At 52.6% G+C, this 57,671-nt stretch carries 57 protein-coding genes, 5 pseudogenes, 1 CRISPR repeat array and 1 riboswitch (1 of these 64 running past the window's edge); of the genes and pseudogenes, 12 read left to right on the top strand and 50 right to left on the bottom strand.

Going from position 1 to position 57,671, the window contains the following annotated elements; all coding sequences use genetic code 11:
* Positions 1-165, top strand: the end of a protein-coding gene (locus AP057_RS12920; RefSeq protein ID WP_055358905.1) for a biotin transporter BioY. 444 nt of this gene lie to the left of the window's left edge; only the last 165 of its 609 coding nucleotides appear in the window; the start codon falls outside the window, past its left edge; the stop codon is at positions 163-165.
* Between the two features lie 59 nt (positions 166-224).
* On the opposite strand, the gene AP057_RS12915 is transcribed toward AP057_RS12920, so the two are convergent.
* From AP057_RS12915 to AP057_RS12880, 8 genes and pseudogenes are all read right to left on the bottom strand, one after another.
* Complete coding sequence (locus tag AP057_RS12915) at positions 225-1,223, bottom strand: inorganic phosphate transporter (protein WP_020756737.1); 999 nt, start codon at positions 1,221-1,223, stop codon at positions 225-227.
* A 17-nt stretch (positions 1,224-1,240) separates the two neighbouring features.
* Positions 1,241-1,861, bottom strand: coding sequence for a DUF47 domain-containing protein (locus tag AP057_RS12910; RefSeq protein ID WP_033016305.1), 621 nt, complete (start codon positions 1,859-1,861; stop codon positions 1,241-1,243).
* 270 nt (positions 1,862-2,131) lie between these two features.
* Positions 2,132-3,625, bottom strand: coding sequence for a leucyl aminopeptidase (locus tag AP057_RS12905; protein ID WP_033016307.1), 1,494 nt, complete (start codon positions 3,623-3,625; stop codon positions 2,132-2,134).
* Between the two features lie 187 nt (positions 3,626-3,812).
* Positions 3,813-4,451 carry a 3D domain-containing protein gene (locus AP057_RS12900; RefSeq protein WP_033016309.1) on the bottom strand — a complete coding sequence of 213 codons (639 nt, stop codon included), beginning with the start codon at positions 4,449-4,451 and terminating at the stop codon, positions 3,813-3,815.
* Between the two features lie 275 nt (positions 4,452-4,726).
* Positions 4,727-5,050 carry a YuiB family protein gene (locus AP057_RS12890; protein WP_033016313.1) on the bottom strand — a complete coding sequence of 108 codons (324 nt, stop codon included), beginning with the start codon at positions 5,048-5,050 and terminating at the stop codon, positions 4,727-4,729.
* 55 nt (positions 5,051-5,105) lie between these two features.
* Positions 5,106-5,243, bottom strand: coding sequence for a YuiA family protein (locus tag AP057_RS17310; protein ID WP_160315650.1), 138 nt, complete (start codon positions 5,241-5,243; stop codon positions 5,106-5,108).
* Positions 5,244-5,369: 126 nt separating this feature from the next.
* A pseudogene (locus tag AP057_RS12885) lies at positions 5,370-5,868 on the bottom strand (NUDIX domain-containing protein).
* 155 nt (positions 5,869-6,023) lie between these two features.
* Complete coding sequence (locus tag AP057_RS12880) at positions 6,024-7,247, bottom strand: NAD(P)/FAD-dependent oxidoreductase (RefSeq protein WP_055358904.1); 1,224 nt, start codon at positions 7,245-7,247, stop codon at positions 6,024-6,026.
* A 277-nt stretch (positions 7,248-7,524) separates the two neighbouring features.
* On the opposite strand from AP057_RS12880, the gene AP057_RS12875 reads away from it, so the two are divergent.
* Positions 7,525-8,523: an NAD(P)/FAD-dependent oxidoreductase gene (locus AP057_RS12875; protein ID WP_183084032.1), complete on the top strand. Its 999-nt coding sequence runs from the start codon at positions 7,525-7,527 to the stop codon at positions 8,521-8,523.
* A gap of 175 nt (positions 8,524-8,698) precedes the next feature.
* Here AP057_RS12875 and AP057_RS12870 read toward each other — a convergent pair whose 3' ends face one another.
* The 4 genes from AP057_RS12870 to AP057_RS12855 all read right to left on the bottom strand — a co-directional run bounded on the left by AP057_RS12870 (position 8,699) and on the right by AP057_RS12855 (position 10,835).
* Entirely contained in the window at positions 8,699-8,995 is a 297-nt protein-coding gene (locus AP057_RS12870) for a lipopolysaccharide assembly LapA domain-containing protein (RefSeq protein ID WP_033010407.1), read from the bottom strand.
* Between the two features lie 133 nt (positions 8,996-9,128).
* Positions 9,129-9,494 (bottom strand): iron-sulfur cluster assembly accessory protein, encoded by a 366-nt coding sequence (locus tag AP057_RS12865; RefSeq protein WP_033010406.1) that lies wholly within the window; start codon positions 9,492-9,494, stop codon positions 9,129-9,131.
* A 97-nt stretch (positions 9,495-9,591) separates the two neighbouring features.
* Positions 9,592-10,464, bottom strand: coding sequence for a diaminopimelate epimerase (dapF, locus tag AP057_RS12860; RefSeq protein WP_033016358.1), 873 nt, complete (start codon positions 10,462-10,464; stop codon positions 9,592-9,594).
* Between the two features lie 131 nt (positions 10,465-10,595).
* A complete protein-coding gene (locus AP057_RS12855) occupies positions 10,596-10,835 on the bottom strand; it encodes a YuzB family protein (protein WP_033016359.1) in 240 nt (79 codons plus the stop codon).
* Positions 10,836-11,195: 360 nt separating this feature from the next.
* Here AP057_RS12855 and AP057_RS12850 point away from each other — a divergent pair.
* Positions 11,196-11,447: pseudogene (locus AP057_RS12850) on the top strand (NAD(P)/FAD-dependent oxidoreductase); the annotation flags it as partial.
* 98 nt (positions 11,448-11,545) lie between these two features.
* On the opposite strand, the gene AP057_RS12845 reads toward AP057_RS12850, so the two are convergent.
* Positions 11,546-11,875, bottom strand: coding sequence for a DUF1462 family protein (locus AP057_RS12845; protein WP_033010402.1), 330 nt, complete (start codon positions 11,873-11,875; stop codon positions 11,546-11,548).
* Positions 11,876-11,959: 84 nt separating this feature from the next.
* Here AP057_RS12845 and AP057_RS12840 point away from each other — a divergent pair, with 84 nt between their 5' ends.
* Complete coding sequence (locus AP057_RS12840) at positions 11,960-12,202, top strand: NifU family protein (protein ID WP_225995604.1); 243 nt, start codon at positions 11,960-11,962, stop codon at positions 12,200-12,202.
* Positions 12,203-12,303: 101 nt separating this feature from the next.
* Here AP057_RS12840 and thrB read toward each other — a convergent pair whose 3' ends face one another.
* From thrB to yutH, 5 genes are all read right to left on the bottom strand, one after another.
* A complete protein-coding gene (gene thrB / locus AP057_RS12835; RefSeq protein ID WP_055358902.1) occupies positions 12,304-13,218 on the bottom strand; it encodes a homoserine kinase in 915 nt (304 codons plus the stop codon).
* A complete protein-coding gene (gene thrC, locus AP057_RS12830) occupies positions 13,215-14,276 on the bottom strand; it encodes a threonine synthase (protein WP_033010398.1) in 1,062 nt (353 codons plus the stop codon). Before thrC ends, thrB begins: the two co-directional genes overlap by 4 nt.
* Positions 14,276-15,574, bottom strand: coding sequence for a homoserine dehydrogenase (locus AP057_RS12825; RefSeq protein ID WP_055358901.1), 1,299 nt, complete (start codon positions 15,572-15,574; stop codon positions 14,276-14,278). The genes thrC and AP057_RS12825 overlap by 1 nt, the downstream gene beginning before the upstream one ends.
* Before the next feature lie 92 nt (positions 15,575-15,666).
* On the bottom strand, positions 15,667-16,641 hold the full coding sequence (locus tag AP057_RS12820; RefSeq protein ID WP_055358900.1) for a D-glycerate dehydrogenase: 975 nt from the start codon (positions 16,639-16,641) through the stop codon (positions 15,667-15,669).
* A gap of 144 nt (positions 16,642-16,785) precedes the next feature.
* Positions 16,786-17,787, bottom strand: a complete 1,002-nt coding sequence (yutH, locus tag AP057_RS12815) for a spore coat putative kinase YutH (protein WP_055358899.1) — start codon at positions 17,785-17,787, stop codon at positions 16,786-16,788.
* 289 nt (positions 17,788-18,076) lie between these two features.
* Here yutH and AP057_RS12810 point away from each other — a divergent pair, with 289 nt between their 5' ends.
* Positions 18,077-18,574 (top strand): phosphatidylglycerophosphatase A, encoded by a 498-nt coding sequence (locus AP057_RS12810; RefSeq protein ID WP_055358898.1) that lies wholly within the window; start codon positions 18,077-18,079, stop codon positions 18,572-18,574.
* A 145-nt stretch (positions 18,575-18,719) separates the two neighbouring features.
* Here the strand turns inward: AP057_RS12810 and AP057_RS12805 are convergent, their stop codons facing one another.
* Positions 18,720-19,490: a TIGR01457 family HAD-type hydrolase gene (locus AP057_RS12805; RefSeq protein ID WP_033016323.1), complete on the bottom strand. Its 771-nt coding sequence runs from the start codon at positions 19,488-19,490 to the stop codon at positions 18,720-18,722.
* Positions 19,487-19,957 carry a DUF86 domain-containing protein gene (locus AP057_RS12800; protein WP_055358897.1) on the bottom strand — a complete coding sequence of 157 codons (471 nt, stop codon included), beginning with the start codon at positions 19,955-19,957 and terminating at the stop codon, positions 19,487-19,489. The genes AP057_RS12805 and AP057_RS12800 overlap by 4 nt, the downstream gene beginning before the upstream one ends.
* A gap of 94 nt (positions 19,958-20,051) precedes the next feature.
* Between AP057_RS12800 and AP057_RS12795 the strand changes: the two genes are divergently transcribed.
* Both AP057_RS12795 and AP057_RS12790 read left to right on the top strand, forming a co-directional pair.
* Complete coding sequence (locus AP057_RS12795) at positions 20,052-20,321, top strand: DUF3055 domain-containing protein (protein WP_049624155.1); 270 nt, start codon at positions 20,052-20,054, stop codon at positions 20,319-20,321.
* 57 nt (positions 20,322-20,378) lie between these two features.
* Positions 20,379-20,663: a hypothetical protein gene (locus AP057_RS12790; protein WP_033010390.1), complete on the top strand. Its 285-nt coding sequence runs from the start codon at positions 20,379-20,381 to the stop codon at positions 20,661-20,663.
* A gap of 34 nt (positions 20,664-20,697) precedes the next feature.
* Here the strand turns inward: AP057_RS12790 and AP057_RS12785 are convergent, their stop codons facing one another.
* On the bottom strand, positions 20,698-20,973 hold the full coding sequence (locus AP057_RS12785; RefSeq protein WP_055358896.1) for a YutD-like domain-containing protein: 276 nt from the start codon (positions 20,971-20,973) through the stop codon (positions 20,698-20,700).
* 112 nt (positions 20,974-21,085) lie between these two features.
* On the opposite strand from AP057_RS12785, the gene AP057_RS12780 reads away from it, so the two are divergent.
* Positions 21,086-21,772 carry a YhcN/YlaJ family sporulation lipoprotein gene (locus AP057_RS12780; RefSeq protein ID WP_055358895.1) on the top strand — a complete coding sequence of 229 codons (687 nt, stop codon included), beginning with the start codon at positions 21,086-21,088 and terminating at the stop codon, positions 21,770-21,772.
* A gap of 186 nt (positions 21,773-21,958) precedes the next feature.
* Here AP057_RS12780 and lipA read toward each other — a convergent pair whose 3' ends face one another.
* Positions 21,959-22,855, bottom strand: a complete 897-nt coding sequence (gene lipA, locus AP057_RS12775; RefSeq protein WP_033010386.1) for a lipoyl synthase — start codon at positions 22,853-22,855, stop codon at positions 21,959-21,961.
* A 196-nt stretch (positions 22,856-23,051) separates the two neighbouring features.
* Here lipA and AP057_RS12770 point away from each other — a divergent pair, with 196 nt between their 5' ends.
* Positions 23,052-24,008: a M23 family metallopeptidase gene (locus AP057_RS12770; RefSeq protein ID WP_235468564.1), complete on the top strand. Its 957-nt coding sequence runs from the start codon at positions 23,052-23,054 to the stop codon at positions 24,006-24,008.
* Between the two features lie 59 nt (positions 24,009-24,067).
* Here AP057_RS12770 and AP057_RS12765 read toward each other — a convergent pair whose 3' ends face one another.
* The 17 genes and pseudogenes from AP057_RS12765 to AP057_RS12685 all read right to left on the bottom strand — a co-directional run bounded on the left by AP057_RS12765 (position 24,068) and on the right by AP057_RS12685 (position 40,332).
* Complete coding sequence (locus AP057_RS12765; RefSeq protein ID WP_033016329.1) at positions 24,068-24,775, bottom strand: ABC transporter ATP-binding protein; 708 nt, start codon at positions 24,773-24,775, stop codon at positions 24,068-24,070.
* Position 24,776: 1 nt separating this feature from the next.
* Complete coding sequence (locus AP057_RS12760) at positions 24,777-25,556, bottom strand: ABC transporter ATP-binding protein (protein ID WP_033016330.1); 780 nt, start codon at positions 25,554-25,556, stop codon at positions 24,777-24,779.
* Positions 25,531-26,505: a branched-chain amino acid ABC transporter permease gene (locus AP057_RS12755; RefSeq protein WP_033016332.1), complete on the bottom strand. Its 975-nt coding sequence runs from the start codon at positions 26,503-26,505 to the stop codon at positions 25,531-25,533. Before AP057_RS12755 ends, AP057_RS12760 begins: the two co-directional genes overlap by 26 nt.
* Positions 26,506-26,521: 16 nt before the next feature.
* On the bottom strand, positions 26,522-27,400 hold the full coding sequence (locus AP057_RS12750) for a branched-chain amino acid ABC transporter permease (RefSeq protein WP_033010381.1): 879 nt from the start codon (positions 27,398-27,400) through the stop codon (positions 26,522-26,524).
* Positions 27,401-27,505: 105 nt separating this feature from the next.
* Positions 27,506-28,702, bottom strand: a complete 1,197-nt coding sequence (locus tag AP057_RS12745) for an ABC transporter substrate-binding protein (protein ID WP_055358909.1) — start codon at positions 28,700-28,702, stop codon at positions 27,506-27,508.
* A 633-nt stretch (positions 28,703-29,335) separates the two neighbouring features.
* A complete protein-coding gene (yunB, locus tag AP057_RS12740; RefSeq protein ID WP_033016333.1) occupies positions 29,336-30,082 on the bottom strand; it encodes a sporulation protein YunB in 747 nt (248 codons plus the stop codon).
* Between the two features lie 52 nt (positions 30,083-30,134).
* A complete protein-coding gene (locus AP057_RS12735; protein WP_033010377.1) occupies positions 30,135-30,437 on the bottom strand; it encodes a YunC family protein in 303 nt (100 codons plus the stop codon).
* 61 nt (positions 30,438-30,498) lie between these two features.
* Positions 30,499-31,881, bottom strand: coding sequence for a bifunctional UDP-sugar hydrolase/5'-nucleotidase (locus AP057_RS12730; RefSeq protein ID WP_055358908.1), 1,383 nt, complete (start codon positions 31,879-31,881; stop codon positions 30,499-30,501).
* 20 nt (positions 31,882-31,901) lie between these two features.
* On the bottom strand, positions 31,902-32,789 hold the full coding sequence (locus AP057_RS12725; RefSeq protein WP_055358894.1) for a sulfite exporter TauE/SafE family protein: 888 nt from the start codon (positions 32,787-32,789) through the stop codon (positions 31,902-31,904).
* A 23-nt stretch (positions 32,790-32,812) separates the two neighbouring features.
* On the bottom strand, positions 32,813-33,661 hold the full coding sequence (locus tag AP057_RS12720; protein WP_055358907.1) for a DUF72 domain-containing protein: 849 nt from the start codon (positions 33,659-33,661) through the stop codon (positions 32,813-32,815).
* A gap of 125 nt (positions 33,662-33,786) precedes the next feature.
* Positions 33,787-34,227, bottom strand: a complete 441-nt coding sequence (locus AP057_RS12715) for a hypothetical protein (protein ID WP_235468562.1) — start codon at positions 34,225-34,227, stop codon at positions 33,787-33,789.
* A 308-nt stretch (positions 34,228-34,535) separates the two neighbouring features.
* Positions 34,536-35,933, bottom strand: a complete 1,398-nt coding sequence (sufB, locus tag AP057_RS12710) for a Fe-S cluster assembly protein SufB (RefSeq protein ID WP_015375743.1) — start codon at positions 35,931-35,933, stop codon at positions 34,536-34,538.
* 22 nt (positions 35,934-35,955) lie between these two features.
* Positions 35,956-36,390: a Fe-S cluster assembly sulfur transfer protein SufU gene (sufU, locus tag AP057_RS12705; RefSeq protein WP_015375744.1), complete on the bottom strand. Its 435-nt coding sequence runs from the start codon at positions 36,388-36,390 to the stop codon at positions 35,956-35,958.
* Positions 36,380-37,600, bottom strand: coding sequence for a cysteine desulfurase (locus tag AP057_RS12700; RefSeq protein ID WP_033016337.1), 1,221 nt, complete (start codon positions 37,598-37,600; stop codon positions 36,380-36,382). The genes sufU and AP057_RS12700 overlap by 11 nt, the downstream gene beginning before the upstream one ends.
* Positions 37,597-38,907, bottom strand: coding sequence for a Fe-S cluster assembly protein SufD (sufD, locus tag AP057_RS12695; RefSeq protein WP_033016338.1), 1,311 nt, complete (start codon positions 38,905-38,907; stop codon positions 37,597-37,599). The genes AP057_RS12700 and sufD overlap by 4 nt, the downstream gene beginning before the upstream one ends.
* A gap of 17 nt (positions 38,908-38,924) precedes the next feature.
* A complete protein-coding gene (gene sufC / locus AP057_RS12690; RefSeq protein ID WP_011232465.1) occupies positions 38,925-39,704 on the bottom strand; it encodes a Fe-S cluster assembly ATPase SufC in 780 nt (259 codons plus the stop codon).
* Positions 39,705-39,935: 231 nt separating this feature from the next.
* Positions 39,936-40,332, bottom strand: a pseudogene (locus AP057_RS12685) (carboxymuconolactone decarboxylase family protein).
* Between the two features lie 71 nt (positions 40,333-40,403).
* On the opposite strand from AP057_RS12685, the gene AP057_RS12680 reads away from it, so the two are divergent.
* On the top strand, positions 40,404-40,589 hold the full coding sequence (locus AP057_RS12680) for a hypothetical protein (RefSeq protein WP_227412626.1): 186 nt from the start codon (positions 40,404-40,406) through the stop codon (positions 40,587-40,589).
* Between the two features lie 104 nt (positions 40,590-40,693).
* On the opposite strand, the gene AP057_RS12675 is transcribed toward AP057_RS12680, so the two are convergent.
* From AP057_RS12675 to cas9, 7 genes are all read right to left on the bottom strand, one after another.
* Positions 40,694-41,545 carry a MetQ/NlpA family ABC transporter substrate-binding protein gene (locus tag AP057_RS12675; protein ID WP_055358893.1) on the bottom strand — a complete coding sequence of 284 codons (852 nt, stop codon included), beginning with the start codon at positions 41,543-41,545 and terminating at the stop codon, positions 40,694-40,696.
* A gap of 15 nt (positions 41,546-41,560) precedes the next feature.
* A complete protein-coding gene (locus AP057_RS12670) occupies positions 41,561-42,229 on the bottom strand; it encodes a methionine ABC transporter permease (RefSeq protein WP_011232468.1) in 669 nt (222 codons plus the stop codon).
* On the bottom strand, positions 42,219-43,247 hold the full coding sequence (locus AP057_RS12665) for a methionine ABC transporter ATP-binding protein (RefSeq protein WP_055358892.1): 1,029 nt from the start codon (positions 43,245-43,247) through the stop codon (positions 42,219-42,221). Before AP057_RS12665 ends, AP057_RS12670 begins: the two co-directional genes overlap by 11 nt.
* 88 nt (positions 43,248-43,335) lie before the next feature.
* Positions 43,336-43,445: riboswitch (SAM riboswitch) on the bottom strand.
* Positions 43,446-43,677: 232 nt separating this feature from the next.
* Positions 43,678-45,045, bottom strand: a complete 1,368-nt coding sequence (locus tag AP057_RS12660; protein ID WP_012748996.1) for an ISLre2-like element ISGsp3 family transposase — start codon at positions 45,043-45,045, stop codon at positions 43,678-43,680.
* A gap of 200 nt (positions 45,046-45,245) precedes the next feature.
* Positions 45,246-47,059: direct repeats of the CRISPR family, unit length 36 nt; unit sequence GTCATAGTTCCCCTGAGATTATCGCTGTGGTATAAT.
* A gap of 101 nt (positions 47,060-47,160) precedes the next feature.
* The gene (gene cas2, locus AP057_RS12655) at positions 47,161-47,469 is read right to left on the bottom strand and encodes a CRISPR-associated endonuclease Cas2 (RefSeq protein WP_033016933.1); all 309 of its coding nucleotides are present in this window, start codon (positions 47,467-47,469) and stop codon (positions 47,161-47,163) included.
* A gap of 4 nt (positions 47,470-47,473) precedes the next feature.
* Complete coding sequence (gene cas1 / locus AP057_RS12650) at positions 47,474-48,373, bottom strand: type II CRISPR-associated endonuclease Cas1 (protein ID WP_053532222.1); 900 nt, start codon at positions 48,371-48,373, stop codon at positions 47,474-47,476.
* Positions 48,303-51,566, bottom strand: coding sequence for a type II CRISPR RNA-guided endonuclease Cas9 (gene cas9 / locus AP057_RS12645; RefSeq protein ID WP_055358891.1), 3,264 nt, complete (start codon positions 51,564-51,566; stop codon positions 48,303-48,305). Before cas9 ends, cas1 begins: the two co-directional genes overlap by 71 nt.
* A 310-nt stretch (positions 51,567-51,876) precedes the next feature.
* On the opposite strand from cas9, the pseudogene AP057_RS12640 reads away from it, so the two are divergent.
* Positions 51,877-52,327, top strand: a pseudogene (locus AP057_RS12640) (DUF4351 domain-containing protein); the annotation flags it as partial.
* 831 nt (positions 52,328-53,158) lie between these two features.
* Here AP057_RS12640 and AP057_RS17115 read toward each other — a convergent pair.
* Positions 53,159-53,431 carry a hypothetical protein gene (locus AP057_RS17115; protein WP_152968891.1) on the bottom strand — a complete coding sequence of 91 codons (273 nt, stop codon included), beginning with the start codon at positions 53,429-53,431 and terminating at the stop codon, positions 53,159-53,161.
* Positions 53,432-53,703: 272 nt separating this feature from the next.
* Here AP057_RS17115 and AP057_RS12635 point away from each other — a divergent pair.
* Positions 53,704-54,830, top strand: a pseudogene (locus AP057_RS12635) (transposase).
* 112 nt (positions 54,831-54,942) lie between these two features.
* Here AP057_RS12635 and AP057_RS12630 read toward each other — a convergent pair.
* The 3 genes from AP057_RS12630 to AP057_RS12620 all read right to left on the bottom strand — a co-directional run.
* Positions 54,943-55,296, bottom strand: coding sequence for a hypothetical protein (locus tag AP057_RS12630; protein ID WP_003353791.1), 354 nt, complete (start codon positions 55,294-55,296; stop codon positions 54,943-54,945).
* A 281-nt stretch (positions 55,297-55,577) separates the two neighbouring features.
* Positions 55,578-56,768: an ISL3 family transposase gene (locus tag AP057_RS12625; protein ID WP_049624990.1), complete on the bottom strand. Its 1,191-nt coding sequence runs from the start codon at positions 56,766-56,768 to the stop codon at positions 55,578-55,580.
* A gap of 393 nt (positions 56,769-57,161) precedes the next feature.
* On the bottom strand, positions 57,162-57,671 hold a 510-nt coding region (locus tag AP057_RS12620), incomplete at its 5' end, for an ExeA family protein (RefSeq protein ID WP_152968890.1).

The raw sequence follows: 57,671 nt of genomic DNA, 5'->3' as shown, positions 1-57,671 counted from the left end.
TTATGGGCCGAAGCGCCAAAAGGATTGTCGTACCAAATGGTATGGGGCTGGATGCTGGTTCCGCTGCCAAAAGACATTTTGCTATCGATCGCAGCCGGCTTGATCGCCCCGGGGATTTGCCGGGCGATCGGACGCTCGTCGGCCGCGGACCGTTCGGCGGCATAAACGAAGCGCGCCTGTTTGACAACAGGCGCGCTTTTTGTTTGGAAACCCTCGATCATGGATTAGAAGAATAAACGAAGGATCTGGTACACAAACCCCGCAATCAACGCTGACACCGGCAAGGTGATGATCCATGTCAGCACAATGCGGCGGGCGACGCCCCATTTGACGCCTTTCACCCGTTGGGCGGCGCCGACCCCCATGATGGCCGAGGAAATGACGTGCGTCGTACTGACTGGCAAATGCAACAACGTGGCGGAAAAAATGACGAGCGCCGAGGATAAGTCCGCTGCCGCCCCATTGACAGGGCGGATTTTCATAATTTTTCCACCGACCGTTTTGATGATCTTCCATCCGCCGACAGCCGTCCCCAATCCCATGGCTAAGGCGGCAGAAATGCGCACCCATTCCGGCACGACATCTGAGTGGTGCATTTCGGCAGCGATCAGCGCCATCGTAATGATGCCCATCGTTTTTTGGGCGTCATTCGTTCCATGCGTATACGCCTGCAATGCAGCCGTTACAACTTGAAATAGACGAAACCCTTTGGTTGTTCTTGTTAAATTGGCGTCTTTAAATAAGAAACGAAACAAACTCATAATGACAAACCCAACACCCATCGCCAAAAATGGAGAAATAATCAATGATTCCAAAATTTTAAGAAAACCTTGGTAGTGGATTACATCCCAGCCAGCGGCGGAAATGGCTGCCCCAGCGACCGAACCGATGAGTGCATGCGACGAGCTGCTCGGAATGCCATAATACCACGTAATTAAGTTCCAGGCAATGGCAGCAACCAGCGCTGCCAAAATGACGAGAGAACCGTTCTCAAGGGTGAATGGATCGACAATGTCTTTCGTAATCGTTTTCGCGACACCGGTGAAGGTGAGCGCGCCGATAAAGTTCATCGTTGCAGCCAAAATAATGGCTTGGCGCGGCGTGAGCGCTCTCGTCGACACCGACGTCGCAATGGCGTTCGCGGTATCGTGGAACCCGTTAATAAAGTCAAACGCCAACGCGAAAACCACAATGAATATCGTCAAGACTAAAATCATATCCATAAAAACAACGTCCCCTTTTACGCGTTGCGCATAATGATCGTCTCGAGCGTATTCGCGACATCTTCACAGCTGTCAGCAATCTCTTCCAACATTTCGTAAAGCTCTTTGTATTGGATGAGCTTAATCGGGTCTTTTTGCGTCACAAACAAGTTTTTGATCGAAGCGCGCAAAATTTCGTCGCATTTCGTTTCGTAATCCTTGATTTTAATGGCGTGCTGGCGCATGTCAAGCAACTTTTTGTGCGACAGCAGTTCGAGCGCATGAACGATTTCGATCGTGCTTTGGTAAATATAGTCGAAGAACTTCACCATATGTTCGTCAATGTCCGTGAATGAGAACATTTCAAACCGGGCGGAGCATTGTTCAAGCCCGTCAAGCACATCATCCATTTTCATCGCCAGCTGATGGATGTCCTCCCGTTCAATCGGCGTAATGAACGTTTTGTTCAATTGGACGACAAGCTCATGGATGAACGAATCGCCTTTCCGTTCATACTCTTTCATGACGCGGGCGAATTCTTTCAAGTCGCTCACGCCTCGGATTTTATACTCAACAAAGTATTGGGCTGCTTCCTTGACATTTTCCGAAATCTTAAACAACATGTCGAAGAAAACGTCCTTTTTTGGGGAAAAGATCATTGAGACCACCCTCCATCTCAGAATTCGAAAATCACCGCTACTTATTGTAGTAATTTACACAGCATTTACAATAAGACAATCAAAAATTTTACACAAAATTTACATTACCTTTACATTTTGTTCGCTTTTCCTGCCCATATATTATGTAGCGTGCCAAACAAAAGCCGAAGCTATGCACATTTGCTTCGGCTTTCCCATTCGACATCGCGCGGCCGCCGGCTCAGCCCGTCCTGCTTGAATTAGGCGATCGCAGCGCCGCTTGCGTCTTGCTTATTCAAACCGTTCAACAAACGCGGTGAGCGTCCGCACCATGACACCCGTCGCCCCAGCCGGGCCGAGGTCGCCATCTTTCTTTGCAGTCGCCGTGCCGGCAATGTCCAAATGCACCCACGGGGTGTCTTCGGCAAACTCGCCAATAAACGCCCCGCCCATAATGGCGTGCCCTTCGCGCCCCGGAGAGTTGTTCAAATCGGCGATTTTGCTGCTTCGCACCCGCTCGCGGTCGTGTTCGGTGATCGGCAGCCGCCAAATGAACTCCCCGGTTTCCATCGATGCTTCCAGCAGCTGCTCAAACAGCGCCTCGTTGTTCGTCATCGCTCCTGTTTTGTCCGTGCCAAGGGCGACGATCACTCCGCCTGTCAGCGTGGCGACATCGATGATATAGCTGGCGCCGTGCTGTTTCGCATAAGTCACCGCATCGGCCAAAATGAGCCGTCCTTCAGCGTCCGTGTTGCGGACTTCGATCGTTTTTCCGGACAGCGATGTGATGACATCATCCGGTTTGAACGCCTCGCCGCTGATCATATTGTCAGTCGCCGGGATGACGGCGAGCACGTTTTGTTCCGGCCGCAGTTCGCCGATCGCTTCCATCGCCCCGAGCACCGCCGCCGCGCCGGCCATATCCGTTTTCATATCAACCATGCTGTCGCGCGGCTTCAGGCAGTAGCCGCCTGTGTCGAACGTCACCCCTTTGCCGACGAGGGCGATCACGTCTTCCCATTTTTCTTTCCCTTGATATTTCAACATGATCAATTTCGGCGGCTGCTTCGACCCTTGGTTGACCGCGAGCAGCGCTCCCATGCCGAGCCGCTCCATGTCTTCTTTCTCCAAAATTTCATAGTCAAAATCGTATCGGTCAGCGAGCTTTACGGCATAATCCGCCAAATCGGACGCCGTCAGCAAATTCCCCGGCGTGTTGACGAGCGTGCGCGCCGAGTTCGTCGCCTTCCCGTATACCGAACCGACGAACAAGCTCGCCTCGATGTCCGCTGCGTCCGCCCCCGTATAAACGGTGAGCGATTTCATCTCATAGTCCCGCTCTCGCCTGTTTTGCTTGTATCCCGGGAACTCATACGTCGCCAAATAATACGCTTCAGCAAGCGCATGCGCGGCTTCGTTTTCGTCGACGTCCCCGGCCGTAAACGTGTCAAGCGCGACCGCCGCTTTCGTCCGCTTCGCCTGCTTCAACGCGCGAAACAGCTTGCCGAACACCTCGCGCAGCCGCGCAAACGTCAGCTCCTCTTTTTTGCCGAGCCCGACAAAATAGAGTCGTTTCGCCCCGGCCGGCAAAAGCGGGTGAATCACGGCGATGCTCCCCCGTTTCGCGGAAATGTCGCCTTCCTTCCACAGTCCGGACAGCTGTCCGCCAAGGCGGGCGTCATACTCGCCGGCAAGGCCGGCAAACGGCTGCCCCCCTTCAAACAAGCCGATGACCAACGCTTCCTCGTTCGTTTCGACAGACGGCAATGGCTTTACCGTAAACATCGTCTCATCCTTTCTATGATTATGCCTTCCCGTCTTCATTATAGCGAAACAAGCCCATTATTTCGATCATCTAATGGATGAATTCGCCATATTTAAAAAAATTGGCGCCGCTTTTGCATCCGGCGCTGTTTCCTCCCGCTGACGACAGCGATCCGCTCCTTGGCGGCTGACAGGCGGGAGCCCTCCTTTAACTTTTCGATTCCAAATATTGCTGCCGGAACACTTGCATCGTTTCATCCTCGTTCAACCGCGTCAATTCTTCCTCCGACAGCTTGCCGTCCCCTTTTTGGATAATGTAAACTTGCACTTTCCTTTTTCCCCAATATTTATAGACATCTTCGACCGTTTCATAATATAAATCAAGATGATGGCCTTTGATCGCCCCGCCTTTGTCGGCGACGACGCCGAACCCGTATCCGGGGATGAACAAAATCGTGCCGATCGGAAAGATCGATAAATCGGCAGCAATCGTCGAATAAAGGTCGCGCTTCACGCGGACGCCGGAGTACGTGATGCCATACTCAGGGTGATCAGGCGTTTTCCCGGTCGATTCAATGCCGGCTGTATAGCCGGTGGCGACCACTTCAACGGAAGGATATTTTGACCAGTCAAAATGATCCTCAAGCCGCGGGGCGGAGCGACTGCCGCTTTTCGGGCGGCCGTTTGTCCCGCCACTCGGCTCATGCTCGACCAATAATGCGCTCGACAAGGAGCGGAGAACCGTTTCCGCCTCGACTCCGGAAACAGACTGGAACGTCGCGGTGAGCGCTAGGAAAAACAACACCGTCATCGCGGTCCGGCGTGCAAACTGCCTGAACCTATCCAATGATCTCAACTCCTCTCACACCTCTATTTATCTCCAACCAAAATCGAAATATTCATTGCAACGGCGGGCCAATCGAAAAAACGCATGACACCGGACTCCAAGCGCCTGTTCCGCGGCGCCCTCCGGCATCGCCGCAACATGAAAAAACGCCGCCGCAGACACGGTGGCGCGCAAAAATAAAAAACGCCCCCGCTTGCGCGGAGACGCCTGAACACCTTTGATACCCTTTTGCGAAAAATACAACCGATCGGGCAGCATGATCGATCCGAAATGTCTTAGAACATTTGATAGCCTTTCGCCCGCAGCGTGCGGATCGCCCATCCGGCGCAAAGGGCGCCGGCAAAGCCGCTCGCCAAAATCAACAAATCAGCCGTTTCCAGCGAGGCGATTTTCCGGCCGAGCGCCGAAAACGAGGCGGCCGGATCGGTCCAATACTGCTTCCATGGCACATCGTCAATAATGAACACCGCAATGACCGGAAAGCAAACAGCCATGATCCATGTCATGCGCAACAACATATTTAACAAAAATCCGATGCCGAAAAATAAGACGAAAAATAAAAGCATCGAAATGAGTACAACCGGCAAACTCATTTGCATCCGCCCTTCCCTACCTTACACCCTTTTTCAGTGTACTGGATGGGCGGATGACAAGTCAATGCTCATCGTCGTCTTCCGTCTCGCTTCCCGTCCCTTGGCAGCCGCAGCACGTTTCCGATCCGCCGAGCAAAAGCTGGACGTATCCGTGGCCACCGCAGTACACGCAATCGGTCGTCGTCGCCGTTTGTGCCATTCTTCTTCCCCTCCACTTCTTTTTTGTTAATATATCAAAATTTTCTGTAAAAAACGGCGATTCTTCTCTGTTTTCGTTCATGTAATCGAATACATCGGCGCCTCGCTTTCATTTTCTCCATTATTCTTATGATTTTGACGATTTTAAGTAAAGGCGGTACTTCGTGTACCCAAACCGGATCACCCGGGTTCAGCCCGTTATGCGGGGGAAGGGAGACGAGCGGCTCAAGCGCCAATAAATAGCGAAGCAGCCCGGACGTGTTCGGGTCGTCGCGGAACGCCGCCTTGCTTAAAAAAGCAGCGGCCGACAATTCGCCCGCCTGCACGGTAATGGCGGCCGACAATGGGCGGAGAAGAAACATCGCCAAATTGTCGCTGATCTCTCCGTCGATGACCCCGGTGCGCAAACCGAGAAACACGACCGGCTCGGCGTCGATTCCCGTCTCCTCTTTCACTTCGCGGACGGCCGCCTCGTCAAGCATCTCCCCCGGCTTGACGAATCCAGCCGGCAGCGACCATTTGCCTTTCAGCCCGCTGTAGGCTTTCTTGACGACAAGCCATTCGCCCGCTTCGTTGATCACAAGCCCGGCCGAGGCAATCCATACGTTTCCGCGTTTGTGGTCCATCATCCTCATCCTTTTCCCATCGTTGTTCCTGTTTGTATTTCGACAAGAAAGCAGCCGTTCCCTGTCAGCCGCCATATAAAAAAGAGCCGGCCCGAACGGAAACATCCATGAGAAAAGGCGCCCCTGGCGATGGGAGCGCCCTCTTTTGGCCTTCATCAGAAAAACTTGAATTTCCCTTTTTTCATGACGAGCGATGCACCGCCGATCAAATACAAAGCGCGGTTGTCGACGACTTTTTTCATGAAGCTCGCTTTCGTTCCCCACAACTTTTTGCCGAACACAACGCCGATCGCATCGTCATGGCCGAGCGAGCAAACCGTCCCTTTAATATCCGGCTTAAACGGCTCCAGCTCCCCTTGTCCACGGATGAGCACCGCCAAGTTTTTCGCGCACAGCTGGCCTTCTTGCATGGCGATTTGCGCCGTCGGCGGATACGGGCGGTTCGTTTCTTCATCAATGACGAGCGAACAGTCGCCGACGACGAAAATGTCTTCATGCCCCGGGACACGCAAGTACGGGTCCACTTTAATGCGCGCCCGCGCCGCTTCAAACCCAGATTCCTCGATGACGCGGCTGCCGCGCACGCCGGCCGCCCAAATGACCGTGCCGGCTTTAATTTCCTCGACATCATCACCTTTCGCGACAATGATGCCATCCGGCGTGCACTCTTTAATGGCGGTGCCGATTTTAAACTCCACTCCTTTGCGCTCGAGCTGGCTCACCGCGTATTCGACAAGCTCCGGATCGAAGCCCGGCAGCGCGGTCGGCGCCGCTTCGACGCAAATGATGCGCACTTTGTGCGGATCGACGTCATATTCGCGGCACAGCTCCGGAATGCGGTTGACGAGCTCGCCCAAAAACTCGATGCCGGTGAACCCGGCCCCGCCGACCACGATCGTCAGCCGCTCGTCTTTCTTTTCCTCTTCCGCGTTGTACGTCGCAAACTGGTACTCGATATGCTCGCGGATTTGCCGCGCCGCGTTGATGTTGGCGATCGAGAACGCGTACTCTTTCAGCCCTTTGATGCCGAACGTCTCCGATTCGAATCCGAGGGCGATGACGAGATAATCGTACGTCAGCTCGCCATTTTCAAGCAGCACTTTCTTTTCGCCCGGCACGATTTTCGTCACCGTATCTTGGACGAATTTCACCTTGCTGCGATCAATGACGTCGCGGATCGGATAGCGGACGCGGTCATGGTGCAACGTGCCGGCCGACGCTTCATGGAGCCATGTCGTTTCATAATGGTAGTCATGTTTGTTGACAAGCGTAATGTTCGCCTCGTTCACCCCGACAAGTTTTTGCAGGCAGACGGTCGTCATGAGCCCGCCATAGCCAGCCCCTAAAATGACAACGTTTGGTTTTCTCACTTGAATCACTTCCACCCTTTTTAATTTTTTTCCACACGTTTCTGATAGCTTTTGCTTCGGCCCCCATTTTTATTGAGCGAAGTTTGTGAAAGTATTCACGTTAACCTTCAAAAAAATGTCGACAGATTGTCACAAAAAATTAACAATCTATCCACAACCATATTAGTTCTTTTTTTGCCTCTTTTCAAGCCCTTTTTTCCGCCGGCCCGGCAAAAATTCGCCGTTATAACGGCGCGCATTTATGGTAAGATAAACTTGTAAGGCCATTATTTATATGCGGGGAGGAATGTCGGTGAAAGAGGATCGGAATCTTTATGACGTCACGATCATCGGCGGCGGGCCGACCGGGATGTTTGCCGCGTTTTACGGCGGCTTGCGGCAAATGAAAGTGAAAATTATCGAAAGCCTTCCGCAGCTTGGAGGGCAGCTGGCTGCGTTGTATCCGGAAAAATACATATACGATGTCGCCGGGTTTCCGAAAGTGCGCGCCCAAGAGCTTGTCAACCAGCTGAAAGAGCAGATGGACCTATTTTCGCCGACCGTCTGCCTGAACGAGTCGGTCGACACGCTCGAAAAGCAGGGGGACGGAACGTTTAAACTCGTCACCAATCAACAAATCCATTATTCGAAAACGATCATCATCACCGCCGGAAACGGCGCCTTTCAGCCGCGTCGGCTCGAAATCGAAAGCGCTCCCCGCTATGAAGGAAAAAACTTACATTACTTCATCAACGACTTAGGGCAGTTTTCCGGAAAGCGCGTGCTCGTCTGCGGCGGCGGCGATTCGGCCGTCGACTGGTCGCTCATGCTCGAACCGATCGCCGAAAGCGTCATGATTGTGCATCGCCGTGACAAATTCCGCGCCCATGAACATAGCGTCGAACAGTTGATGAAGTCAAGCGTGCACGTGAAAACGCCGTTTGTGCCGGTCGAGCTCATCGGCGATGACCAAGGCATCCGCCAGGTCGTCCTCGAGCATGTGAAAGAAGGCGCGAAAGAAACGATCGATGTCGACGCCGTCGTGGTCAACTACGGCTTTATTTCGTCGCTCGGCCCGATCAAAAACTGGGGGCTTGACATCGAAAAAAATGCGATCAAAGTCAACTCGCGCATGGAAACGAACATCCCTGGCGTGTATGCGGCCGGCGACATTTGCACATACGACGGCAAAATCAAGCTGATCGCCTGCGGCTTCGGTGAAGCGCCGATCGCCATCAGCAGCGCGAAAACGTACATCGACCCGACGGCGCGGATGCAGCCGGCGCACTCCACGTCGCTCTTTTAAGCGGCAAAAAAGCGGCGACCGCCGAAACGGATTCGCCTATAACACGAACGAAAAACAGTACTTGCCAAAACAACAGCCCGACGGAACCAGAATGTTTGACGCAAAAAAAAAACGCGCCCTGCCAAATCGGGCGGAAACCGCCGCCCGGTCGCAGCAGGGCTCGTTTTTCATTGCGCTATTCTTTCGCGGCCGCCGTATCCAGCCGCTCTGTTTGCTCCAAAAGCGCTGCCAGTTCCTCATTTTTCTTTTCCGCCGCCTTCAACCGCCGCTGCAAGCTGAACAAGCGCACCCAACCAAGCATGCCGACAACGAGACCGCCAACAATCGCCGATCCGAAAATGACGACAATGAGCGGCAGGCGGGTTTCACCGGCCAAATAATGGATCGTCACTTGCTCGACATTGGCCACTGCCATAAGAGCGATGACAAGCGCCAACACGAGCGCCAGCAACAAATTCAACTGCCCTTTCATCGGCGCTCCCCCTTCCTTTGACGGCCGTCTGGAAACGGCCTCCGGCGACGGGCGGCTTCAGCCGTTCACTCGGCATTGCCCCGGTGCGCCGGGGACGATTGATACGTTGAACAGCGCATTTCATGCCATTCGGCTAACATTGCTCCGGCGTGCCGGCGTTCGTTGCGGTGCGGAACGACGAGCCGCAGCCGCATGTTGCGATGGCGTTCGGGTTGTTGATCGTAAACCCGCCACCAAGCAAAGACTGCTTGTAGTCGATGACCGTGCCGCGCAAAATCGGGGCACTGTCGCGGTCGACCAAAATTTTAATCCCGTGCTGTTCGAATTCAATATCATCATCGCGCCGCTCGTGCTCAAAGCCCATGCCGTACGACAGCCCGCTGCAGCCGCCGCCATGGACGCCGACGCGCAGGTAGGCGTGCTCTTCTTCCTGCTCCTTCATCATGTCCTTAATTTGAAACGCCGCCGCTTCGGTCAGCGTCACGATCGCTTCCGCCATTGGACTCTCTCCTTTCCATGTTCTCGTCTTTCCAACCGGTCTCGTTTTGCCTCTTTTTTCTCTTTGCTTATAGTATACCGCTTTCCCATCCGGGTGCTCAACCGTTCTGCCCGCTTTCGTAAAAATACACGCCAGTGCACACCGTCTCCGCCGGCCCGGTCATGCGTACACGCCCGTCATGCCCCCAGACGATGCGCAAATCGCCGCCGGCCAAATGGACGACCGTTTCCACTCCGCGCGCCGTTTTGCCGTTCAACACCGAAGCGACGACGGCCGCGCACGCTCCGGTTCCACACGCCTGCGTCACGCCGGAGCCGCGCTCCCAGACGCGGAAATGAAGCTCGCGTTCATTGACGACTTCGACAAACTCGACGTTCACCCCTTCCGGAAAGCGCGGATCTTTCTCGACAAGCGGGCCGAGCGTCGTCACCGGCGCTTCGTCAATGTCCTCGACATAAAAAATGACGTGCGGGTTTCCCATCGAAACGGCGGTAATCGTATATTCGCGCCCGTTTACCACAAACGGCTCGGCGACCACCTGCGCCGCTTCCGGCCCGGCCATCGGAATAGCGCTCCGCGCGAGGCGCGGTTCGCCCATATCGACGGTCACGCTCGCTACCTTGCCGTTTTGGACAGCGACTTCCGCCTCGACAAGCCCGGAGAGCGTTTCAATCAAAAACGAGCGGCCGCGGACGAGGCCGTGCTCATACGCATATTTTGCCACGCAGCGCAAGCCGTTCCCGCAGTTTTTCCCTTCCGAGCCGTCGCTGTTAAAGATGCGCATTTTCACCGGCGCCTCATCGGACGGGCAAATGAGGATCAAGCCATCCGAACCGATGCCAGTGTTGACATCCGACACGCGGCGGGCGATCGCCGGCAACTCGTCTTCCGGCAACGTTTCCCGAAACAAATCGACGTAAATATAACTATTTCCTAACCCATGCATTTTCGCAAACGAAAACGATCGCACGATATGCCCTCCCAAAAAATTTTTCACCTTTTGCGTATATTGAATCCTTTGTGTGGACAAAATGGGAATATCCCCCGTTTTTTCATATACATTGAAGAGGATGCCGCTTGTAGGCATCCTCCTTTTTTCAGTCAAAACATCGGATTTTCTTCCAAATGTTTATAAATATTTTCCACCAGCTGCTCCGGCGTCTCACCGCTGACAAATTCGCCGTTGACGAGCGCAAACAACGTTTCCGCACAACGCGTGCAATAGCTTAAGCAGCTGTATTCGATGATGTCCAAATTCGGGTCTTTTTCAAGCATTTCCATTGCTTTGTACGACCCGCTCGCCAAGTTGCTGATGCAAAATTCTATGACCGGCAAAATCATCGCCTGTTCACCTTCCTGCTTCCCATCGTAGCCGTTTTGCGGCGCGGCGTCAACGGACATGCTCACGAGAAGGGCGCGGAAAAAGAGCGTCCCTCCAGTTTGAGAAAATCAAAAGCGCTGGCGCAAGGTTTCTCAAGTTGAGAAAAGGCGCAAGCGACGGCATGACGCTGAACGCACGACGCCGACCGCCGACAGGGAAGCCGCCATGCCGCTTCGGTTGAGCGCTCTCAGCGCCAAACGATGCGGTTTGTCAGCTTATGCGCCTCCAAGGCGGCCGTCCAGAAAAATTGTTGTTCTTTTGTCACAATTTCGCTATACTTTTTTATGTTTTGGCATTGGCGGCTTACGAAACTGGACACAAGCCTGCCGCATTCGCCAAGCGCCCAGCTCGCCGAAGCGCAGGCGGAGCAAATCGTCCAAGTGCTGCAAAAGCGGTGGAACGGCGAAGAACCACCGAGCGAATTCCCGCCGATCAAGCTGAAAGGCATTCTCGGCTCACTCGGCAAAAAGCACGGCTTCGGCTTGCTCGCCGACCGCCCGCTCACCGGCCGGGTGCCGCGCCTGTTAAAGTCGGGCATTTTGTGGATGTACAAGTACCATCATGGGTATTAACCTGCTGAGCAGGCGGCCGCTTTGGCTTCCTGTTCATTCACGCCAACAAAAGCGGCGGGGACTCCCCTCCTCCTCTTTAGATGGCGTTCACCTGCCGCTTACGATGAGCGGTAGCCGTATTTCTCCATTTCCGCATAAATCGACTTCAGCCGCGGATTGCCTTCGGCCACGACTTCCCCTTCCACGACCACGACCGGGTACACCCAATCTTCCTCAACGATCGTCTGCGCCAGTTTCCGCTTTGCCTCATCGTCAGCGGGCGGCGCGAAAATGTCGACGTACGTCATCACAAACGGCTGGTCGGGATATTTGCGGCGCAGCGCGGCCTCGAGCCACTCATACGTTTCCTTCGACGACGGCAGCTGCACGCACGACGGACAAATGATGTCGGCCCCGTACACACAAATTTCAACCGGCTTGAATGTCATCGTTGTCATCCTTTGCGAAAACAAAATTTATCATTAGATTTTTTCCGCTACCATGATTATAATAAAAAATAGGGAAAGGAGTCGATGAAAATGACGGATCAAGAAATCAAAGAACAAGTGCAAGAAGTTTTAGATAAACTGCGTCCGTTCCTGCTTCGCGACGGCGGCGACTGCGAACTTGTCGATGTCGAAGACGGCGTTGTCAAACTCCGTCTCCTTGGCGCATGCGGCAGCTGCCCGAGCTCGACGATCACGCTGAAAGCGGGGATCGAACGCGCCTTGTTTGAAGAAGTGCCGGGCGTCGTTGAAGTGGAACAAGTGTTTTAATGAAAAATCCGAACAGCGACCGCTGTTCGGATTTTTTTGTCGCCGGCGGGCGGACACCGTCCGCTTCCGGACGACCCCGAAAACCGGACTGCCGCTGGCGGTCAAGCTTCAAGCGCCAGCTTGTAGACGCGGCTGCCGCGCGGCTCGACGGAAAGACGCGCGATGTCGCACGTCGGAAAATGCGGGCGCAGCTGGTGCGCCAGCCGCTCTCCTTGACCCGGTTCGGCAAAGACGAGCACTGTCGGCCCCGCCCCGCTCAGCGCCGCGCCGATCGCTCCGTATTCCTCGGCAAGCGTCTCGGCCCGCGCCAGCTCCGGAACGAGCGGTTTCCGGTACGGCTGGTGGAACAAATCGGCCGCCATCATCCGGCCGGCGAGCTTCCAGTTTTTCGTGAGCAAGGCGGCGACAAGGACGTTGCTGACGGCGCTTGCCTCGACGGCGCGCGCCCGCGGCCATTGGGTCGGCAGCTGCCCGCGCGCTTTTTTCGTTTCCAGTTCATAACCGGGGATAATGGCGACGATCTCCACATCAAATTCCGGCACACGGACGACATCCACCCCCGCTTCGCGGCAGCAACCGATGACCAGCCCCCCGTACAGCGAGGCGCCGACATTGTCGGGATGCCCTTCATAGCGGGCCGCCCATTCCATCTTTTGTTCGCGCGACAGGCCTAGCTCGAGCAGCGCATCGGCGAGCTCCACGCCGGCGACGACCGCCGCTGCGCTGCTGCCTAGCCCGCGCGTAAACGGAATGTCGCTGTACACATCGACCGCGCAGCTCGGCAGCCGCCGGCCGTGCGCGTCCGCCACCTTGTCCGCCACCTCGTACACCAAATTGTCCGTCCCGCGCGGAATGCCGCTGACTTCCGGTGTTTTGGGCGCAAACGACCACGCTTCCGCCAAGCGAACATCAAGCGTCAAGTAACGGTTGACGGCGAGCCCGATCGAGTCAAAGCCGGGCCCTAAGTTCGCCGTGCTGCCCGGCACGATGATTTTCAACATCTCGTCTTCTTTCATGTGCGGACAACCCCTTGCAAACGCTCCAAGACAGCTCGTTCATCATTCGGCAGCACGACCGGCTCAATCGCCGCCGTCTCCAAGGCGATGGCCGGGTCTTTCAAGCCGTTGCCGGTCAAAACCGCTACGACGAGGCTGCCGCGTTCGATTTCGTTCCGTTCGCGCTGTTTGATGACCCCGGCGATGGCCGCGCATGATGCCGGCTCGGCAAAAATGCCTTCCGTCCGGGCGAGCCGCTTGTAGGCGGCCAAAATTTCGGCATCGCTCACCTCATCGATTTTTCCGCGCGATTCGTTGGCGGCCTCGACCGCTTTTTCCCAGCTCGCCGGATTGCCGATGCGGATCGCCGTCGCCACCGTTTCCGGCTGTTCAATCACCCGGTTGCGGACGATCGCTGCCGCTCCTTCCGCTTCAAAGCCGCGCATTTGCGGCAACCCGGTCCCTTTGGCCGCATGGTACTCCTTAAACCCTTTCCAATAGGCAGTGATGTTGCCGGCGTTGCCGACCGGAATGGCGAGCACGTCCGGGGCGCGGCCAAGCTGGTCGCACACTTCGAACGCCGCCGTTTTCTGCCCTTCGATCCGGTGCGGATTGACCGAGTTGACAAGCGTAATCGGCGCCGTTTCGCTCAGGCGGCGCACCATTTTCAGCGCCTCGTCAAAGTTGCCGTCAATCGCGAAAATCTCCGCGCCGTACATCGCCGCTTGCGCCAGTTTGCCAAGCGCGATTTTCCCGTTCGGCACAACGACGAGGCAACGCATGCCGGCGCGCGCCGCATAGGCGGCCGCCGACGCCGACGTGTTGCCAGTTGACGCGCAAATGATCGTATGGCTTCCTTCCTCTTTCGCTTTCGCCACCGCCATCACCATGCCGCGGTCTTTAAACGAACCGGTCGGGTTCGCCCCTTCAACCTTGACATACAAGGTGATCCCAAGCTCTTCCGACAGACGCGGCAGCGGAATGAGCGGCGTGTTCCCTTCGCAAAGTGACAGCCTCGGCGTCGCCGCCGTAAGCGGCAAAAACTCGCCATAGGCGTCAAGCAGGCCGTTCCATGCCATTACCGTTTCTCCCCTTCCACCCGATACGAACTTTGGACGCGCTCGACGATTTCCAAATCGCCCAGCTGCTGCAAAATGTCTTCGTAGTCTTGCTGCGAGGCGTCATGCGTCACGATCACGATTTCTGCCAGACCGTTTTCTTTCAGCGGCAGCTGCAAAATTTTCTCAAAGCTCACCCCGCGCTGCGAAAACAGCGTCGTAATTTTCGCAAATGCACCGACTTGGTCTTTCACATGAATGCGCAAAAAGTATTTTGAGAAAATTTCCGCTGGCGCTTTCAATTGCTTTTCATATTGCGGGGCGACCGCGGAATGGCCGTTGACGCCAAGGCGCATGTTTTTCATCACCGCGATCAGATCGGAGACAACGGCTGTCGCCGTCGGCAGGCTGCCCGCCCCCGGCCCGTAAAACATCGTCTCCCCGACCGCTTCGCCATACACATAGACGGCGTTGTATTCGTTATGCACCGACGCAAGCGGGTGCGAATCCGGCAAAAACGTCGGCTGGACGCTCACTTCGACCTTCTGCCCGTCGCGCTGGGCGATGCCGATCAATTTCATCGTGTAGCCAAGCCGCTTCCCGTAGTTCAAGTCTTCCTCGGTCACTTCGGTGATTCCCTTCACTTGCACATCGTCCAAGTCGATGTCCATCGAAAAGCCGAGGCGGGCCAAAATCGCCATTTTTCGCGCCGCATCGAGCCCTTCCACGTCTGACGTCGGATCGGCCTCGGCGAACCCGAGCGCCTGCGCTTCCGCCAGCACGGCTTCATACGAAGCGCCGTTTTGCGACATTTTCGTCAAAATGTAGTTCGTCGTTCCGTTCACGATGCCCATGAGCTTGGTGATCCGGTCGGACGCCAAGCCGTCGACCAGGCTGCGCAAAATCGGAATGCCGCCGGCGACGCTCGCTTCATAAAACAAATCGCAACGGTGCTCCGCCGCCACCCGAAGCAGCTCTGAACCGTAGACAGCCATTAAATCTTTGTTCGCGGTCACCACGTGCTTCCCTTGGCGGAGCGCCCGCAACAGCCACTCTTTCGTCTCCTCGACGCCGCCCATCACCTCGATGATGACATTGATGTCCGGATCGTCGATCACGTCGGCGGCGCTTGTCGTCAACAATGCGGGGTCGACGGCGACATCGCGCGGCTTATGTACGTCCCGGACGAGGATTTTTTTCACCTTCACCGGACAGCCGACTTGGTGCATCAATTTTTCCTGGTGGTTTTCGATAATTTTCACCACGCCGCTCCCGACCGTTCCTAGTCCTAACAATCCGACCAAAATTGGTTTTTCCATGATTCCCGCTCCTTCTGTTTACGTACAGTAGACATTTGTATTTTTATAGTAGACATTATAAAAGACGATCAGCCATTTGGCAATGAAAAGTTTTACGACAGCTCGTTCACCGGGGTCAACGGCGACCGGCCTTCCAAGACAGCGATGATGTTGTCGCGCGCCAACGTCATCATCGCTCGCTGCGTTTCGTATGTGGCGCTGCCGATATGCGGCAACGCCACAACGTTCGGAAGCGACAGAAGCGGATGATCGGCGGCGACCGGCTCTTTCTCAAACACATCGAGCCCGGCAGCGGCGATCTCCCCTGCGACAAGCGCCTCATAAAGCGCCTGTTCATCAACGACCGCGCCGCGCGCCGCATTAATGAAAATCGCCGATGTTTTCATTTGCCGAAACGCCTCGCGGTTGAACAAATGGCGCGTCTCGCGGGTCAGCGGCGTCAAGCAGACGACAAAATCGCTCTCGGCAAGCAAATCGGCGAACGGGCGGTAGACGGCGCCCAGCTTCTCTTCCGCCTCCGGACGGCGCGAGCGGTTGTAATACAACACATCCATGTCAAACCCTTTCGCCCGCTTCGCCACCGCCTGCCCGATGTTGCCCATGCCGACGATGCCGATCGTTTTATGATGGACATCGGCGCCCGCCAGCAAAAACGGGCTCCAGCTTTTCCATTTTCCTTCTTTCAAAAATTCGGCTGCTTCGACAAGGCGGCGGGCAGTGGCGAGCAGCAAAGCAAACGTCAAATCGGCCGTCGTATCGGTCAGCACATCCGGCGTGTTGCACACAAGAACGCCGCGCTTCGTTGCCGCCGGCACGTCAATGTTGTCATAGCCGACGCCCATGTTGGCGACGACTTTAAGCCCTGAACCGGCCGCCAGCACGTCCTCGTCGATCGGGTCGGACACCATCGGCAAGATGGCCGTCGCCCGTTTCGCCTTTTCCACGAGCACATCGTGTGGCACGGCCATATCTTCATGGGGCCACATCTCTACTTCAGCGATGGCCAAAAGCGGCGCGACCACGTCCTCGGGCAATTTTCGCGTAATGAATACATACGGCTTCGTCATGGTGCAGCCTCCCGCATCGTTTTTTCTAAATCTTATCACAACTTTGGCCGAAAAAAAACGGGAAGTTGTCCTTAGGGTTTAACGGCAGGGAAGCGGTCGTTTTTTCGTTTGGGCCAAAAAAAGCGGGAAGCTGTCTTCCCTGCGTTACGCCGGCGGCAGCCACTCGACCGCCGGCAGGCGGATGCGGTTCGAGATGCCGGCGATCTTGGCAAACGCGGCCAAAAATCGTTCATATTCATGCGATCGATCGAGCAAGCGCCGCAACTCCCCCTCCCGCCTTGTCCGTTCGCTCTCATCCACAGCGATATAATATGCCTCGACACATTCAAAATAGGAAAGCGGAAACAACAACCTGGCGTAAACGAGTCTCCAAGCAAACGGCGACAGCGGCGCCGCATGTTCATACTCTTGAAAAAACTGCCGCACCGCCCGCTGACAGCCAAGTCCGCTCTTTTCGTACAAATGGCGCACCCATTCCGCCAAATCGCGGGCGCAATGGTCATACACCCAGTCGGTCGGCAGCTTCGCTTCGATCCCCCCAACCCACTTCGCCTCGGGGAGACGCTCATGGCAAAATGCCGCGTAATCGATGCGCCCTAGTTCTTCGTCAATCTCCGTGTCCGCCACGTATTGCACCGCGTTTTCCGCCAATCCTAAATAATACGGGAACGATTCGATAAACAGACGATCAAACAGCGACGACGGCCCGGAAGCGAGCTTGCTCGACCAAAACGCCTCCATTTGATCGATCCGCTTCGCCCACAGCTCCCGCCATTGGCCGATGCGCCGGCAGGCGACGATCGGCCATGGACATGTTCTCCCGCATTCATGCATCACCGCCAATTCCCTTCCGAGCGAACGAAAGCGAGCCGCCGGAAGCGGAGCGCGAACGAGCGCCAACGGCTGTCCATTATAGGAAGCGATATACGTTCCGGACGTCGTTTTGACCAGTTCTCCGACGCCGTCCACTCCTTTTGCCCGCAAATAGCGGCTCATTCGCTGGCGCTCTTCCATTTCCGCTTCGCTTTGCCCATCGGCGGGAACGAGTAAAAAACGCTCCTGCCGATGCCAAAAGGCCGCATGCCGTCCGCTTCGCTCCAACCTCTCGACGCGCATGCCATACTGTTCACGCACCCATTCTTCCATCGCCGCGCCTCCTTTTTGCCGAAACCAGTCAATTCCGCTCGTTCCACACCTTCATCTCATCGCCGCCCCATCAATGAGCCGATTCCGCCTCCGCTCCAGCATGAAACGGCCCCATTCACGCGCCTATGTTGATCAGCCAACGCATGGCCGCGGAAAAAGAGGGCTACTTTTTATATATGACAGCGGGCGCCAAAAAAGCCGATGAGCATTTTTCTTTATATGACGGACTTATTTATGACATGATACATATATATAGAAAACGACTTTCTAAAAGAAACAGGTGAAGTTCATGAGCGAATTCATTATGAACAATCTGGAACAAACCGCCCGCCGATGGCTCGAGGAGCGGGGGGTGACGGTGGAAAAAATTGCGGAGCTTGTTTATTATTTGCAATCGAAATACCATCCGGATTTAACGATGGACGAATGCATTGAAAACGTCAACCGCGTCATCTCGAAACGCGAAGTGCAAAACGCGATTTTGACCGGCATCCAGCTCGACAAGCTCGCCGAGGACGGTCGGCTTGACGAGCCGCTGCAATCCATCATCCGCCGCGATGAAGGGTTGTACGGGGTGGACGAAATTTTGGCCCTTTCGATCGTCAACGTGTACGGATCGATCGGGTTTACGAACTACGGTTATATCGACAAACAAAAACCGGGCATTTTGCAATATTTAAATGACAAATCAACCGGCAAATGCAACACGTTTTTGGACGACATCGTCGGCGCCATCGCCGCAGCGGCGTCAAGCCGCCTGGCGCATCGAGCCGCCAACGCCGAATGAGCGGCGGCGCGAAGCATCCATGCAAAAGACGAAATAGCAGCACCCCTCAAGCCAAACACGATTTGTTGGTTCGCATCGATGGCTTTGTTGCTGCACCCGGTCATGAGAAAGGGTGCCCCGAGCCTTTCGGGACACCCCTCTTGCTTTACAGGCGCTCCATCCATTCGCGGAGCGAATCAGCCGTATAGGTCGGCTGCCGTTCGTAGCGGGCGAGCATCTCTTTCGTCGTGACGCCCGTATGGACGAGCAGCGTATCGATGCCCGCGTTCATGCCGGCTAAAATATCCGTCTCGTAATAGTCGCCGATCATCAACACATCTTCCTTCGGAACTCCAAGCACCTTAAGCGCCTGCTCCATAATGATGTTTTCCGGCTTGCCGATAAACGTTGGCTTCACTTGCGTCGAAACGGCGACGACGGACGTGATGGCGCCGTTGCCCGGCAGCAGCCCGCGCTCGGTCGGCAAGGCGATGTCGCCGTTTGTCGAAATGAACATCGCCCCGTTGCGGACGGCAAGGCACGCGATGGCAAGCTTCTCGTACGTCAGCTGGCGGTCGATGCCGATGACCACCACGTCTGCGTCCTCCCCAGCGAAGCGGAACCCTTTTTCCGCCAACGCGGTGCGGATCCCTTCCTCGCCGATGACATAAACGGACGCGTCCGGCTTTCGCTCAAAAATGTAGTTCGCCGTCGCCTGGCTTGTTGTGAAGACATGCCTCTCTTCCGCCGGCACGCCGAATGAGCGCAATTTTTCCGCCACTTGCGCCGGCGTGCGCGACGAGTTGTTCGTGACAAACAAATACGGGAGGCTGCGGCGGTGCAGCTCGTTCACAAACTCGCGCGCCTCGGCGATGCATTCTGTGCCGCGGTACATTGTCCCGTCCAAGTCAAGCAAATAGCCTTTGTATCGTTTCAACGGTTGTCAGTCTCCTTTCCATCCATCGATTCGCTGCCAAACGCCGACACCGGGCCGAGCTCGCTTTCCAAGTAATGACGCACCGCCTTCGGGTACGCCTCAAGCGCCGGCAGCTGTTCGTTCAAATCCGCGAGCAGTTTCGCGTGATCGACGTTCGTATAGTTTTGGACGAGCGCTTTCCGGTGGGCGATGAACGCTTTCAGCCGCTCGCCGTCCTCAGCCGAAATCACCTGCTCGTCAGTCAAAATGTCAATAATGTCGTTATAGCTCCCCGGGTCGCGCATAATAAAGCCGTCAATCATCGCGTTGCCGACATCGAGCACCGCCTCGATGAGGACATGAGCGATCCGCTCGAGCGCCAGCCGCTCAAGCGCGCCGTCCCAGTGGCGCTGCGCTTTGTAGTGCGCCATCAGTTGCTCCATGCAGCGAAGCCGCTCTTCCAATTTGTTTTGGTCGACAAAATACATGGCTCGTCCTCCTTTTTTCTTCCCCGCCTTCCTCCCTTTTTCGCCGTTCGTCTGCTATGATGGACATAGGCGAAAAATAAAGGGAGGAATGGAGATGAGGGAACGGTTTTACTTATACGATGATACGGTCGAGGCAGCGGTCCGGTTCGTCAGCTTTGTCGGCGAGCGGCAGCGGTTCGATTTGGCGTTAATTGAAACTGACCGCTTTTATGGGAAATATTTGGTGCTGGATTTGCAAAGCAACCGGTTTGCCATTCTTGGCCGCGACGATTTGGAGGAGCCGGGCTATATCGAACGCGCCTATGCACTCAGCGAACAAGACGCCGATGAGCTGCGCGCCTTTTTGGACGAATGCCTTTCATAACCTTCCTCGGTTTTGGACATCTTATGAAACACCCCGACAGCAAGGAAGGTGAGACGAATGGCGGAACGAGAACAATATGCCGACTTTTCCGTCGTCGAAAAACAGCGCAACTTTTTAACCGCCGAAGAATTCCCGGAAGGTCCGTACGGCTCGCCGCGCCGCGATGACGCCCTGGTCGAGAACAAAAGCACGCCGTGGAAGGAAGGGCAGCGCCATTACAGCGCCTTCAACTATGAGTTCAAATCGTTTCACCAAAACATTCCAAGGCGCGATCCGGCCTCCCATCCGCCGCACGACGACCCGCGCCAAAGCGAGCAGTTTCCATACAACGAAGGCGAATGACGTGCGGCCGCCCGGCAGCGGGCGGCTGCCGCCTTTACCGCTTCACCTTGCGCAACACAAAATAGGCGCACCCAAAATTGCAATATTCATACAAATACTCGGACAGCGTGCTGATTTTCGTATCATACGTCGCCTTTTGGTTATGGTCATCGAAAAACCCGCGCAGGCGAAGCTGATTGTATCCCCAATCGCCGACAATGTAGTCGTACTTCCCTAAAATATCGGCGTATCGGGCGCGAAACGCCTCTTCGTTAAACGCGTTTTTGACGTTTTCAACCAGTTCATAACAATGGTTGTTAACGCAAATCACCGCTCTCACCTCGCCTTTCCACTTTCATCATAAACGATGAACCGCACCCAATCAATTACTGTTATCAAACAGCGAACCGCGTGCCACCCTAAAAGCGAGGGGGGGGCTGACGATGAACCGATGTTGGATCGCCGCCGCGTTCGGAACGGCGATCGCCCTAGCCGGCTGCGCGCAGACGGCGCAGGACGAAAACACCGACGTCTACAAACGGAGCGGCAATACGATCAATGTGACCGACCGCAATGAGCTGTACAACGAAAACGGGGTGCCAAACGGCGATGACACGCCGATGAACAACTTCGGCTACGTCCGCCATCAAAAAAGCCCGATCCTCGGCGATGCAAACGGCTATAACGACATGCCGTCGTTCAACCGCGAGCAAGCCGCCGATTTAATCAGCAAACTGTGCACGCAGCTGCCGGGCGTCAACGACGTCGCCACGCTCGTCACCGATGAAGAGGTGCTTGTCGTCTATGACGCCGACACAAAAAATCGGCAGCAAACCGCCGACCAAGTGAAAAAGACAGCGCTGTCCGTCGTTCCCCGCTACTACCATGTGTATATCGCCGACAATCCACAGCTGATGAAAGACATTGAGCGCTTCGGGCTCCTTGATTCGAACGCGCGCAATATCGACCAACTTCTCGATGCCACGATTCAGCGGATGTTGAAATATCCGCAAGGGAAAAAGCTGAGCGACGGGGAAAATGAAAACGGCGAAATGATCAACGAGACAAACGATCACCTCGACCGCGACTTCCGCGACGGCACGCCGCGGCCGACGTCGGCCGGACGGTAGCGAAAGAAAACGGTCTGCCTGCTTCTTAAAGAGGCACGACCGTTTCTTTTTTCCGGCAACAAAAGCCGCCAGTCAAAGTGTTTGCCGCCTAGGCGCGATGCCCGCATCTCCCCTCGCAGGCTGTTTGGCGGCAGCGAGGGGGGCGGACGCCGGCTTTGACTCCGCAAGCCCGGGCGCCTGCCATCTTCACGCCTTCAGCTGCCGCGCTTTCGCCGCTTCGTTCACCTGCTCGTCGGCATGGTACGACGAACGGACGAGCGGACCGGCCTCGCAATGGCTGAACCCTTTGCTCAGCGCGATTTCTTTCAGCTCTTGGAATTCGTCCGGATGGTAATATTTGACGACTTTCAAATGTTTTTTCGTCGGCTGCAAATATTGGCCGATCGTCAAAATGTCGACATGGTTGGCGCGCAAATCGTCCATCGCTTCGATAATTTCCTCTTTCGTTTCCCCAAGGCCGACCATGATGCTCGATTTCGTCGGAATGTCCGGCTGCAGTTCTTTCGCGCGCCGCAAAAACTCAAGCGAGCGTTCATACGTCGCCCGGGCGCGCACTCTCGGCGTCAGACGGCGCACCGTTTCGATGTTATGGTTTAAAATATCGGGACGGGCGTCCATCAGCGTTTTTAAGTTTTCATACACGCCGCCCATATCCGATGGCAGCACTTCAATCGTCGTAAACGGATTTTTCCGGCGGATGGCACGCACCGTTTCCGCAAACACCGCCGCCCCGCCGTCTTTGAGGTCATCGCGGGCGACGGCCGTAACGACGACGTGTTTTAAATTCATGATGCGCACCGACTCGGCGACGCGTTCCGGCTCTTGCCAGTCAAGCTCGGTCGGGAGCCCGGTTTTGACGGCGCAAAAGCGGCAGGCGCGCGTGCAGACGCTGCCCAAAATCATAAACGTCGCCGTCCGCCTTACCGCCCAGCACTCATGAATGTTCGGGCACTTCGCCTCTTCGCACACAGTATGTAAACGGTTTTCTCGCATCAGCTTCTTCAATCCGATATAATGTTCATTCGTGTTCAGTTTAATCTTCAGCCAGTCCGGCTTGCGGACATGTTCTTCGTTTGTTGCCATCGTTCTCACTCCACTTGTCGAGGATTGTTCCATTTTCATTATAAATGAAAAACGCGAAAAAACACAAAAAAATAAGCCGCTTTCCTCTTTTTAACATTTATGAATCGCCTGTTTCTCCCCAAACTAAACATATGAAATGGGCGAAAAGGGGGGATTCCACGTGCACCGATGGTTTGTCGCCCTATGGGTGGCGACGGTGTTGTTCATAGCAGCCAGCGCGGCTTCCGCGGCGGAAAACGACGACGCAGTATACGAACAGCGCATGGAGCTGTATAAAAAAGCGGAGACGGTTTCGCTCATTCCATGGTATTACTTTGCCGCCATCGACCAGTATGAACGGAACATCCGGCAAGCGCGCCGCGACTTGCCAAAACCAACCGGCGTCCTCGGCATTTATATGAAACCGGACGTATGGGCCGGACCGCTGAACAAAAATCCGCACGATACGAACCCGTTTACGATTTCCCAGTTTGGCGGGCTCGGTGTGGACGGAGACGGGGACGGCAAGGCGCGGGCGGATGACGACGACGACGTCATCATGGCCATGGCGCGCTATTTGCAGACATACGGCATCGATCATCGCCATATTAAAATCGCGCTTTGGAACTATTACCAGCGTTCCAAAACGGTGGATTTGATTTTAGGAAAAGTGAAGATTTACAAAAAATACAAGACATTGAAACTGGATGACCATGTCTTTCCGCTCCCGTTGCGGGCGAATTACAGCTACCGCGACACGTGGGGCGATGCGCGCGGCTGGGGCGGGCGCCGCATTCATGAAGGAACCGACATTTTCGCCGGCTACGGCGTGCCGGTCCGCTCGACGTGCTATGGCATTGTCGAACTGAAAGGATGGAATAAATACGGCGGCTGGCGCGTCGGCATCCGCGACATCAACAACACGTACCATTATTTTGCCCATTTGAACGGCTTTGCCGCCGGGCTTCGCGAAGGGCAAATCGTCGAGCCGGGCACGATCATCGGCTCGGTCGGCAGCTCCGGCTACGGACCGCCGGGCACCGCTGGAAAGTTCCCGCCCCACCTCCATTACGGCATGTACAAAGACAACGGCTATACGGAGTGGGCGTTTGACCCGTATCCGCACTTGAAAGCGTGGGAGCGGGCCGAGCGGCAGCAACAGCGGCGCCGCTAGCAGCGGCGGCTGGACAAAAAAGAGGCCGATGTCGGCCTCTTTTCGTCTTTCTGCTTTCGTTAATGCCCGCCCAAATACGCCTGTTTCACTTGCTCGCTCGCCTGCAGCTCGCTCGCCGCCCCCGACAGGACGACGCGCCCGGATTCGATGACGTAGGCGCGGTCGGCGATGGAGAGCGCCATGTGGGCGTTTTGTTCGACAAGCAAAATCGTCGTTCCCGATTCGTTGATTTCCTGAATGATGCGGAAAATCGTCTTCACCAGCAGCGGCGCGAGCCCCATCGACGGTTCGTCAAGCAAGAGCAGCTTCGGGCGCGCCATGAGCGCACGGCCGATGGCGAGCATCTGCTGCTCGCCGCCCGAAAGCGTGCCGGCCAGCTGCTTGCGCCGCTCCTCGAGGCGCGGGAACAGCTGAAAGACTTTGGCAAAGTCTTGTTGAATGCCGTCTTTGTCTTTGCGCAAAAACGCGCCAAGCTCCAAGTTTTCCTCGACCGTCATATTGGCGAACACGCGCCGCCCTTCCGGCACGTGGGAAATGCCTTGCTTGACGATCGTTTGCGCCGCCTTGCCGGCGATCGAAGCCCCTTCGTAGACGATGTCGCCACTTTTCGGCTTCAACAAGCCGGAGATCGTTTTTAGCAGCGTCGTTTTGCCGGCGCCGTTTGCGCCGATCAGCGTGACGATCTCGCCTTTGTTCACCTCAAGCGATACGCCTTTTAAGGCATGAATGTTGCCGTAAAACACATCGATTGCCTCCACTTTCAACACGTCACGACACCTCCTCGCCAAGGTAAGCCTCGATCACTTTCGGGTTGCTGCGCACTTGTTCCGGCGTGCCGTGGGCGATCAATTGGCCGTGGTCCAACACGTAAATGCGCTCGCATATGCCCATCACAAGCGACATATCATGCTCAATCAACAAAATCGTCAACGCAAACCGTTCGCGGATAAACGCGATCAAGTTCATCAATTCTTTCGTTTCTTGCGGGTTCATGCCGGCGGCCGGCTCGTCAAGCAAAAGCACTTTTGGCTGCGCCGCCAGCGCCCGGGCGATCTCAAGCCGGCGCTGCTGGCCGTACGGCAAGTTTTTCGCTTTCTCGTGCATGACGCCGTCAAGCTGAAAAATGTTCAAAAACTCGATCGCCTTTTCTTCTATTTCCTTTTCCCCGCGGAAATGGGACGGGAGGCGGAGAATGGAGCTCGCGATCGAATGGCGGGCATGCGCATGGTAGGCGACTTTCACATTGTCGAGCACCGACAGCTCGCCGAACAGGCGAATGTTTTGAAACGTCCGGCTGATCCCTTTGCGCGTAATTTTATACGGCGGCAGTCCGTTCAACGTCTCGCCGTCAAGCATAATCCGCCCGTCAGTCGGCACATACACGCCCGTCAACAAGTTAAACAGCGTCGTTTTCCCCGCGCCGTTCGGGCCGATGAGCCCGACAAGCTCCCCTTGATATAGCTCCATCGTCACACCGGAGAGCGCCTTCAGCCCGCCAAACTGGATGCCGACGTTTTCTGCTTTAAGCAACGGTGTTTTTGCCGCCATGATTCATTCCTCCCTGCGCTGCCTTCCGCCATTTGAAGAGCGAAGATAGTTCTTTCGTCCCCATCAACCCGGTTGGACGGTACAGCATCACCAAAATCAAGACGATGCTGTAAATGATCATCCGCGTTTCCGGATAGTTTTGCAAGAACGTCGAAACGATCGTCAGCAACACCGCGGCCACCACCGCGCCGGATAGGCTGCCGAGCCCACCGAGGACGACGAAAATCAAAATGTCGAACGATTTCAGGAAGCCAAAGTTCGATGGCTGAATAATGTAAAAGTGGTGCGCATACAGCGCTCCGGCGATGCCGGCGAAAAACGAACCGATCACAAACGCCGCCACTTTGTAATACGTCGTGTTGATCCCCATGGCATCGGCGGCGATTTCATCTTCGCGGATCGAGATGCACGCCCGTCCGTGCGTCGAGTTCGTGAAGTTGGCGATCACCAAAATGGTGGCAAACAGGCAGGCGAACACCCACGGCCATGTCGTCATATGCGTCACCGTCATGCCGCTCGCCCCGCCGACGTAATCGATGTTCAAGAGCGCGATGCGGACAATTTCGCCAAAGCCGAGCGTGGCGATCGCCAAATAATCGCCTTTTAAACGCAAGCTCGGCACGCCGATGATGAGGCCGGCGAGCGCCGCCGCCACCCCGGCAGCCAAAACGCCGGCCGCAAACGGCAGCTGCAGCTTCATCGTCATAATCGCGGAGGCATAGGCGCCAACGGCGAAAAAACCGGCATGGCCAATGGAAAATTGTCCGGTGATCCCGATAATTAAATGAAGGCTGACGGCCAAAATGACATTAATCGCCATAAAAAAGAGGGTATTCACATAAAAGATGTTTAACGTTCCGCTTGCAATCAGCCACTCGACAACAACGAAAAAGGAGAAGGCCAGTATGACGGAAACCCAAAATCCACTCGTCCGCTTCCAAGTTGCCATTGTTCCCTACCATCCTTTACACTTTTTCTCGTACGTTCTTGCCAAACAATCCGGCCGGCCGGAAAATGAGGATGAGAATTAAAATGACAAACGCCACTCCGTCGCGCCAAAGCGAGTAGCCGAGCCCGCTGACGAGCGATTCGATGACGCCAAGCAAAAGCCCCCCGACCATCGCTCCCGGAATGATGCCGATTCCGCCCAACACGGCGGCGACAAACGCTTTTAATCCGGGAAGAATGCCCATCAATGGCTCGATTTTTGTATAATAAATGCCGAAAATAACGCCTGCCGCCCCCGCAAGCGCCGAACCGATGGCGAACGTGGCCGAAATCGTATTGTCGACGTTGATTCCCATTAACCGGGCCGCTTCCGCATCATGAGAGACGGCGCGCATCGCTTTCCCGATTTTTGTCCGGTGAACAATGAACTGAAGAAGGACCATCAAAACGAGGGACGTGCCGAGGATGAACAGCGACTGGCTGCTGATGACAACGCCAAACAGCTCCAAGTTCCGATCTGACAGCAACGTGCTCGGATACGCTTCCGGCTGCGCCCCACGCAAATAAATGATGACGTACTCAATGAGCAGCGATACGCCGATCGCTGTAATGAGCACAGCAATGCGCGTCGCGTTGCGCAGCGGCTTGTACGCAATCCGCTCAATGACTACCCCGAGCACGGCACAGGCGGCCATCGCCAACAACAGCGCTGGGAAAAAACCGACGCCGAGCATCGTCACAGCGTAAAAGCCGACGAATGAACCAATCATAAAGACGTCGCCATGGGCGAAGTTAATGAGCCGGACGATGCCATACACCATCGTATAGCCAAGCGCGATGAGCGCATAAATGCTGCCTAGCGAAATGCCGTTGACCAGCTGTTGAATGAGTTCCATGATTGCACGCTCCTTAACGAAAACTCGTCGTTGGCCAAAAGAAATGCCGGATGGGAGGGCGCCCCTTAGGGGCCTCCCCTGTCCACGCATCCATCCAGCCTTTTATTACGGATTCACTTTTGTTTTAAATTGCTGCTGCCCGTCTTTGTATTCCAAAATAATGGCCGATTTGACAGGATTGTGGTTTTGATCGACCGTAAATGTTCCCGTGACAAGCTGCAAATCTTTCGTTTGCGCCAGCGCGTCTTTAATTTTCACCGGATCGGCGCTGCCAGCCCGTTTGATGGCATCCGCCAAGAAGTATGCCGTATCGTAGCCAAGGGCGTTAAAGGCGTCCGGCGCTTTATTGTATTTCGCTTGGAACGCTTTGACAAATTCTTGAATTTTCGGGTCCGGGTCGCCCGACGAATAATGGTTCGTAATGTACGTGTTGTTCAACGCGTCTTTGCCCGCGATCTCGACCAGCTTCGGCGAATCCCAGCCGTCGCCGCCCATGATCGGCACGTTCAAGCCAAGCTCGCGCGCCTGCTTGACGATGAGGCCGACTTCTTCATAATAGCCCGGCAGGAAAATGAACTCTGGATTCTTTGATTTTATGCGCGTCAGCGTCGCACGGAAATCGGTGTCTTTCGCCACATACGCTTCTTCGGCAACAATTTGGCCGCCGCCGGCTGTAAATGTTTCTTTAAATGACGCCGCCAGCCCTTTCGAATAGTCGCTCGCGCTGTCGATCAAAACAGCCGCCTTTTTTACTTTCAAGTCGTTCAGCGCAAATTTGGCCGCCACCGTTCCCTGGAACGGGTCGATAAAGCACGTCCGGAAGACGAACTCGTTCACTTTGCCATCTTTGACGGTCACCGTTTCGCTCGTCCCAGACGGTGTAATAATCGGAACTTTATTGTCATTGGCAATTTGCACTTGAGCGAGCGTGTTCGTGCTCGTCGCCGAGCCAATGATGGCGACGACTTTATCTTGACTGATCAGCTTGATGGCGCCGTTTGTCGCTTCGGCCGCTTCCGATTTGTTGTCGACTTTCACCAACTCCAGCTTTTTGCCGTTGATTCCTTCTTTGTTGATTTCCTCAATCGCCAAGTCGAGCCCTTCCGCAATCGACTGGCCGTATGACGCGACCCCGCCGGACAGCTCAAGGTTGGCGCCGATTTTAATCACATCGCCGCCCCCGCCTCCGCCGCTGTTTCCGCCTGAAGAACTGCCTCCTTGCTGGTTGCCGCCGCAGCCGGCCAAAAGACCCGCCGTCAGCATCAATGAGAAAAAGACACCTGCTGCTCTTTTTTTCTTCATTTCTTGTTCCCCCCATTGTTCAAAATGTTCTGTCACCAGAGCGCACACCTTTTTCTGCATACTATATCGATAGAGTCCGTCTGCCTTGTGCGCTCGTGCGCCGCGCCGGATGGCGCCGCAAACTGATGCATGCCTTCCGATGCCGGCCGTTCATCCCCTCTCTCAAACTGCTATACAAATAATAAAATTATTTTCAATTTAATATAATATTACAAAATTCGAACCAACTCGTCTAGTTGTTTTCTATTTAAAAAACAAAAAAGCTGTTTCCTCTTGACAAACGCCAGAGAAACAGCCAAAGCCCCTTCGCCGGGAAGAACACTTTTTTTGCATAATATTTCCATGTTTCTGTAAAAAACATTCCCAACGGCTGACGCGGGCACCCGTCAACCTAACGGAACTATATAGATGCAATTTGAAGCTTTGCCATTTGCAGCTTTTACCCGAGTATTTGATCGACTGTCGGGCGACCGAACAACGCCGCTTAAAGACCCATATATGGGTCTGTGAAGCAGGCGGTTGTTCGATCCTCCGTCACGCCTTAGCTTGCCTTCGACAGTCGAACGAGAACGATCGATTTAGGAAGATGACAGTCGCCGGCCTTTTAGAGGCGCACATTGACAGCCTTTCCCACTACCGCTTCGGAAGCTGGATGGACGGGCCGACTTGACCGCCGTTTTTGTTGTAAAATTGCGGCACTTCTCCCGGAATAAAGCGCATCACAACTGGAATATCTGTTGTCACATTGGAAATTTTCGATGCAAAAGGAATGACGACTTGGATGTCGACCGATACATGAATATCAATTTCAATAAAAAAACTGTTAATATCATACGCTCGAATTTCTTTCGTCACTTCCGATTCGACATTGCCAACGATCTGAAACTGCACCGGAATGCGCGGGCCGAGGTTGGCGAGCAGCACGTTGTTCGTCACTTGGCCGAGCGGGATATAGTAAATGATCCCGCGGCTGTCCCCTTGGCCGGATTCGACCTCAGGCAGCACCATCCGTTCGATCCGTCCTTCTGTCGCCGCCTTTAAGCTTTCCATCACATGATCATCCGTCTCCGATAAGATGCGATTGATCACCGCGGTGTCAAAATCGACCGACACAATTTTGCCGCTTTCGTCCTTTTGAACCGTGACCAGCTGCCGAAATTCAGGGTTGTCTTTTTGAAACTGCTGCTCAATGGCGTTATTGATCACCAAGTTGGCAATCCGCTTCGTTTCCGTTTCCGCAATTTCCATCAGCATCGGCTCAATGCCTTTATTCACGATCCAAAGCCCGGCCGCTGTGGAAAACATAAAAAAAACGAATGTCAATAAAAACACGTAGCGGAACGGAAGCGGCCCTCTCCGCACAAATCGGGGGCGCAGCAAAATGAAATCCCTCCTTTACAAGCTATATGTATGCTTGCAAGGAGGGATTTTTTCACCGCATTTTCAACAGCGCGTCTTTTCCTTTCATTCCCCGTTTGATGCCAAGCTCCTCGGCGGCGACTGTCACCGATTCGAGCGGCGCCTCAAGCAACTGCTCGACCGTGCGCACCCCGACCGCCCGTCCGGCGACAATGCCGCGGTCGCGCAGCTTTTCGTTCAATAACGCCACATCGAGCGCCCCGCACATGATGTACCCTTTTTCACTCGCCACCGCCAGCAAGTTCGTTTTCGGCAGCTGGACGGACACCGCGACAAACGGATGTCCCTCAATGATAATCGGCTTGACTTCCACCATCGCCGCAGTCACTCTCCTTTCCATACTCCAATGTATGAAGCATGGAAAAAGAAGTGCCTGCCTATTGGGCCAATTTCCAGGCGAGAAGATCGCGCAAAAACTCCGGCATATAGTACGTTTTCTCCGCTGCCCGCTGAATTTGCGGATAAAAGTGGCCGATCGCAAACATATCGGTCGTCGCCACCTCATACGTGCGCTCGGGATCGAGCGGCTCGCCGTTGATTCGAATGGCGCGGATATGCCAGGCGCCGTCTTCTTCCAGCTCCGTTTCGATCTCGACTCCGTCGTACACCATTTCCCCCATCACTTCGCCGCGGAAGCCAAACCCTTTAAACTGCCAATGCTTCATCCGTTCCGTATTGGCCTCAAGGATAATCTCTTTGAGCTCCGCGCCGCGCAGCTTCACCTTGCACGGGTTGAGCGGATGCGGGCAAATGCGATGCAAATCTTTTTTCGTCACCGGTCCTCTCGCAAGCGGTTCAAGCAGCACCCCGGCGTTCACCATCCCGATGTCCGCCTGGCACCATTCGCGCAGCGCAGACGCAAGCAAACGGGCAAGCGGCGACGGAGCGAACCAGTCAAGCGGCAAGTCATCATGGAGCACGGCGACTTGTTCCGCTTCAAGCCGCGCCAAACTTTCCTGCTCAAGACAAACAAGATGGCGCTCGACCGCCTCGGAGCGGGGCAATGGTTCGACATCCACGACCGTCGCGGATGCCCTGGACAGCCGGTTTTGGTCAATCTCCAGCTTGACCACCCCAACATATTTTCCGTATTTCCCCGCCGCGCAAAGCAGTGTTTGATTCAATGTTTTTCCTTCTGGAAACACATGGTGGGTGTGAGCGCCTAAAATAATGTCCACGCCCGGAATCGTTGCAGCGATTTTTTCATCCTCATTCACCCCAAGATGAGACAGCACAACGACGCAATCGGCCTTTTGCCTCACTTCCTCCACCGCCGCTGCCAACATGTCAAACGGCGGAACGATCTTCCAGCCGAGCAGCTCGTAAAAGTGAGAAAACGGAGCGGTGGCGCCAACCACCCCAATGCGAAACGTCTCCGTCGCCGGGATGACGACATACGGCAACGCCCAATGCGGCCGCACGCCATCGCGGCGAAACAAATTGGCGACCACGACCGGAAACCGAGCCTGTTCGTACAACGTATCCAGTTCATCATGATCAAGGGTGATCCCTTCGTTGTTGCCGATCGTCACCGCATCATAGCCAAGATCGTTCAATAAGTCCACATTCGCTTTTCCACGCGTCGCCTCGGTAATCGGGTGCACGCGATCGAGAAAATCGCCGACATCAAACAAAAGCATCGCCTCGTTGCGCGCGCGATGCTCCCTTCTCCGTTCTGACAAAAAGCGGGCGATTTGCGGCCAATGTTCAAAATGGCTGTGCACGTCGTTCGTATGATAAATGTAGATAGTTTGCTTCAAAACGCGCGCCCCTCCTTCCATTACGCCAAACTTTCCCATACAAGCCGGGCCCCGAGCAGTACAAGCACTAGCCGCAGCACGACGACAAGCGTCCGGCTTGGCATCCGCTTATTGATCCACGCCCCGGTTTTCGCGCCGATCCATACGCCGGGAATGAGGGCAAGGGCAAACGACCATTGCACATTTCCCATCGCGACATGGGTGAGCGAACCGACGAGCGAGGACAAAAAAATCATCAACATCGACGTCGCCACCGCCACATGGGGCGGAAAGCGAAACAGCACGATCATCGCCGGCACCATGAGCGAGCCGCCGCCAATGCCAAACAACCCGCCGAAAAAGCCGACCACAAACGCGATGGCGACCGCCATGAGCGGTTGATAGCCGTATGTGAACACCTCGCCGTTTCGGTCCGTGTACATTCGCACAACACGCCGTCGCCACCATGGCGCCGGCCGCGCCTGCTCCGCCGCTGTTCGTTCGGCCCCGTTTTCTTTCGCCGCCGCCGTCTCGTCAGCCGAACGCTTCGTTTTCTTTTGACTCAGCGACAAAAAGAGCGACATGGCGATTAAAAACAGCCCAAAATACAATGAAAAATGAGCGGCGCTCAGCGTATTGTTCACCCAAGCGCCGATGACCGCCCCGGGAACGCTGCCAAGGCAAAAGAGCAAGCCGCTTTGATAGTCGACCATTTTGTCTTTCATATACGACAATGTGGACGATAAGCCATTGAAAATAATGACGACAAGCGACGTGCCGACCGCCACTTGCGGCGTCACCGCCGACAGCCAGCCGAGCGCGCCGAAAAACAAAAGCGACGGCACGATGATCACCCCGCCGCCAAGGCCGGCCAAACTGCCGACCGTCCCCGCGATAAAGCCGATCAAGACAAGCAACGCATACGCCATCCTCCATCCTCCTCTTCCCCGCTTCAAAACAAACCAAGCTGCCGCGGCGCAAGGCCCGTGTACTCAATGCCAAGCAAATCGATCAATTGTTTGGCGTTGTCGGCGGCATCGCCGCCGGAGTTGTTGTTAAACAGCACGTAAATTTGTTTCGTTTTTTTCTTTAATGCCTCTATATGGCGCACCCACTCGCGCAGCTCACGCTCATTGTACCGGTATAAATAGCGGACCGCCCTCCAGTTCTCGCCGGCCGTCGCCTTGTTCCAGCCGTGGACATTCCGTCCGTGCAGGCGGATGAGCGTCTTTTCCCGGTCGGTCGGATGCAAAACGGTCGGCACCGACCCTTCCCCCGCCTGCGGCTCGTCGCAAATCGCGTGAATCCACCCTTCCTCTTCCATAAAGCGAAGCGTTTTGTCATAAAAGCGCGGCGAAAACCATGATTGGTGCCGAAATTCGAGCGCCGCCGGCACCTCCCCCATCCGCGCTTTCACCCAGCGCAAGTACGCCACATGCTCGCGCCGACAGTCAAACCACGGCGGAAACTGAAACAGCACCATCGCCAATTTCCCCGCTTCCTGAAACGGCGCGATCGATTCCAGGAACGCGGCAAACATCGCTTCCTTGCTTTCATACGGAATCGGGCCGCGCTCATGCCCGGTCATTCCTTGGTATGCCTTCACAATAAACTGAAACGACGGTGGCGTCTCGCGAATCCATTTTTCCACATTCGCCCGCGGTTGAATGGCGTAAAAGTACGAATCGACCTCGACTGTCGGAAAATGAGCCGCATATTCCGGCAGTTTGTCCTTCGCAGCAAGGCCCGGCGGATACAAACTGTCATGATCGCCCCAGCCGGTCAGTCCAATATAAATCATGGCCATCACCAGTTTATTCAGCTTTCAGATATTTTAACTATACCATAAGCAGATCGGCCATGAAATCAAAACGACTATTGGCACGTTGCTCTAAGGGGAAATGGCCTGCGACGCGGCAAGCAACGTTATTCTTGCGTCAAGTAATTGAAATGTTTATCCGTGATATAGGTGAGATCAATATCAAAATTCATCTTATCTAAGATCGGTTGAATGTACTCGATTAAATGTGTGCCAACCCCAAAATAATCAGGGAACTTCGTAATATAAAACGAATGATTATTATCACAATCGGGCTTATGTTCAACTAACCCTTCGATGACCTCAACGATTCGGTCCACCATATGTTGTTCTAATGTTTTCTCTGAAATGATGACCGTGTGGATATAATTCTCCGCGCCTTCAAATGAATCCTCATCCTCGATTCCCTTTAAAATGGGAAAATCATCGAAAACACTAGGTCTCCTGTAATCCAAAATCAATAACATACAAACCGTTTCACCATCTTGGTCATCTAAACGAAACAACTCCAGATCTCGCAACTTCAACATTCTGATCAATTTCCACATTCCTATCATCTCTTTCACGTTCCACTCTCTTTTTCATCGTTATATTTTCAAAATAATGAAACATCACCAATCCGATTATAGATCATAACAAAATATTCATAAATAACCATTCCTTCACAAATCTGAAATGGACGATCATCGTTATGGACGCTTTTAGCACGGATAGAGCATGCCAGCATAACAATGACCGCTGACACCCACTCCATGTGACTCAAAAAGATGAGACACTGAAGTGGGATCAGCGGCACTTGAAAAAAATGATGGGTGCAGCGCTTCGTTTGAACGCTGCACCCTTGATATGATCAAGATTATCCAATGCTTCCTTCCATCTCGAACTTGATCAAGCGGTTCATCTCGACCGCGTATTCCATCGGCAGCTCTCTTGTAAACGGCTCAATGAAGCCCATGACGATCATTTCCGTCGCTTCCTGCTCGGAAATGCCGCGGCTCATCAAGTAGAACAGCTGCTCTTCCGACACTTTCGACACTTTTGCTTCGTGCTCAAGCGAGATGTTGTCGTTTAAAATTTCGTTGTACGGAATCGTGTCCGATGTCGACTGGTTGTCGAGAATGAGCGTATCGCATTCGATGTTCGAGCGCGAGCCGGACGCTTTGCGGCCGAAATGGACCATGCCGCGGTACGTGACTTTTCCGCCTTGCTTGGAGATCGACTTCGAGACGATCGTCGATGACGTGTTTGGCGCCAAATGGATCATTTTCGCCCCAGCGTCTTGGTGCTGCCCTTTGCCTGCGATGGCGATCGACAGCGTCAAGCCGCGCGCCCCTTCGCCTTTTAAGATGACGGCCGGGTATTTCATCGTCAGCTTCGAGCCGATGTTGCCGTCGATCCATTCCATCGTCGCGTTTTCTTCGCAGACGGCGCGCTTCGTCACCAAGTTGAAGACGTTGTTCGCCCAGTTTTGGATCGTCGTGTAGCGGCAGTAGGCGCCTTTTTTGACGATGATCTCAACAACCGCGCTATGAAGCGAGTTCGTCGTGTAAATCGGCGCCGTGCAGCCTTCGACGTAATGGACGTGCGCCCCTTCGTCCACGATGATGAGCGTCCGTTCAAACTGCCCCATGTTTTCCGAGTTGATGCGGAAGTACGCCTGAAGCGGCGTATCGACTTTGACGCCTTTCGGGACGTAGATGAACGAACCGCCCGACCAGACGGCCGAGTTCAAGGCCGCAAATTTGTTGTCTGTCGGCGGCACGACTTTGGCGAAATACTCGCGGAACAAGTCTTCGTTCTCCTTCAGCGCCGAGTCGGTGTCTTTAAAGATGACACCGAGTTTTTCGAGGTCTTCTTTCATGTTGTGGTAGACGACTTCCGATTCGTATTGCGCCGAGACGCCGGCCAAATATTTTTGTTCCGCCTCTGGAATCCCTAATTTATCGAACGTCGCTTTGATCTCCGCCGGCACCTCATCCCACGAACGGCCCGATTTTTCCGTCGGTTTGACGTAGTACGTAATTTCATCGAAATCGAGGCTTGATAAGTCGCCGCCCCATTGCGGCATCGGTTTGCTGTAGAAGATGTCGAGCGCTTTTAAGCGGAACTCGAGCATCCATTGCGGCTCGTTTTTCATCCGCGAAATTTCTTCGACGACTTCACGCGTCAGGCCGCGCTGGGCGCGGAAGACGGAGACGTCTTTATCGACGAAGCCGTACTTGTATTCACCAATTTCCGGGGCTTTTTTCGCCATCTCGGTTCACCTTCCTTTAGACTTAGTGGTGATGCAGTCCTTTTTCGAGCGCTTTCCACGCGAGCGTCGCACATTTGATGCGGGCCGGAAACTTGGAAACGCCTTGGAGCGCCTCGATGTCGCCAAGGTCGACGGAATCGTCGTACTCTTTCCCTTGGATCATATCGGAAAAAATGTGGGCGAGCCGAAGCGCTTCCTCCACCGTTTTTCCTTTGATCGCCTGCGTCATCATCGACGCCGACGACATTGAAATCGAACAGCCTTCGCCTTCAAATTTGACGTCGGCGACTTTTCCGTCTTCGACTTTCATCGTCAAGTGGATGCGGTCGCCGCACGTCGGGTTGTTCATGTTGACATCGACGTTCGTTCCTTCAAGCACCCCGCGGTTTCGCGGGTTTTTATAATGATCCATAATGACTTGGCGGTAAAGCTGATCCAACGGATGGTTAGAAGACATGGCTGAAGTACTCCTTCGCTTTCTGTAATGCGGCGATGAACCGGTCGATTTCCTCTTTCGTATTGTAAAGGTAAAAGCTCGCCCGGGCGGTCGCCGTCACGCCGAGCCATTTCATGAGCGGCTGGGCGCAATGGTGGCCGGCGCGGATGGCGATCCCTTCGGCGTCAAGAACCGTCGCCACATCGTGCGGATGCACCCCGTCGATGTTAAACGTCACAAGCCCCGCCCGTTCTTTCGGGCCATATACCGTGACGCCGTCGATGCCAGCCAGCCGTTCGAGTGCGTATTGCGCCAGCTCGTGCTCATGGGCGGCGATGGCGTCCAAGCCGACTTGTTCAAGGAAATCGATCGCCGCCCCAAGGCCAATCGCCCCGGCGATGATCGGCGTGCCTCCTTCAAACTTCCACGGCAGCTCTTTCCACGTCGAGTCGTACAGCTCAACAAAATCGATCATTTCGCCGCCGAACTCGACCGGCTCCATCTGCTCAAGCCATTTCTTTTTGCCATATAATACGCCGATTCCCGTCGGCCCGCACATTTTATGGCCGGAAAGGGCGAGAAAATCGCAATCAAGTTCCTGAACATCGACCTTCATATGCGGAGCGCTTTGCGCCGCATCGACGACGACGACCGCGCCGCGCTTATGGGCGATGCGGGCGATCTCCCGCACCGGGTTGATCGTCCCAAGCACGTTCGATACATGAGCAATGGCGACAATCTTCGCTGCTTCGGTGACGGTCGCCTCGACATCGCGCAGATCGATCGTGCCGTCTTCCTGCATTGGAATGTATTTTAACGTCGCCCCCGTTTGCTTCGCCAGCTGCTGCCACGGAATCAAGTTGCTGTGATGCTCCATGTACGTGATGACGATCTCATCGCCTTCTTTGACGTTGGCGCGCCCGTAGCTGGAGGCGACCAAATTAAGCGATGCCGTCGTGCCACGCGTAAAGATGATTTCCTGCGCCGATTGGGCGTTTAAAAACCGCCGCACTTTTTCGCGCGCGCCTTCGTACGCATCGGTCGCCTTCGTCCCGAGCGTATGGACGCCGCGGTGGACGTTCGAGTTGTACTCGCGGTAATAGCGGTCAAGCGCCTCAATCACCGGCAGCGGCTTTTGCGATGTCGCCGCGCTGTCGAAATAAACGAGCGGATGGCCGTTCACTTGCTGATGCAAAATCGGAAACAACGCGCGAATGTCGTTCACATTCATGATTGAACTTTCCTTTCAATCACTTCAATTAATTGGTTTTTCACGCCTTCAAGGGGAATCGCCTCGACAACCGGCGCCAAAAAGCCGTGGATGATGAGCCGTTCCGCGTCGCGTCTCGGAATGCCGCGGCTCATTAAGTAATACAATTGGATCGGGTCAACGCGCCCGACAGAAGCGGCGTGGCCGGCCATGACGTCGTCCTCGTCAATCAACAAAATCGGGTTCGCATCGCCGCGCGCTTTTTCGCTCAACATCAAGACGCGCGACTCCTGCTCGGCGTTTGATTTTGACGCACCGTGCTCAATTTTCCCGATGCCGTTGAAAATCGAGGTCGCGCTGTCGCGGACGACGCCGTGTTTTAAAATGTGGCCTTCTGTATGCTTTCCGTAATGAATGACGCTCGTCGTAAAGTTTTGCACTTGCTCGCCGCGGCTGACCGCGACCGTTTTCGTATCGCCGAACGAGCCGTCGCCGACAAGGCGGGTGATGTTCTCGGAGACCGTATTGCCGTCATTCATCAGCCCGAGCGCCCATTCGATCCGTCCATCGCGCCCGGCGATGCCGCGCCGATTGACATACGTCGTGGTGCCTTTGGCCAAATGGTCGACAGCGGCGAAAAAGACGCTTGCGTTCGCTTGAGCAAACACCTCGGCGACCACATTAACGACCGCGTTTCCTTCGCGGCTTGTTGATATATAATTTTCGACAAACACGACGCGGCTGTTGTCTTCCGCCACGACGATGACATGGTTAAACAAGGCGATGTCGTCTTCGTCTTGAATATAGACCGCCTGAAGCGGCGTTTCAATCTCCACATTTTTCGGGACATAGACAAACACACCGCCGTTGAGCAGCGCCGCATGGAGCGCGGCAAGGCGGTGCTCATCCGGCTTGACCGCCGTCATCAAATAGTTTTTCAGCAAGTCGCCATGCTCGCGCGCTGCGGTGAAGATGTCGGTGAAAATGACGCCCTTCTCCTTCAACTCATCGGACAGCGACACATACGCCGGCGTATGGTTGCGCTGCACGTACAAATTTTTCGTTCCTTCGCCGGCTTGCATGAGCGCCTTGACCGCTTCAGGCAAGTCATCGAGGCCGGCATATGGCGCACTGTCAACGGCATGGCGTGAGAAGCCAGTGAAGTTCCAATTGTCGATTTTCGTTTTCTCCGGTTTCGGAAGCGGCAGCCGCTCCGCCAACCGAAGCGCCTCAAGGCGCCGCTCGGTCAGCCAGCCCGGTTCGCCGCGTCCGCTTGAGAACGTGCGGATGTAGGTTTCATCGAATGGGATTTTCGTTTCTGTCGCCATAGTCCTCCTCCTAACGCTTACGCTTCTTGTCCGACCGTTTCGTCTTCGATGCCGAGTTCTTTTTTGATCCAGTCGTACCCTTCCGCCTCAAGCCGCTGCGCCAGCTCCGGACCGCCGGACTTGACGATGCGCCCTTGCATCATGACATGCACATAATCCGGGGTGATGTAGTTGAGCAGCCGCTGGTAGTGGGTGATGATCAAACAGCCGAACTCGCTGCTGCGCATTTCGTTGACACCTTTGGCGACGATTTTGAGCGCGTCGATATCGAGGCCGGAGTCGATCTCGTCTAAAATGGCGATTTTCGGCTCAAGCATCATCAGCTGCAAAATTTCATTTCGCTTTTTCTCCCCGCCCGAGAATCCTTCGTTCAAGTAACGGTGCGCCATATCCGGGTTCATTTCGAGAAACGCCATTTTTTCATCGAGCTTGCGGATGAATTTCATGAGCGAAATTTCGTTGCCTTCGCCAAGCCGGGCGTTGATCGCCGCGCGCAAAAAGTCGGCGTTCGTCACTCCACTGATTTCGCTTGGGTATTGCATCGCCAAAAACAGGCCGGCGCGCGCCCGTTCGTCGACTTCCATCTCAAGGACATCCTGGCCGTCGAGCGTCACCGATCCTTCTGTCACTTCATATTTTGGATGGCCCATAATGGCCGATGCCAGCGTCGACTTCCCCGTTCCGTTCGGACCCATGATGGCGTGGATTTCCCCGCCTTTGACTTCCAAGTCCACTCCTTTTAAAATTTCTTTTCCCTCCACGGCGACGTGGAGATTGCGAATCGTCAATACCGCCATGCAGCATACCTCCAATTCTCAATTGAAAGTCAATTCACTCGCTTGTCTTCTAGCGATCGTTCATTCTCATTTTATTCTCATTATCATTTTATAACAAATGAAAACTACGTGCAACTTTCCCGCTCTGTTTTCACTGTGACCGTGTGAAAAAACAGCGCCTTTTACTATTTTACACGAAAACCGCAAGCTTGTACGAGTTTTTGCAAAAAAAGACCCCGTTTTTTCCGGAGTCTAGTGAGCCGCCCGCAGCTCGCGGAGGCATTCTTGCACAAGCGTCACCGCTTGGCTCATCGCCGCCCCGCCGCCAAACGCGGCCGCCACCGCGCATACTTCCAAAATTTCCTGTTCCGACGCTCCTTCATCAAGGCAGCCTTTCGCATGGTAAATCGTGCAATACTCATCTTGCGTCGCCAAGCTGATGCCAAGGGCGATCAATTGTTTTTCTTTTTTCGACAGCGCTCCCTCGGCAAAGCACGCTTCCGTAAACGCGTTAAACCGCTCGGCTACGTTCGGAAGTTTTTTGGGTGAACGCCCCTATCCCTTCTTTGTAGCGGTGAAGGGAGGATTCGACCGATGCATAAACGAATGGTATTGAAAGGGTGTGGAAACACCACCGTTTCGCCAACATCGACGGAATGTCATGATGAAAACGAATGGTTCTGTTCCACTTCCATCATCATAGGAAAGGGGAGAATACCATTGATTCGTTGGGTTGTCTTTGCCTTAACCGCCGCTTTCGCTTCGTTTCTGGCATGGATCATCATCGGCAGCATTCTCGGTGAACACGGGGACGTCATCTTCAGTTTAACGACAGTGGTCGCCCTGCAAAACTGCGTCATCATCGTCATGCTCGCCGCCGTACTGGCGCGTTTGAACAACCGATGAAGCGCGGGAAACAGACCGGCCGCGGCGTCTCTCCATCCAAAACGGTTTTGAACTTTCGGGCGGCTCTTTTTTGTGCAAAAAATAACGGAAGCGATTCGCTTCCGTTATTGATTGTTTGTCGCCGCTGGAATGACGGCGCCGTGGTATTTTTCTTTGATGAAATCTTGAATTTCTTTCGATTGCAGCACTTCGACAAGCGTTTTGATTTCTTTTCGGTTTTCATCGCCTTTGCGCACCGCCACAATGTTCACATACGGATTGTTTTTCGGCGACTCCACGGCGATCGGGTCTTTCGCCGGGTCCAAACCGGCGTCAAGCGCATAGTTGGCGTTGATCAAAACCGCATCGCCTTCGCCGTTTTTGTAAATTTGCGGCAGAAGTCCAGCATCGACGTCCGCTTTAAATTTCAAATGTTTCGGGTTTTCGACGATGTCGTTGACCGTCGCTTTCGTTTTATCGATGCCCGGTTTCAGCTTAATGAGCCCCTTTTCTTGCAGCATCGACAAAATGCGGCCATGGTCGGCGACCGAGTTGCTCATGATGATCGTCGCGCCGTCCGGCAGTTCTTCAATGCTTTTGTATTTTTTCGAGTATAAGCCGATCGGCTCGATATGAATGCCGCCGGCGTTGACGAAATCATAGCCGTACTCTTTCTTTTGCGATTCCAAATACGGAATGTGTTGGAAATAGTTGGCGTCGATTTGCTTCTCAGCCAGCGCTTTGTTCGGCAAGATGTAATCTTGGAACGTAATGATCTCCAAGTCGATGCCTTTTTCTTTCAAAATCGGTTTCGCTTTTTCCAAAATTTCCGCATGCGGCACGTTCGACGCACCGACTTTCAACTTCACCAATTTGCCGTCTTTGCCGCCTTCCGCGCTGTCGTTATTGTTGCCGCCGCATGCCGCCAAAGCGAGCACGAGAATGGCGGCGAGCAACACACCCAACCATTTCTTCATCAGTTGTTTCCCCCTTTATCGTTTATCGATTTTCGAAGTGACAAAGTCACCGATCAGCTGAATGATAAATACAATGACCAACACCAATACGGTTGCGACAAATGTCACATCGTTATGGTTGCGCTGGAACCCTTCCAAATACGCCAAGTTCCCAAGCCCGCCGGCGCCGATGGCTCCAGCCATCGCTGTATAGCTGACGAGCGACACCGCCGTCACCGTAATGCCGGAGACAAGCGCCGGCAATGACTCCGGCAGCAGCACTTTCCAAATGATCGTCCACGTTGAGGCGCCCATCGCTTGGGCTGCTTCGATGACGCCTTTATCAATTTCGCGAAGGGCAATCTCCACCATGCGGGCGTAAAACGGCGCGGCCCCAATGACCAAAGCCGGCAGCGCCGCATTGGCGCCAAGCATCGTCCCGACGAGCCAGGTGGTAAACGGAATGAGCAAAATGATCAAAATAATAAACGGAATGGAGCGGAAAATGTTCACAAACGCCGCAATCACGGTATTGACAAACCGGTTTTCCCATAGGTTGCCCTTCGCTGTCAAAAATAGAAGCAAGCCAAGAACGATTCCGAGAACGAAAGTGGCCGCCACCGCCACTCCCGTCATATACAGCGTCTCGACCGTCGCCGCCCACATTGTCTCCCATTGGACGTTCGGCAGGAGGTTAGCGAGCATCGTGAATCACCTCCACCGCCACCTGCTGGCGTTGAATGTAGTCAAGCGCCCGGTCAATTTCATCCGCCGCCCCATTGATGTGCACAAACAGCACCCCATAAGCGCCTTGATGGGTTTGCGAAATTTTCCCTTGCAAAATATTCATATCGACGGCAAATTGCCGCACGACCTGGCTGATGAGCGGCTGGCCGGCCGCCGCGCCGACAAACGTCAGCTGCGCGATCAGCCCGTTCGGGTATTGGCCAAACAAATGGGAAATCGCCTCTTCCGTCTCCTCCGGCTCGACGAGCTGCTTGACGAACCGCTTCGTGATCGGCTGCTGCGGGTTGCGGAACACGTGCAACACGTCGCCTTGCTCAACGATTTTGCCGTTTTCCATCACGGCGACGCGGTCGCAAATTTTGCGGATGACGTGCATTTCATGGGTGATCAGCACGATCGTCAGCCCGAGCCGCTTGTTGATGTCAACGAGCAAGTCCAAAATCGCATCGGTCGTCTGCGGGTCCAACGCCGATGTCGCCTCGTCGCAAAGCAGCACTTTCGGGTTGTTGGCGAGCGCCCGGGCAATGCCGACACGCTGCTTTTGCCCGCCGCTCAACTGCGACGGATACGCCTCTTCCCGCCCCGTGAGCCCGACGAGCTCGATCAATTCATCGACCCGTTTTTGCCGCTCCGCTTTCGGAACACCCGCAATCTCGAGCGGAAACGCAATGTTTTCCCGCACTGTGCGCGACCAAAGCAAGTTGAAATGTTGGAAAATCATCCCGATCTCTTGACGCGCCTTGCGCAGCTCCCGCCCTTTGATGCGCCCCATGTCGCGGCCGGCGACGACCACCCGGCCGCCCGTCGGCTTCTCGAGCCCATTGAGCAAGCGGATGAGCGTACTTTTCCCCGCGCCGCTGTAGCCGATAATGCCGAAAATTTCCCCTTCGCGAATCTCAAGCGACACATTGTCGACGGCCGTGACCGAGCCGTTAGCCGCTTGATAGATCTTTGTCACATGTTCGAGTGTAATCATCGTTTCACCTTCCTCCCCAAGGCGGCGGAGCGCAAAAAGAAAACCTTTCTGCCCGCAGAGAACAGAAAGGTATTGTGCACCATTCCGTCTCTTATCTCTCAAAGCAGGCCGCTTTGTGTGAATTGGCACCTTTTCAGCGCACGCGCTGACGGTTGCCGGGCTTCATTGGGCACATCCCTCCACCTCTCTTGATAAGAGCGCAACAATCGCCTATTCGATTGACTACAACTGTGATTGTATCACCTTGTGTCGAACATTGTCAATAAAAATTTCACCCAAGAGTCAGTCAAGACTTTGTGGAGAACATTTTTTCGGTTCACTACGGGTGTTGTCAATCACTAGTTAGCGAACCATTTTCAGGAATTCATATCGTAAGCGCTTTCGGACTCTCATCCCTCATCTTGAGGCGATGATACGATATTCCATTTTTTTACACCCAACCACCATCCCGGAGCGCCGACAACGCTTGATGGATCGGCGTCCCGGATGACCGCTGCAGACACGGTAGATTCTGACGCACCACATCTGCCCATAACCGTCCGGCCTTCCGTTTGGCCTGTTCGATCCGCTTGGACTTTGTTGAGGCCGAGGCCGCCGTTCGGGTCTCTTCTTCCTCCACCAACTGCCCATTTCTCCGCCAAATCCCGTCGATTCGGGCCGCCATCGCCCTCAGAAACGCCCGAAGCCCTTGGTCTTTCCAGCTGCGGCGGGATTTCACCCGATGCGCAAACCGGCTCATCACGCTCTCGGCGTGGCCCATCGGACGCATGCCGGTCGTCTCCACCCCTTGCTCCGACAGCCACTCCCGATAGTCCCGGATGCATCCCGGCATCGACTCGATCCGRCGGATCATGGCAGCCATCTGCTTCTCTTTCGCTTCGTCCTCCAACGTGCCGACCGCGCTGTTCAGCTCCACSAGAAGYCCCTCTTCGTCTTGTTTCGCCAGCTTCTTCCGCACCTCCCGCCAACGCGGATGGCCGGACAGACACTGACGCAGCTCCCGCGCCACATGAAATCGATCCAGCTGAAAGCASGCYCGCTTYCCAAAATACTCCCGGCAGGCCGTGATCCACGACGCCGCGTCGCCGTTGATGATCAAMAGGTCCCGGCACGGRTCATAGGCATATTCGTTCATCAGCCACTCTTCGAACCGTTCCCACACGTCTCCCTCCCCTTCATGGAGGTAGTGGCGCCGGTTCACGAGCTCGAGCTGCGAACCGTTTCGTTTCCATCCYTCGTGAACCGCCAGGATTTTCTCTTCTTTCGCCCGTTTCCCTTTCCCCTGGCGGGAAATRAACAGYCCATCCGCCTCCACAAACAGCACYCGGCCGTGCCGTTGGGAAACAGGGTGGTGCAGCGAGACAGGGGCCTCCAGCACCAGTTGGCGAATCGCCTCGTGGCTTAGGACCGCATACCCCACGATCGACTCCAACGTACGGGCCGCTTTGCGGTAGGAAGAGCACTCTACGGCCAACTCGACCGCCGTTTCCTCGAGGCAAGGGCTGATCGACTGCGCTCCATCAAAGCCCAGTTCGGCATCCAGCAAGAAGGTATACGCCCCCGCCTGCCGATCATAGTAGTAGTTCCGTCGAAACGTCACTTCTCCAAACAGCGTTTGGATCGTGGTCGGCCGTTTGTCTTTCAGCTGATACCGGCGCTTGTCCCGCGCTTCCGCCAGTTGTTGATCAATCTCCTCCAAAAGGGCCGCCAACAAGACAGCGAACACCTTTTGAAGAGTTCTGACTAATTGTTCCTCCAGCTCTTTTAATAAAGGCCATTCTGTGGTAAGATGTTTCATGGACTCTCTCCCTCCTGTTTTATGGATGTTGGTCATCACCATCATAGCAGGGAGAGAGTCCTTTTTGCATGACATTTGCTTTTTTCTACCGCGCTTCGCTTGGTGGCCCCGACGAGCGTCGCGAACAAAAGTTCGCAACCCTCGTCGGGGAATCATTCCTGAATGTCACCCACAAATATTTTACTCACACGTCAACATAGGTCATAGTTCCCCTGAGATTATCGCTGTGGTATAATTATCAAGCCGGATAAGCGTACAGGTGTTGTGTCATAGTTCCCCTGAGATTATCGCTGTGGTATAATCGAGTGTGGCGATGCGCTCGTAGTCTTTTTGTCATAGTTCCCCTGAGATTATCGCTGTGGTATAATTTGGTGCTGTTGCTGGAGCAACACCAGCCGGTCATAGTTCCCCTGAGATTATCGCTGTGGTATAATACACTTTTGACAATACCGCCGGCCAGGTAGTCATAGTTCCCCTGAGATTATCGCTGTGGTATAATCTTTTGGCTGTTCACGATCAAGAGGCATTTGTCATAGTTCCCCTGAGATTATCGCTGTGGTATAATGGTAGTGTAAAATTTTCAAACGTCAAAGGAGTCATAGTTCCCCTGAGATTATCGCTGTGGTATAATCAACCGTTAGCATGATTATCAAGCGATACAGTCATAGTTCCCCTGAGATTATCGCTGTGGTATAATTAATACTATCATCAAAGTGTAATAATGCGAGTCATAGTTCCCCTGAGATTATCGCTGTGGTATAATTCACGCTCCTGCTCAATCGGTGTCCACGGCGTCATAGTTCCCCTGAGATTATCGCTGTGGTATAATCAGAAAACGGACTGATCGCCGTATGTACCGGTCATAGTTCCCCTGAGATTATCGCTGTGGTATAATATTGAGTATTTAGAATCCCGTAAGCAAACAGTCATAGTTCCCCTGAGATTATCGCTGTGGTATAATGCACGCCCGCGGCGACGAGCCGCTGTTTCGGTCATAGTTCCCCTGAGATTATCGCTGTGGTATAATTCGCACTCTATGCACAAGGTCGGAGCAAACGTCATAGTTCCCCTGAGATTATCGCTGTGGTATAATTCTAGGCAAGTATGGGATTCTGCTTCCCAGGTCATAGTTCCCCTGAGATTATCGCTGTGGTATAATTATGAAGAAGCAACAAACAAGGCGATCACAGTCATAGTTCCCCTGAGATTATCGCTGTGGTATAATACAAGCGGGGTGACCAATATGGAAATGAAAGTCATAGTTCCCCTGAGATTATCGCTGTGGTATAATTCAAGGGATTGCTTCTGTACAAAGCTATGCGTCATAGTTCCCCTGAGATTATCGCTGTGGTATAATGAACAGAGGGTAGAAGCCGAAAAGCGGTTGGTCATAGTTCCCCTGAGATTATCGCTGTGGTATAATTCCAAGAATCAAGGACGAGTTGCTCGTATGTCATAGTTCCCCTGAGATTATCGCTGTGGTATAATCGAAGCGCTCGCCTAAATCTTCCTCAATCAGTCATAGTTCCCCTGAGATTATCGCTGTGGTATAATTGTTTTTGCGAATCGAATCTGGCACAACGGTCATAGTTCCCCTGAGATTATCGCTGTGGTATAATCGAGCGGAGCCCAGGTACAACGCGAAGACGGTCATAGTTCCCCTGAGATTATCGCTGTGGTATAATTAAAAAAGTGACCGATTGCGCGCTACCGGTGTCATAGTTCCCCTGAGATTATCGCTGTGGTATAATTTTCCTCTCACATCAATCAATTGTTGTAGTGTCATAGTTCCCCTGAGATTATCGCTGTGGTATAATGCATTTTGGAGGATATAGTCAACCTTATGGGTCATAGTTCCCCTGAGATTATCGCTGTGGTATAATCATCGCCGCCGTATTGATCGACGACGATGCGTCATAGTTCCCCTGAGATTATCGCTGTGGTATAATTACGCAAAGAAAAGATTTTGGGCCGCATTGTCATAGTTCCCCTGAGATTATCGCTGTGGTATAATACGTATCCAAAAAAGCCTGCAATCTCAAGGATCGCAGGCTTTTTTGCTTTCAAAAAATGCAAAGGCGCTTATGCAAAAAGAGGAACCATTTCTGTTTTTTTTTAAAAAAGCGTCAGCTGGGTGGATGTCACTTTCTTTTCTTGCGCCGTTGGTTCCCCAAGAAGCAGCTGCATTTTTGCGTACTGCTTTTCCGTTACGACCATCGCCCGAATCGATCCTCGAGGAGGTAAGTTGCGTTTTAATCTTGCCAAATGTTTGTCCGTTGCTTCATGTCCGTGGCAGACGCGGCTGTAGACCGAAAATTGCAACATATCGTACCCTTCGTTCAGCAGGAATGTGCGAAATCGCCGGTATTCGCGCTTCTCCCGGTTGGTCACGACGGGAAGATCGAAAAAGACGAGCAACCGCATAAACTTACTCATACACGTGCAGTTGCAACGGGAGAAGTTCCGGCAATTTCAACAACGAAGGGTCTTGGCTTCGGCTTGCCGTGACGAAGCTTTTTATCATTTCTTCCACCGCGTTCACGACGGTCAGTTTTTCTCCATTCACTAGTATGTCCATGTTGGCTAAATTATATAAGTCTGCCCGAATGGATGGAGAAAATTCATCATCCGGTTGAATATGTTGAGCCACGTATAGGTCAACGAGCGGACGCAATACTTCCATAAAGTCGTCGGCGAGATTAAATTTGTTCAACTCGTTATCATGGTAAATTCCTAAGCATGGGAAAAAACCATACCCAACGAGAGAGCGGGCGACGAGTCCCCGCATAATGGCGTATCCGTAATTTAAAGAAGCGTTCACCACGGAGTCGCTTCGTCGGGTAAATTCACTGCCAAATAAATACTGGAAATACTTTTTGGCTCCATACGCTTCACGGTTATTGCTGTCTCCAGAGTCGACGGTTTTGCTGATGCGGTATAGCTCGTCGGCTCCTTCTTTGTTCAGGAACTCCAAACACTTTCCTTGATTGATGAGTTTTTGGATCACGACCCGCTGCCAAATTCGCTTTTTAAAAGGCTTGGAGTAGGCGTACTGCATGTGCAGCACGCCCACTTGGCGGGAATGTTTTTGGAACGGCTGCAGCACCCCATTGGGAAGCCGTTTTTGGTCACAGGTGAATAATGCAATGTTATGTTCGGCCATTTTGCTTAAAGCGGCTACTGTCACGCTGACAGCTTGTTCCTCGATGATAATGGAACAAATATCCTCGAGCGGGATCGAAACTTTTTCTTCCTGTTCAATCACGAGTTGATTGTAACGGACGGATAGTTTTCCCGGGTTTCGAATGAGCAGATGACGCCAACCCAACTCTCTTTTCCCCTCTCACTTTGTAGATGTTGCCGAGCACATCTACTTGATATTTCTCGAATCGTTTGAGGGTTCTTGAACCGACGCCGCGGAGCGAGAAACGGTGGTCATGGCTGATCAACTCTAATCCTCCGTTGGCTGAGTCAATCGTTTTGTAGTAGACAAATACATCCTTAACGTTGATCTCTTCGCCTGCGGCTGTTTTCACTGTTTTTTCCCGCGGAAGCTCAATGCGAATGAGATCATTCGGGTACAGGCTAAATCGGAACGTATAGTCCTCCGTCATTTCCTTCCACTCAGAGTACGGCTTGTTCGGCTCGATGGCTTTGTTTGGCAAAATCCCTTTCATGATGTCCATGGTGTAGACAGGGACACAATAATATTTCCCATCTTTTTCAAATACGTCAACCCGAACGATGTTGCTGTTGTAGGCGACGGTTTTGCCGTCATTGAGCGGGATGACCTGGTTTTTTGTGTCGATGATTTTTACGGTCCGAATGACAGGCCCGGGTTCGCCGTTCTTTTTCGGCTTGTACAAAGGTTCTTGGAATGCCTTTTTCGGGTCATTGTTATGTTCAAGCAGACGCTGGCGGATCGCTTCGTATGTCCTTGGGTCGCTTTCTTTGCCGTACATCGGAAAATGCCCGCTCGCATCCAACTTGATTTCGGACAGTTTCGTTTTGACAACAGTTTGGATTTTCCCGCTCCGTTCATCGATACCGACGTAGCGCCGTAATGTTTCTTGATGAGCCGCCCCTGTAACGCTCCGCTTCGGCATTCGGGATACAAAAACCGGCTGTAGCGATTCGAGTTTCTGATCATCATAATTTCCAAGATTGAGAGCTTTTATACTCTCTTTTGGATGTTTGGATAAACGCGCCCGCAGTTCGTCGGCGAAGTGCGGCCAAGGCTGCGGGAAGTGCGGTTCTTTCTTTTTGGCCAGTTCTTTGTTTTGTTCGCGCCGTTGGTAAAAGGCGGTGACTTTGGCGATATCGCTTGGCGTTGTGCAAGCGACGATCACGGCATCGACGGCATGATGCAAATCCGATTCTTCACGGTTTTTGTTAAACTCCCAGCGGCTTCGTAAATGGGCGGTAACGCGGCCGTTGACCGTATAGACTTTTTGCTTGTCATCACTTTCGGCGAATTTCAGATGTTCGCGAATAAAGTTGGCGAAAAAGCGTGAAATATACCGGGTGTCATTTAAATTTCGATTTTTAAATTCTGTTTCTTCATTTTCATCATAATGGAGTCGGAGCAGCCGATCCCGTTTCTTTTTGGAAAACTGCTTGTTCGTTAACACAAACGTTTCAAACTGTTGCCAGCGTTCGGTTCCGACGCCTAAATATTCGGCAGGAATGCGGTTGCCTTTTTCGCGGTTTTCTCTTGTCAATACCAACACTTTATTGGTATAACTGTCGTCCAAGCTTCGGCTATACGGGATGACGTGATCCACTTCTACATACCCCGGTTCAAGCAGCCGCTCGATTTCGATCGGTTGAAGCGAGTAGGCGCACCTCCCATTTTGCTCACTCCAAAGTTTGAACTTGACAATGTCATGGCCGGTTGGGTTTAGCGTCAATCCATACTCCATGAGTTGGCGGATGGCGGTTTCGTTTTTCTTCCGGTTTTCGTCTTGTTCTTTTTTTGTTTTCCGCCGTTCGTCAAACGTTTGTGATAAATCGCGGGCCAACTCGATATGAATGGATACCGGCGAACCGTACTTTTTAATAATAGCATTCACCACTTTCCGCGCCTGTGTCAATGCACGCATGACGACCGGATTGGCGATCGGCGGAATATTTGGTAGCAACATTGTTTTTTGTTTCTTCTTTGGCCCTGTAAATGTGTATCCCGCCCGCTCACAAGCCGAAGAGTAGACTTCTCCTTGTTCCATGTACGGGAGAATGCTGCGAAGCGCCTTTAGCGACAAATGGCCGAATTTGGTGAATGACAAGTTCAATAGTTCCTCAATTAGCTCGTTGTCATATACCTTGTTCGCTAAATTTGGCATCCGTTTTCCGTTTTGTTCATATTCGTTTCGCAAGTAGCTGTGAATGTCGGCATCATCTTTAAACAATGTCAGGGCGTAACCGAATGTATCAAAATCGATTGGGAGAAATGAACTTGACTTCCCTTTTCCATACACTTTATCGACGGCTTTCCGAATTTGATGATAGGCGTCGAGTTCAAGGAATCGGATGTTTTCATTTTGCTTTCGTGATTCGCCTCGATCATACACAATGCCTTTAAAGTAAGTGTCATCAGGCAAATGGAGCAACGTCCGTATATCATGGTAGGTGATTTTGTTTTTTTGGAATGCCTGTTCATACAAAAGGCGTCGTTCCTCATCGGTGAGCCCTCGTGCGCCTGATGGGGAGATGAGCCGCAATTTATTGATGTGCTCCCAGGCGATGAACGATTGGAATGTATAAGTTGCTTTTGGAGCCCGTTTTTCTTTCGGTTCAAAGGTACAAAAGCCGACCTTTTTCTCGATGTCATCTTTGGAAGCGACAGGACGCTGGGAAGCCCAAATGGTGATATATTCATTCTCAAACTCTTCCGTGCAACTCATGTTTCCAAACTCACGCTGTTTGGAGAAAATGAGTCGGATCTCGCGTTCTAAGTCATCGCGGGCGATTGTGTTTGTATAATTTTCTCCTTTATTGCGCTTATGGAGCGCAAACTTTGGATCTTTCACAATCATTTCGCCGACGGTCCGGTAGCTTGAGAGAATGGCCCGGTTTTCTTCGATATGTTTGAGCATCGTGCTGTTTTCTTTGTTGCTGCGCTCGCTTTTGCGGTTGGATTTGAAGCCGCGCCGCTTGGCTAGATGAAGGAGGACGCGAGCCAGCTCGTCGTTGTTTAATTTTCGATCCAATGCCTCAACACGCAGCTGCCAGACGTCGATTTCGTGTTTTTCCTCGAATAGTTTGTCCAGTTCCTCTTTCGTTAAAATTCCTTCGCGAATGACCAGACGGCGAATGCGCTCCAGCCGATGCTTGCGGCGGCGCAATCGACGCCGGGCGGAGCGGGCGAGGCGTCGGGGAAGAGCTAGGGATTCTCCCGTCTGCGGATTTTCGGCTCTGTCAAAAATGCGGACGCCCAAATCTTCGATGCGGGGAATATCCAAGTTCATGACTGCCCAACCTACAGAGGTAATGCCGATATCAAGGCCGATTTTGTATCTCATGTCGATCCCCTCCCGTTAATAGAGATATGTAGTAAAAAAGACCTTAGCGTTTTCCGCCAAGGTCTGAGTTTGCGCAAGGATGGGGAATGCCCGCCAAAAGCGGGCGACAGGCGATCCCCAACGCCGCGGGTCAGTCTGCCTTAGGCAGAAAGCCCTTATCATAGTAACCCTGAGATCATTGCTGTGGTATGATCCTATTACTATAATAATGGGGAATTTTAGAAAACGCAAGCATTTTTTTCAAAAGTTAGATCATTTTGAGTGGAGGGAAACCCACTCGTATGGGTCTGCCCTAGCGCTGCATCCACCAAATAATTCGGTTGCCACCATCTTGCTAAGCAAAATGGGGTATAATGAAGAGGAGAAAGTCGACGTGAAAAAGGAATTTTTGCGCATGCTCATCCGTCTCGAGCTGGATGAAGCGAAATAGCGGCTATTGTTCGGTTTTTTTCGAGACGTATTTGCGGCGATCCGAAGAGGAGGAAGCAAAACGGCGACACGAGGGGAGCCAAATGGAAACGAAGGAAGCAAAGCGTGTGATGGAGCTCATCGTCTCATACGAACAGCGGGGGATGGAAAAGGGAATCCAACAAGGAATCGAACAGGGGTTAAAGCAAGGGATGAAGCAAGGACGCCAAGAAGGGATCGAGGAAGGGAAGCTCGACGTGGTGAAGAGAATGCTGGCGAAAGGATACGATGTCGACACGATCCACGAACTGACCGGACTGCCGATGGAGAAGATTGAAAGGATGAAGGGGTGAGACGGCCCTTCGCCGTCAAGCCCCACATTGTCGTCGACCTCCAATCGTGCCAAAACCCCGGGGGATCGACGACAATGTTCTTTTGCGCCAAAATCCTACAGCCAACACGGCTGAACGATATTGACAGAATATTTGAAACGTGATATTCTGAAAACAGCCAAAAGGGGGAAAATATTCAGCTCACTTTATGATGTGGCTGAATAGTTACGTCCATGGAACTTTTCCGTGAAAATGCAGCGCCTTGAGCAGTCATTTTCATGCCGGGTGGAGGGCAAAGCGCGCTGCCCATGGATCTTTTCCGTGAAAATGCGCGCCTTTGGAGTGGCCATTTTCATCCCGGGTGGAGAGCAAAAATTGCTCATGGAACTTTTTCCATGAAAAAAATCCTTTCTAACGTGGAGTGTTCGTTAGAAAGGATACCATGTTTTTGACGATGCACAAAGACCAAAATTCTTAACTTGATGGGTATGGACAAATTCCCCCTTTTTCTTTTTAGATAGATTTTTACAAATAATTCAATTTACAAAAAACGTTAAGGTTAATTGTTGCGATAAAGGGATGTATATTTCACTAGAGCTAGTTCTGGCGAACAGTGCCTGGCACTGTTCGCCAGTTGATTTGCCCAGTCTACATTCGGTATACTTTTAGACATAGGTAGGGTTCTCCTTTCTCTGGAATGTGTTTTTGTCCAAATCAGAGAATACCCCACCTTTTTTCTTTTGGTCTAGCAAAATGCTTTACACAAAATTTTATACATCATCCAAGACAAGAAGAAACTCATTTTTCTAATGAAAAATGAGCTCAAATTATAGAATATAATGTATTAATTATTTATATTTTTAAAGCAGCAGATAAAGCAGCCCATGCAGCTACATCATCAACAGCACCAGTAAAAATATTTGCAGCTGCAATTACCACCCCTACAGCTGCACCAGCAACTATTAATGGTTTTACTTTCTTTAAAACATTACTGGAAAACATACTAGGATTATATTTTTTTAATGCAGATTGAACTTTTGAATGCTTCATTACTTCTTTTTTAACACTATTCGGCACTTTATTTTCATTTTTCCCTGTACTATCACACGCTTCTAAATTATCCAATCTCAAACAATAAATGTGTTTTTTACTCTTATAAAAATGTAAATGTGGATAAGTTTTTGCATTATCTGGACTATCATAATAAACAGTCCACTCCCCTTTGTCATAAATCTTAGATCTACTGGCTGCATCTACTTGCTCAAATGTATTTAAAAACTGTAGATGAGCAAAATCACTAACATAAATTTACATCGAAACAAAAAAGGAGACATGAACCCGATTCCTTGGTTAGAATAGATGTGCTACCAAACCATTCACAAGGAGGTTCATGTCTCATGAATAGATTAGCACATCATCAAGGAATTCACAAGTTTTTCACGATGTTGGGGTTGGCCCTTTATTTTTCAAAACCTGTTATGAAGCATCTTGTTCATATCGTGGATGCGATGATCACGAAGGGCTTTTCGGGAACATTGACCGATCTTCATCATGGGAGCTTTCATCCGAACCACCGCACGACACTCAGCCATTTTTTCACGAAAAGTCCGTGGGAGGAAGAGACACTGCTTCGCAAACTCCAGCAGTGGATCCTTCGTCGTGTCGAACGCATCACCAAACAGGAGAATCAACCCTTGTTTGTTTCGATCGATGATACGATTTGCCAAAAAACCAAGCCTTCGTCACGGGCAACACACGCGATTCAGGGATGTGATTGGCACTACTCTCACTCAGAGAAAAAATCGATTTGGGGCCATTCTCTTGTTTGGTTCATGGTTCATACTGCAACCCAGGCGTTTCCCTTTTCCTTCCGCCTCTACGACAAGACGGCGGGAAAAAGCAAAGGGGAACTCGCGATCGAGATGCTTTCTTCGTTGGATGTACGGCTTGTCTGAAAAAAGGATTCCACGTCATCGTGATGCTCAAGACGAACCGGATTCTCTATCCGAACGGCGTTGCCGTCCAAGCGAAGCAGTTGGCCCGCTCCATCGAACCGAATGACACTCACCTCGTCACGGTGGGAGAAGAGCATTATCGCGTCTATCGTTACGAAGGAGCGCTCAACGGTCTCGACCATGCGGTGGTGCTGCTCGCTTGGAAAGCCAATCAGCCGATGACATCGGAACATCTTCACTGCGTCTTGAGCACCGACCGGGAGCTAAGCGATGAAGACATCTTGCGCCACTATGCCCAACGCTGGTCGATCGAATGCTTTTTTCGACAAGCGAAAGACCAGCTGAAGCTCGATGGGTACCGTGTTCGTCAGGTTCGGGCGGTGAAACGCTACTGGATCTTGGTGCAGCTTGCTTACGTGTACAGCCTATTCGAGTCGAACAGCGATTTTTCTGATGGGCTCGATCTCTTGCGCAAGAGAAAAGGACATAGCCTCGTGGAGTTCATTTACTGTGCAGCGAAACAAAATATTCCCATTGATACCGTGAAAAAACAGCTCCATGTGGCATAAGGGGTACCCTGTTTGTTTCTTTTTACATGGTAATTATTGTTATGAAAATTGCTCATCTACAGTTAAAAATATAATAAATATTAAAACAAACGAAAATAATACTTTTAAAATTTTAAACATTATGTTCCTCCTTGATTTCTTCAATTAAAACATCTACTTCTTTTGAATAAATATCTTCAACTTTTTTGAAAATACATTCAAAATTCTCAGAAACATCATGTATTAAATTAATAATCTTTTCTAAATGTTTTTGATCTTCAAAATTCGATTCATTCTCAGAGAAAATATATAATTTATAATTCATTTCTGTATTTTTAATAATAAGAACTAAATCATCAAAATCATTTTCTCCATTGCTTAAATTGATATGTGGATACAACCATAATTCAAAATTAACACCTACTTCAATTCTTCTTGGAAATAATCCAGTTAAATCTTCAAAATCACATAAAATTTTAATATCCATATTCACAAATTCCTCCTTTTATTGAATATTATAAAGTATTTAATAATATGATGCTAGTATATTTTTATGGACACATCTTAGTTAAGTTTTTGGGGTCTTCACCATTTTCTGTGGTTTTCACTCAATCCCAGAAACATGTTAGCTGGATGAAATAGGTTCGTCAGTCAGGATCCTTCTTCCGCATACAGACCACGAAGTTGGTAGAATGGAAACAGTCAAGTGCTTTCCTTGACGGGTTCCATTCTACCAACTATCATACCGATAGCGGAAGAAGGGAGTGCTTAGGCAGCCTGACTACCTGTAGTGTTCCCTGTACACTCCAGAAATACACGCAAACGAAACCGTTCTAAATTTCGATAGCCGTATGCCCGGCGTTTGATGTTTTTGATCTTGTGGTTCGTCCCCTCGATTCGGGCATTCGTATATGGGCACAAAAAGTAGGAAAGAATCGGCTCCTTCCACCTTTCAAGCGTGTTGGCTGCTTGCTGAAAAGAAGCAAAAGGGCTCTGTTTAGCTAACTGAATCCATTCTTCCAAGCGTTCCTTTGCTTCGTTATATCCATCGGTTCGGTAAAAATCCCGAAACAACTCTTTCAGATAATAAGCAATGGAGAGTACCGGATACTCCTCCAAGATATCGTCTAATCGACGCCGTTGGTCCTTACGAAGCTTTTCACAGCCTTTTAAGAGAAGATATCGAGCCTTTTTCAATGGAGAAAATTCCTTTCTTGCTTGATCCAAGGCTTGGGTCACTTTTTGAACCACATGGTACTTATCGATAACAATCGAAGCAGATGGAAACAGGGCGCGAACCGCCTTATGATAAGGTTCCCACATGTCAAGAATCACCGTTTGGACCATTTCTTTCGACAGGATATTTTGGCTCAACAAGTTGATGGCGGAGTCACATTGGCGATCGGCATGCATTCCCATGACCGATCCAGCTTTGGCATCCATCAATACGGTTTCATACTGATGTCCCTTTTTTACCGCGATTTCATCTAAACTAAGCACCATTCCTTCTTGAGAAGATGCTTCTATCGCTGTTTGACGCTCTTTTGCTTTTTTCGATGCGATGGAGTAATAAATGCGTTCCAATGTTGTATATGGGATGCGCTGCTTTCGGCTAACCTCTTGAATGGTGGAGCCTTCGCAAAGTTCATACAAGTACTCACAAAATCGATTGGTGTAGTGTTGATTGGGTGGAATCGATTCCAAAGAGGCGGAAAACACTTGGGAACAATTCCAGCACCGATAGCGCTTTACCTTTACGAACAAGTACACCGGTTGATGGAAAATCGCCAAATCCCGTACTTTTCTTGTCCGTCTGTCGTGGACAGAGGAAGTGGCAAACCCACAATGAGGGCAACGTTCCTGTGTCTCTGTTTTCTCTACATGAATCGCATAACCATAGGAAAGAAGTTCTTGTTTAATCACTTTAAATTCTGGCAATCCTAGTGGTATAGAAAGCACTTACGAGACCTCCTTAATGTTTATTTCACCGCTAACATTATGGCCAGGATCTCGTCAGTGCTTTCTCTTTTTTGTCACTAAATCACAAAATTTGGTGATGAACCCATATTTGATTTTTAATGGGCAAAAACTCTATTTGTCCGCCATTAAAGACCTATACAATAATGAAATTGTGGCCTACCATATTGTAAACTAGCACATTATTTCAGAATCCCTTTTTCAAATTATTTCAGGCGGATTCGGAAATAATGTGCAAAATTTTTGCGGATTGTTCCGGATTTTGCACATTCTTTCGGAACGTTTGCACGCTCTTTCAGATGAAGATTTCCAGCGCGCCTGATGGACCTATGGAAAAGAGAAAGCACAAAAGAGGCCGATTCGGCCCCTTTCGTGCTAATACCCCATTTCCTCTGCGGCCATGCGCACCATTTCTTCGTCAATGGCGTCCTTTTTCAGCTGATACCCGTATAACAGGCACGTCGTGGCCAACGTGTTGATCACCCGAGGCCATCCCCGCGACTGCAGGGCAATCGCCTCTAACGCCGATGGGGTGAAGATCGGATGCTTCGCCCCGGCCTGTTTCATCCGATGTTCGATGTAGCCCGCCACCTCTTCCTTCTCCAGMGGCCCCATCCGGTATCGCATGATGATCCGCTGGTCGAGAGGGCGGTGCTGATTGAGCCGCAGCTTCCCCTGTAAATGGGGCAGCCCGGCCAAAATCAAGACAAATGGGTTGGTCGAATCCATCTCAAAGTTGAACAAGATCGCGATGTCCTGTAAAAATGCATCCTTCGCTAAATGCATCTCATCCAAAATGAACACCGGCGTGATCCGCCGTTCATGATACAATCGCTCGATCGCCTGCTGGATTTGGCGGAAGAGGTCTACCTTGCGGTACTTCGG

Source organism: Geobacillus sp. Sah69, assembly GCF_001414205.1.
Lineage (GTDB): Bacteria > Bacillota > Bacilli > Bacillales > Anoxybacillaceae > Geobacillus > Geobacillus stearothermophilus.
The sequence above is the reverse complement of the archived record's forward strand: the minus strand, read 5'-3'. Positions and strand labels throughout refer to the sequence as shown.

Coding starts and splice junctions, on each gene's coding strand:
- AP057_RS12915 (WP_020756737.1), bottom strand. CDS start 1,223: ATGGATATGATTTTAGTCTTGACGATATTCATTGTGGTTTTCGCGTTG.
- AP057_RS12910 (WP_033016305.1), bottom strand. CDS start 1,861: ATGATCTTTTCCCCAAAAAAGGACGTTTTCTTCGACATGTTGTTTAAG.
- AP057_RS12905 (WP_033016307.1), bottom strand. CDS start 3,625: ATGTTTACGGTAAAGCCATTGCCGTCTGTCGAAACGAACGAGGAAGCG.
- AP057_RS12890 (WP_033016313.1), bottom strand. CDS start 5,050: ATGCAAATGAGTTTGCCGGTTGTACTCATTTCGATGCTTTTATTTTTC.
- AP057_RS17310 (WP_160315650.1), bottom strand. CDS start 5,243: ATGGCACAAACGGCGACGACGACCGATTGCGTGTACTGCGGTGGCCAC.
- AP057_RS12875 (WP_183084032.1), top strand. CDS start 7,525: ATGTCGGTGAAAGAGGATCGGAATCTTTATGACGTCACGATCATCGGC.
- AP057_RS12870 (WP_033010407.1), bottom strand. CDS start 8,995: ATGAAAGGGCAGTTGAATTTGTTGCTGGCGCTCGTGTTGGCGCTTGTC.
- AP057_RS12865 (WP_033010406.1), bottom strand. CDS start 9,494: ATGGCGGAAGCGATCGTGACGCTGACCGAAGCGGCGGCGTTTCAAATT.
- AP057_RS12855 (WP_033016359.1), bottom strand. CDS start 10,835: ATGATTTTGCCGGTCATAGAATTTTGCATCAGCAACTTGGCGAGCGGG.
- AP057_RS12845 (WP_033010402.1), bottom strand. CDS start 11,875: ATGACATTCAAGCCGGTTGAAATTTGTGTGTACGGGGCCGACATCATT.
- AP057_RS12840 (WP_225995604.1), top strand. CDS start 11,960: ATGAAAATGACGGATCAAGAAATCAAAGAACAAGTGCAAGAAGTTTTA.
- thrB (WP_055358902.1), bottom strand. CDS start 13,218: ATGAAAGAAGACGAGATGTTGAAAATCATCGTGCCGGGCAGCACGGCG.
- thrC (WP_033010398.1), bottom strand. CDS start 14,276: ATGGCATGGAACGGCCTGCTTGACGCCTATGGCGAGTTTTTGCCGCTT.
- AP057_RS12825 (WP_055358901.1), bottom strand. CDS start 15,574: ATGGAAAAACCAATTTTGGTCGGATTGTTAGGACTAGGAACGGTCGGG.
- AP057_RS12820 (WP_055358900.1), bottom strand. CDS start 16,641: ATGACGAAGCCGTATGTATTCATTACGCGAAAATTGCCCGAGGACGTG.
- yutH (WP_055358899.1), bottom strand. CDS start 17,787: ATGGAAGAATGGGTGCGTGAACAGTATGGCATGCGCGTCGAGAGGTTG.
- AP057_RS12810 (WP_055358898.1), top strand. CDS start 18,077: ATGAGCGAATTCATTATGAACAATCTGGAACAAACCGCCCGCCGATGG.
- AP057_RS12800 (WP_055358897.1), bottom strand. CDS start 19,957: ATGTATTTTGTCGACCAAAACAAATTGGAAGAGCGGCTTCGCTGCATG.
- AP057_RS12795 (WP_049624155.1), top strand. CDS start 20,052: ATGAGGGAACGGTTTTACTTATACGATGATACGGTCGAGGCAGCGGTC.
- AP057_RS12790 (WP_033010390.1), top strand. CDS start 20,379: ATGGCGGAACGAGAACAATATGCCGACTTTTCCGTCGTCGAAAAACAG.
- AP057_RS12780 (WP_055358895.1), top strand. CDS start 21,086: ATGAACCGATGTTGGATCGCCGCCGCGTTCGGAACGGCGATCGCCCTA.
- lipA (WP_033010386.1), bottom strand. CDS start 22,855: ATGGCAACAAACGAAGAACATGTCCGCAAGCCGGACTGGCTGAAGATT.
- AP057_RS12760 (WP_033016330.1), bottom strand. CDS start 25,556: ATGGCGGCAAAAACACCGTTGCTTAAAGCAGAAAACGTCGGCATCCAG.
- AP057_RS12755 (WP_033016332.1), bottom strand. CDS start 26,505: ATGGCAACTTGGAAGCGGACGAGTGGATTTTGGGTTTCCGTCATACTG.
- AP057_RS12750 (WP_033010381.1), bottom strand. CDS start 27,400: ATGGAACTCATTCAACAGCTGGTCAACGGCATTTCGCTAGGCAGCATT.
- AP057_RS12745 (WP_055358909.1), bottom strand. CDS start 28,702: ATGAAGAAAAAAAGAGCAGCAGGTGTCTTTTTCTCATTGATGCTGACG.
- AP057_RS12735 (WP_033010377.1), bottom strand. CDS start 30,437: ATGGTGGAAGTCAAGCCGATTATCATTGAGGGACATCCGTTTGTCGCG.
- AP057_RS12725 (WP_055358894.1), bottom strand. CDS start 32,789: ATGGCGTATGCGTTGCTTGTCTTGATCGGCTTTATCGCGGGGACGGTC.
- AP057_RS12720 (WP_055358907.1), bottom strand. CDS start 33,661: ATGATTTATATTGGACTGACCGGCTGGGGCGATCATGACAGTTTGTAT.
- AP057_RS12715 (WP_235468562.1), bottom strand. CDS start 34,227: ATGTGGAAATTGATCAGAATGTTGAAGTTGCGAGATCTGGAGTTGTTT.
- sufB (WP_015375743.1), bottom strand. CDS start 35,933: ATGGCGAAAAAAGCCCCGGAAATTGGTGAATACAAGTACGGCTTCGTC.
- sufU (WP_015375744.1), bottom strand. CDS start 36,390: ATGTCTTCTAACCATCCGTTGGATCAGCTTTACCGCCAAGTCATTATG.
- AP057_RS12700 (WP_033016337.1), bottom strand. CDS start 37,600: ATGAATGTGAACGACATTCGCGCGTTGTTTCCGATTTTGCATCAGCAA.
- sufD (WP_033016338.1), bottom strand. CDS start 38,907: ATGGCGACAGAAACGAAAATCCCATTCGATGAAACCTACATCCGCACG.
- sufC (WP_011232465.1), bottom strand. CDS start 39,704: ATGGCGGTATTGACGATTCGCAATCTCCACGTCGCCGTGGAGGGAAAA.
- AP057_RS12675 (WP_055358893.1), bottom strand. CDS start 41,545: ATGAAGAAATGGTTGGGTGTGTTGCTCGCCGCCATTCTCGTGCTCGCT.
- AP057_RS12670 (WP_011232468.1), bottom strand. CDS start 42,229: ATGCTCGCTAACCTCCTGCCGAACGTCCAATGGGAGACAATGTGGGCG.
- AP057_RS12665 (WP_055358892.1), bottom strand. CDS start 43,247: ATGATTACACTCGAACATGTGACAAAGATCTATCAAGCGGCTAACGGC.
- cas2 (WP_033016933.1), bottom strand. CDS start 47,469: ATGCGGTTGCTCGTCTTTTTCGATCTTCCCGTCGTGACCAACCGGGAG.
- cas9 (WP_055358891.1), bottom strand. CDS start 51,566: ATGAGATACAAAATCGGCCTTGATATCGGCATTACCTCTGTAGGTTGG.
- AP057_RS12630 (WP_003353791.1), bottom strand. CDS start 55,296: ATGGATATTAAAATTTTATGTGATTTTGAAGATTTAACTGGATTATTT.